The sequence below is a fragment of the Catenibacterium faecis genome, assembly GCF_014306455.1.
Taxonomy (GTDB): domain Bacteria; phylum Bacillota_I; class Bacilli_A; order Erysipelotrichales; family Coprobacillaceae; genus Catenibacterium; species Catenibacterium mitsuoka_A.
This window is the reverse complement of record NZ_JACRWG010000013.1, coordinates 1-44,883: the sequence shown is the minus strand read 5'-3', so window position 1 is coordinate 44,883 and position 44,883 is coordinate 1. Positions and strand designations below refer to the sequence as shown.

36 protein-coding genes and 1 riboswitch are annotated in these 44,883 nt (G+C 34.1%); of the genes, 18 read left to right on the top strand and 18 right to left on the bottom strand.

Annotated elements, in window-relative coordinates:
- The first annotated feature begins 331 nt into the window (after positions 1 to 331).
- The 11 genes from H8909_RS04770 to H8909_RS04720 all read left to right on the top strand — a co-directional run bounded on the left by H8909_RS04770 (position 332) and on the right by H8909_RS04720 (position 17,454).
- Complete coding sequence (locus tag H8909_RS04770; protein ID WP_238928218.1) at positions 332 to 3,739, top strand: family 20 glycosylhydrolase; 3,408 nt, start codon at positions 332 to 334, stop codon at positions 3,737 to 3,739.
- Positions 3,740 to 3,788: 49 nt separating this feature from the next.
- Complete coding sequence (locus H8909_RS04765) at positions 3,789 to 7,769, top strand: family 20 glycosylhydrolase (RefSeq protein WP_187012041.1); 3,981 nt, start codon at positions 3,789 to 3,791, stop codon at positions 7,767 to 7,769.
- 118 nt (positions 7,770 to 7,887) lie between these two features.
- On the top strand, positions 7,888 to 9,171 hold the full coding sequence (locus tag H8909_RS04760) for an amidohydrolase family protein (RefSeq protein WP_187012040.1): 1,284 nt from the start codon (positions 7,888 to 7,890) through the stop codon (positions 9,169 to 9,171).
- Between the two features lie 205 nt (positions 9,172 to 9,376).
- Complete coding sequence (locus H8909_RS04755; RefSeq protein ID WP_187012039.1) at positions 9,377 to 9,811, top strand: PTS sugar transporter subunit IIA; 435 nt, start codon at positions 9,377 to 9,379, stop codon at positions 9,809 to 9,811.
- On the top strand, positions 9,795 to 10,262 hold the full coding sequence (locus H8909_RS04750; protein WP_187012038.1) for a PTS sugar transporter subunit IIB: 468 nt from the start codon (positions 9,795 to 9,797) through the stop codon (positions 10,260 to 10,262). The genes H8909_RS04755 and H8909_RS04750 overlap by 17 nt, the downstream gene beginning before the upstream one ends.
- A gap of 2 nt (positions 10,263 to 10,264) precedes the next feature.
- Positions 10,265 to 11,035: a PTS mannose/fructose/sorbose/N-acetylgalactosamine transporter subunit IIC gene (locus H8909_RS04745; RefSeq protein WP_187012037.1), complete on the top strand. Its 771-nt coding sequence runs from the start codon at positions 10,265 to 10,267 to the stop codon at positions 11,033 to 11,035.
- Positions 11,035 to 11,847, top strand: coding sequence for a PTS system mannose/fructose/sorbose family transporter subunit IID (locus H8909_RS04740; protein ID WP_187012036.1), 813 nt, complete (start codon positions 11,035 to 11,037; stop codon positions 11,845 to 11,847). Before H8909_RS04745 ends, H8909_RS04740 begins: the two co-directional genes overlap by 1 nt.
- Positions 11,847 to 12,899, top strand: coding sequence for a tyrosine-protein phosphatase (locus tag H8909_RS04735; RefSeq protein WP_187012035.1), 1,053 nt, complete (start codon positions 11,847 to 11,849; stop codon positions 12,897 to 12,899). Before H8909_RS04740 ends, H8909_RS04735 begins: the two co-directional genes overlap by 1 nt.
- 19 nt (positions 12,900 to 12,918) lie before the next feature.
- Positions 12,919 to 14,859, top strand: coding sequence for a BglG family transcription antiterminator (locus tag H8909_RS04730; protein ID WP_187012034.1), 1,941 nt, complete (start codon positions 12,919 to 12,921; stop codon positions 14,857 to 14,859).
- Positions 14,860 to 14,869: 10 nt separating this feature from the next.
- Positions 14,870 to 16,015, top strand: a complete 1,146-nt coding sequence (locus tag H8909_RS04725; protein WP_187012033.1) for a YdcF family protein — start codon at positions 14,870 to 14,872, stop codon at positions 16,013 to 16,015.
- Positions 16,016 to 16,200: 185 nt separating this feature from the next.
- Positions 16,201 to 17,454 (top strand): GDSL-type esterase/lipase family protein, encoded by a 1,254-nt coding sequence (locus H8909_RS04720; protein ID WP_187012032.1) that lies wholly within the window; start codon positions 16,201 to 16,203, stop codon positions 17,452 to 17,454.
- 79 nt (positions 17,455 to 17,533) lie between these two features.
- Here H8909_RS04720 and H8909_RS04715 read toward each other — a convergent pair whose 3' ends face one another.
- From H8909_RS04715 to H8909_RS04700, 4 genes are all read right to left on the bottom strand, one after another.
- Positions 17,534 to 17,695 carry a hypothetical protein gene (locus H8909_RS04715; RefSeq protein WP_238928217.1) on the bottom strand — a complete coding sequence of 54 codons (162 nt, stop codon included), beginning with the start codon at positions 17,693 to 17,695 and terminating at the stop codon, positions 17,534 to 17,536.
- Positions 17,696 to 17,926: 231 nt separating this feature from the next.
- Positions 17,927 to 18,259, bottom strand: a complete 333-nt coding sequence (locus tag H8909_RS04710) for a nucleoside triphosphate pyrophosphohydrolase family protein (RefSeq protein WP_187012030.1) — start codon at positions 18,257 to 18,259, stop codon at positions 17,927 to 17,929.
- A gap of 51 nt (positions 18,260 to 18,310) precedes the next feature.
- A complete protein-coding gene (locus tag H8909_RS04705) occupies positions 18,311 to 19,312 on the bottom strand; it encodes a GGGtGRT protein (RefSeq protein WP_006505049.1) in 1,002 nt (333 codons plus the stop codon).
- A gap of 15 nt (positions 19,313 to 19,327) precedes the next feature.
- Positions 19,328 to 20,020, bottom strand: coding sequence for an iron-sulfur cluster assembly scaffold protein (locus H8909_RS04700; RefSeq protein ID WP_006505048.1), 693 nt, complete (start codon positions 20,018 to 20,020; stop codon positions 19,328 to 19,330).
- A gap of 301 nt (positions 20,021 to 20,321) precedes the next feature.
- Between H8909_RS04700 and H8909_RS04695 the strand changes: the two genes are divergently transcribed.
- On the top strand, positions 20,322 to 21,278 hold the full coding sequence (locus H8909_RS04695) for a peptidoglycan recognition protein family protein (RefSeq protein ID WP_187012029.1): 957 nt from the start codon (positions 20,322 to 20,324) through the stop codon (positions 21,276 to 21,278).
- Between the two features lie 79 nt (positions 21,279 to 21,357).
- On the opposite strand, the gene H8909_RS04690 is transcribed toward H8909_RS04695, so the two are convergent.
- The 11 genes from H8909_RS04690 to H8909_RS04640 form a co-directional block, all read right to left on the bottom strand.
- The gene (locus H8909_RS04690) at positions 21,358 to 21,765 is read right to left on the bottom strand and encodes an Hsp20/alpha crystallin family protein (RefSeq protein ID WP_117459125.1); all 408 of its coding nucleotides are present in this window, start codon (positions 21,763 to 21,765) and stop codon (positions 21,358 to 21,360) included.
- A 56-nt stretch (positions 21,766 to 21,821) separates the two neighbouring features.
- Entirely contained in the window at positions 21,822 to 22,229 is a 408-nt protein-coding gene (locus H8909_RS04685) for an Hsp20/alpha crystallin family protein (protein ID WP_117459125.1), read from the bottom strand.
- Positions 22,230 to 22,281: 52 nt separating this feature from the next.
- Positions 22,282 to 22,674, bottom strand: coding sequence for an Hsp20/alpha crystallin family protein (locus tag H8909_RS04680; RefSeq protein WP_187012028.1), 393 nt, complete (start codon positions 22,672 to 22,674; stop codon positions 22,282 to 22,284).
- A gap of 152 nt (positions 22,675 to 22,826) precedes the next feature.
- Complete coding sequence (locus H8909_RS04675; RefSeq protein WP_187012027.1) at positions 22,827 to 24,173, bottom strand: glycoside hydrolase family 32 protein; 1,347 nt, start codon at positions 24,171 to 24,173, stop codon at positions 22,827 to 22,829.
- Between the two features lie 10 nt (positions 24,174 to 24,183).
- Positions 24,184 to 26,061: a sucrose-specific PTS transporter subunit IIBC gene (locus tag H8909_RS04670; protein WP_187012026.1), complete on the bottom strand. Its 1,878-nt coding sequence runs from the start codon at positions 26,059 to 26,061 to the stop codon at positions 24,184 to 24,186.
- 114 nt (positions 26,062 to 26,175) lie between these two features.
- Positions 26,176 to 27,156, bottom strand: a complete 981-nt coding sequence (locus H8909_RS04665) for a LacI family DNA-binding transcriptional regulator (protein ID WP_187012025.1) — start codon at positions 27,154 to 27,156, stop codon at positions 26,176 to 26,178.
- 1 nt (position 27,157) lies between these two features.
- Entirely contained in the window at positions 27,158 to 30,364 is a 3,207-nt protein-coding gene (locus H8909_RS04660; RefSeq protein ID WP_187012024.1) for a DEAD/DEAH box helicase, read from the bottom strand.
- A 64-nt stretch (positions 30,365 to 30,428) separates the two neighbouring features.
- A complete protein-coding gene (murB, locus tag H8909_RS04655; RefSeq protein WP_187012023.1) occupies positions 30,429 to 31,424 on the bottom strand; it encodes a UDP-N-acetylmuramate dehydrogenase in 996 nt (331 codons plus the stop codon).
- 38 nt (positions 31,425 to 31,462) lie between these two features.
- On the bottom strand, positions 31,463 to 32,641 hold the full coding sequence (locus H8909_RS04650; RefSeq protein ID WP_187012022.1) for a phosphoribosylaminoimidazolecarboxamide formyltransferase: 1,179 nt from the start codon (positions 32,639 to 32,641) through the stop codon (positions 31,463 to 31,465).
- Positions 32,642 to 32,679: 38 nt separating this feature from the next.
- A riboswitch (ZMP/ZTP riboswitch) is annotated at positions 32,680 to 32,765 on the bottom strand.
- 954 nt (positions 32,766 to 33,719) lie between these two features.
- The gene (locus H8909_RS04645) at positions 33,720 to 35,450 is read right to left on the bottom strand and encodes an ABC-F family ATP-binding cassette domain-containing protein (RefSeq protein WP_187012021.1); all 1,731 of its coding nucleotides are present in this window, start codon (positions 35,448 to 35,450) and stop codon (positions 33,720 to 33,722) included.
- A 10-nt stretch (positions 35,451 to 35,460) separates the two neighbouring features.
- A complete protein-coding gene (locus H8909_RS04640; protein ID WP_187012020.1) occupies positions 35,461 to 35,652 on the bottom strand; it encodes a hypothetical protein in 192 nt (63 codons plus the stop codon).
- A 150-nt stretch (positions 35,653 to 35,802) separates the two neighbouring features.
- On the opposite strand from H8909_RS04640, the gene H8909_RS04635 reads away from it, so the two are divergent.
- Positions 35,803 to 36,639, top strand: coding sequence for a DMT family transporter (locus H8909_RS04635; RefSeq protein WP_187012019.1), 837 nt, complete (start codon positions 35,803 to 35,805; stop codon positions 36,637 to 36,639).
- Positions 36,640 to 36,666: 27 nt separating this feature from the next.
- Here the strand turns inward: H8909_RS04635 and H8909_RS04630 are convergent, their stop codons facing one another.
- Entirely contained in the window at positions 36,667 to 37,074 is a 408-nt protein-coding gene (locus H8909_RS04630) for an RrF2 family transcriptional regulator (protein ID WP_158546333.1), read from the bottom strand.
- Positions 37,075 to 37,304: 230 nt separating this feature from the next.
- On the opposite strand from H8909_RS04630, the gene H8909_RS04625 reads away from it, so the two are divergent.
- Positions 37,305 to 37,673, top strand: a complete 369-nt coding sequence (locus tag H8909_RS04625; protein WP_117459137.1) for a desulfoferrodoxin family protein — start codon at positions 37,305 to 37,307, stop codon at positions 37,671 to 37,673.
- 53 nt (positions 37,674 to 37,726) lie between these two features.
- Here H8909_RS04625 and H8909_RS04620 read toward each other — a convergent pair whose 3' ends face one another.
- On the bottom strand, positions 37,727 to 38,995 hold the full coding sequence (locus tag H8909_RS04620) for an O-acetylhomoserine aminocarboxypropyltransferase/cysteine synthase family protein (RefSeq protein ID WP_187012018.1): 1,269 nt from the start codon (positions 38,993 to 38,995) through the stop codon (positions 37,727 to 37,729).
- 125 nt (positions 38,996 to 39,120) lie between these two features.
- On the opposite strand from H8909_RS04620, the gene H8909_RS04615 reads away from it, so the two are divergent.
- The 3 genes from H8909_RS04615 (at position 39,121) to H8909_RS04605 (ending at position 42,012) form a co-directional block, all read left to right on the top strand.
- Entirely contained in the window at positions 39,121 to 39,438 is a 318-nt protein-coding gene (locus H8909_RS04615; protein WP_022425350.1) for a single-stranded DNA-binding protein, read from the top strand.
- 70 nt (positions 39,439 to 39,508) lie between these two features.
- Positions 39,509 to 41,098 (top strand): Cof-type HAD-IIB family hydrolase, encoded by a 1,590-nt coding sequence (locus tag H8909_RS04610; protein ID WP_187012017.1) that lies wholly within the window; start codon positions 39,509 to 39,511, stop codon positions 41,096 to 41,098.
- 47 nt (positions 41,099 to 41,145) lie between these two features.
- Positions 41,146 to 42,012: a DMT family transporter gene (locus H8909_RS04605; RefSeq protein ID WP_187012016.1), complete on the top strand. Its 867-nt coding sequence runs from the start codon at positions 41,146 to 41,148 to the stop codon at positions 42,010 to 42,012.
- A gap of 22 nt (positions 42,013 to 42,034) precedes the next feature.
- Here the strand turns inward: H8909_RS04605 and H8909_RS04600 are convergent, their stop codons facing one another.
- Positions 42,035 to 43,375: an MATE family efflux transporter gene (locus tag H8909_RS04600; protein ID WP_187012015.1), complete on the bottom strand. Its 1,341-nt coding sequence runs from the start codon at positions 43,373 to 43,375 to the stop codon at positions 42,035 to 42,037.
- Positions 43,376 to 43,514: 139 nt separating this feature from the next.
- Here H8909_RS04600 and H8909_RS04595 point away from each other — a divergent pair, with 139 nt between their 5' ends.
- Positions 43,515 to 44,747 carry a hypothetical protein gene (locus tag H8909_RS04595; protein ID WP_187012014.1) on the top strand — a complete coding sequence of 411 codons (1,233 nt, stop codon included), beginning with the start codon at positions 43,515 to 43,517 and terminating at the stop codon, positions 44,745 to 44,747.
- Positions 44,748 to 44,883 lie beyond the last annotated feature (136 nt).

Below are 44,883 nucleotides of genomic sequence, written 5' to 3'. Positions count from 1 at the left end.
TCAACCTTTCTCATAATAACCTCCCCTGGAGGTTATAGTTTAACACGGCAAGTTGATATTGTCCCAATTGGGACAATATCAACTTGGATACATTAAGACATTATCATATTGGAATCAGAAAATATTACAAATTGTAAGCGTGCACTGTTGACATATCGTTTAAAACTCATGTATACTGTTGTCGAAGGATTGTTACTTTAAGTAGGCAAGACCGTCATTCATAGGCCCTTTTTAGGGTATCGTGAATGCGGTCTTTTTTTTGTTTCAATCTATCAAATTTAAGAGTGGAGGTGAAATCTTTAGTCTTATCAACAAAGAAAGAGGTGAAATAATGAAAGGGAAAAAAATTGTTGAAGTAGGCTTAGCTGCAATTATTGCGCTATCGGGAGTTGCTTCTGCAGCTGCACCAGCTTTCGCGGCACCTAATGTGATTTATCCAAATGTACAAAGCTACACAAAGGATTCAGACACATTTACATTGCCAAAGAAAAGCCGTTTACTTGTGGTTTCAAATGAAAAGTCACTTAATAATGAAGTGTTATTACGTGACTTGAAACGTGCAAGTTCGCAGTTAGCAGACAGAAGTGTTTTATCAGAAGCACCACAGATTGTTTTTGGTACATTAGAAAATGCTGCAGACAATGACATCATTGTAAAAATGGGAACTAACCCAGATTTAACTGGTAAGAATGATGCTTATGCAGTAGATATTAAGAATAATATTACTATTTCTGCAGAAGATGAAACAGGAATCTATTATGGTTTAACATCTGTGATCCAAATGTTAATTGAAGGTGACAATGTTTTAACTAAGGGAAATATTGTTGACTATTCAGATGTAGAAGACCGCTCATTCCATTTGGACTGTGCAAGAAAGTTCTTCACAAAGGATTGGATCATTTCATTAATCAAGGATTTATCTTGGCAGAAATACAATTCAATTCAGCTTCATTTCTCTGAAAACGAAGGTTTTAGATTACAGAGTGATACTCTTGAAGCAATTGATGGCTTCCAGTATGTAAACAACCAGTATTTAACTAAACAGGATATGTTAGAAATTATTCAGGTTGCAAATGAATATCATATCGAAGTTATCCCATCTTTAGACTCTCCAGGTCACCTTGGTGCAGTTCTAAGATATTTACCATCTGACTATAGCTGTGCAAGCTTATTCCCATCTGATGGTAGAAGAGCACAGTGCTTCAATATCTTTACAAATGACGAAGCACGTGGCTTCTTAATCGATTTAATGACTGAATTTATCGATTTCTTCTCAGAAGCTGGATGTAAGAGATTTAACATTGGTGGAGATGAATTCTTAGAAAAATTCTCTAACTTCTCCAATGAACAGTATGTACAGATCATGGAATACTTCAATGAAGTATCTGGAATCGTCAAGTCAAAGGGTATGACTCCTAGAGCCTGGAACGATGGTGTGATGTATGGAAACTATACTGGATATAAGTTAGATCCAGATATCGAAATCTGTTATTGGGCTGCTCCACAGAACTGTGCAAGCATTGAAAAGTTTGTAGCAAATGGTAACAAAGTTATCAACTACTCTGATATTTACATGTATTATGTATTATCTTCTTGGTGGTTACAGAATGCATGTCCTGAAGGGGATAGAATTTATAGAGAATGGAATCCTGGTAAGTTCTCTACATTACAGGGTGGCATTCCACAGACTTATAACAAACCTTATGCAAACTTTATTAAAGGTGGTTCTTATGCAATTTGGTGTGACGTTCCAGGTTATATGACTCAGGATTCAGTGGCCAATAACATCTTCTATAGAACACGTGCAACTGCATATAAGATGTGGAACACATCAGACTCAATGCCTGAATATGCAGATGTGAAGAAGGCATTTGATAAGATTGGACGCGTTCCTGGTTATAAGAGCGTGTTACCAGAACCAGGTCAGGTTCTTTATGAAGGACAGTCTGTTGCACTTACAATTGAATATAAGAATGAATTTGGACAGACTATTGAACCAACAGAAACTTTATATGGCTTAAAAGACAATGAATACACTATTGAACCTAAGGAACTTTATGGTTATAAGTTCGAAAAGGCAAGTGAATCATTAACAGGCGTATATAAAGAAAACAAAACAATCACTTTAACTTATAAGACATTCACTGATAAGGCACCATTAATCAATGAAGTGAATAATGCGTTAGTGATTAAGGATTATATTCCTGAAACAGTGAAGGAATATAAGGAAGCTCTAGACGTTGCGAAAGACGTTAAAGAAGATCCTTCAGCAGGACAGAAGAAAGTTGATGAAACATTAGCTACACTTCGTACTGCAAAAGAAAAAGCTGTAAAGGCTAAATTTTATAAGTTATATGTAGAAGCAAATTATCCAGTAAGTGATGCTGCTTATGCATCTGGATATCAGGCTTATATGAATGCCGTTAATAACGGAAAGAACACTCTTAAAGATGAAAACTTAGATGTTGAAACAGCTGAAACTGCTTATAACAACATTATGAACGCAAAGAAAGCATTAATTAAGAAAGCTGCAGATAAGCCTACAATTTCTGCAACTAAGGGATATTATAGCTGGTACTCATACAACAACATGATTGACGGTAACCGTAATTCTAAGTGTTGGTTTGGTGCTAACCAGACGGCTGGAGATGAAGTATTATTCACATTCCCAACTAAAGTAAAATTATCAGGTGTGAATGTTGTACAGGCAGCCCAGGGTGATATCTTACGTGATGCTGAAGTTCAGATTTCTGCTGATAAGGTAAATTGGACAACAGTAGGTACATTAAAGGATACTGATCCATTGGAAAAGAGATTTGACTTTGATGCTCAGGAAGTTAAGTATGTAAGAATCTACATCAATTCAGGATATGGAGCTTGGTATCAGATTTCTGAAGTTGAGTTCGTATTAGAAGCAATTGATGAAGATACTACATTAAAAGATTTAATTGAAAAAGCTAAGGAAGAAGATTTAGAAGGCAAGACAATTGCATCTAGAGATGAATTCTTAGAAGCACTTATTGAAGCTCAGAAAGCATTAGTTGCTGAAGATATCAAGAATGAAGCTATTATTAACCGCTTAAATAAAGCTATTGAAGGCTTAGTTGATGCACCTGTAGTGAATACAGATGCTCTTGTTAAAGCAGTTGCTAAAGCAGATGATTTAACTGAAGATGTAGTAAATAAAGCAATTAAAAAGAACGTTGAAGTATTCAACAAAGCATTAGCTGATGCTAAGGCTGTTCTTGCAAAGGGTGAACCTACTCAGGAAGAAATCGATGCAGCAGCTAAGGCATTAAATGAAGCGTTAGATGGATTAAAGGTTCTTAGAGGTAATCCAGAAGCTTTAAATTCAGCTCTTGAAGCTGCTAGTAAGAAAGACGAAAGCAAATATACTGCTGAATCTTGGGCAGCATTAATGGCTGTAGTAGAAGAAGTAAAGGCTATTGACTTAGAAAATGCAACTCAGAAAGAAATTGATAAAGCTGTAGCTAAGTTAAATAAAGCAGTAGACGCATTAGAAGAAAAGGTTGTAATTGAACCAGAAAAACCAACTGTTCCAGAAAAACCTACTGAAAAGCCAACAGAAAAACCAACTGAAAAGCCAGCAACTAAACCAGAAGATAAGAAGAATGATACTGTCAAGACAGGAGATTCTACTATGATTTTAGGTATGGTTGCATTAATGGCTGTTTCAGCTATCGTTTATAACTCTTTAAAAAGAAAAAAATTTAATTAATACGTAAGAGGCAGGTTTGCCTGCCTCTTACTTGATAGGGAATAATACAATGAACAAGAATAATATGAAACGTGTGTTAATGAGCGTTATGCTCGTTTCTTCTATGACTCTTTCAAGTGGTGCTATTGTGGCTCAAGCGTACAATGGTACATCAGCTATTACTGAAAGAACAATGACTAATGAACAGCTCGTTGCTGCAACAACACCTATCCTACAGTCATATACTAAAGATGCATCTGATAAGACATGGGTTATGACTAAGGATTCTAAGTTCGTTATTGTAGCTAATGAAGCTAACTTAAAGAATGAAAGACTTGCTGAAATTGTTAAATTAGTGAATTCTGAATTCATGGCAAAACAGATTGTTTCTAGTGATGCTCAGGCTATGCTTTATAATCAGGATGGAACACCTACTGATATCACTATCGATATCAAGCCTGTATCAGAAATTACTGATAAGACTACAAGTAAAGAAGCTTATAAAATTACAATTGATGATACTGGTATTCATTTAACTGGTGCAAGTGAAACAGCTGTATTATATGGTTTACGTACTATTGAACAGCTTTCAATTGCGAATAATAACACTTTAGCTTATGGTGAAATCGTTGATTATCCTAATGTTGCTGAACGTCGTATTCATGTAGATATGGCTCGTAAGTATATTTCTAAAGAATGGTTCATCAGACAGATCAGAGAAATGTCTTACTTTAAGATGAATGCAATCCAGATGCATTTCTCAGAAAACCTAGGTTTCCGTATTGAATGTGAAACAGATCCATCAATCGTATCTGAACAGCATTTAACTAAAGCTGATGTAAGAGAAATTCTTGCAGAAGCAAAGAAGTATGGTGTTAAAGTTATTCCATCATTTGACTCTCCAGGCCATGTTGACCAGATTTTAAGAGCACATCCAGAATATGGACAGGTAGATGCATATGGTAATAATTATAAATCAGGTTTAGATGTTACTAATCCTGAAGCGATTAAGTATATTTATAGCTTATATGATGAATATATGGAATTATTTGAAGGATGTACAGATTTCCACATCGGTGGCGATGAATATATGGAATTTGACCGTGCACCTTTCACTACTCAGTACAAGTCTGTATTAGATAATTATGCAAGAGAAAACATTGATCCTAATGCAACTTGGAAGGATGTTATTGCGAAATATATCAATGACTTAGCAGAACATGTACATGAAAAAGGATTTACTCCACGTATTTGGAATGATGGTATCTACTATGGAGAAAATTCATACTATGATAAGAAACAGCTGATCAAAATGCATAAGTATATTGGTATTGATTTCTGGAGTCAGATGTCTTGGAACTATAGTATCGCAAAACTTCAGACTTTCTTAGATAAGGGTCATGATACTATTTATAACGTAAATGCTAGTTTCTTCTATTATGTATTAAGACCATCTATGCCAAATGATGGACGTAAACAGCATTCATTTGATAACTTAAATTCTGATAAGTTAATCTTTGATGAATGGACTCCAGGTAAATTCCAGGCTAACACTATTGCTGATGATAACCCTGCTATTAAGGGTGCTTCACTTGCAATCTGGTGTGATAAGGCTGATGTATGTGATGAAGATACTATTACTGAAGATATCGCAAATGAAATGCGTGCACTTGCAACTAAGGCATGGAATACAAGTTCTAACAGCATTATTTCACATGATCAGTTCAAGGCTAACTATGCAAAACTTGGACATGTTGCAGCATTTGAAAAGGGTTCTACTTTACCAGATTCTGGATCAATCTTACCAGCTGATTCTTTAGGTAAAGTGACTATTAAATATGTAGATAAAGATGGTAAGGAATTAAAGAGTCCTGTAACTCGTTATGGTAATATCGGTGATGAATATAACTTCACTGCTGAAAAGATTTATGGTTATCGTTTAGTGTCTGATAAAGACAGTGCAACTGGTACATATAGTAAGAAGGGTGATACTTTCACTTTCACTTATGAAATCTACACAGATAAAACTGACTTAAAGGCTGCTTTAGATAATGCTTTAGATGAAAATGTATACATTGGTGCAACACTAGGTGAATATAAAACTGCATTAGATGAAGCACAGAAACTTTATGATGATAAGGATGCATTACAGCAGGATGTAGATGCTATCTTGACTACGTTAAATAATGCTAAGAAGAAAGCAGTTAAACGTGCTTATTATGCATTATGGGTAGAAGTAGAAAACCCAATGGCTGATAACGGATATGCATCAGGATATCCTGAATACTTAGAAGCTGTAAAGAATGGTAAGAAGGTTCTTTATGGTGAAGAAGTGACTGATGAAGCAGTAAAGACTGCATATGATGCATTAGTTGCTGCTAGAAATGGTTTAATGAAACGTGATGGTACTGTTCCTAGTATTGAAGCATCTGATGGATATTGGCAGTTAGGTGTATCTCCAAGTGATAAATATAGCTATGAAAAGATGTTTGATGGTAATAGAGAGACATTCGCTTGGTTCAATGATGCTCAGAAGGTAGGTAAACATATTACATTTACTTTACCTAAGACAGTAAATATGAGTGGTATTAAGATCTCTGCACCTGAAAGACCAGGCTCAGATATTATTAAGAATGCTGATATCATGGTTTCTACAGATAAAGAAAATTGGACAACTGTAGGTAATTTAAGAATGACTGCAGATACTCTTGAACAGTCATTTACATTTGATAAACAGTCAGTGAAGTATGTAAAACTTGTGATGAAAGAAGCAAGTGAAAGCTGGTATAAGATTGCAGAAGTACAGTTTACTTATGATCAGGTTGAAGAAACAACTGAACTTAAAGATTTATTAACAGAAGCTTATAATCAGGATTTAACTGATAAGACAAGTGATTCCGTTGATACATTCTTAGACGCATTAGTAGAAGCACAGAAAGCTTATGCAAGAGAAGATTTAAATAATGAGGAAGTAATCAATGCATTACGTACAGCAATGAAGAATTTAAAGGTAGTTTCTAAAGTAAATAAGGCTGATCTTGAAAAAGCAGTGACTAAAGCTGAAGCTATCTCTGAAGAAACATTAAATAAGGCTGTTAAGAAAGCACGTGATGCATTTACTAAGGCATTAAATGATGCAAAAGCAGTATTTGAAAACAAAGATGCTTCTCAGGAAGAAGTTAATGAAGCAACTAAGAAGCTAGAAGATGCTATTAAGGGCTTAGATGTTCTTAAGGGTGATACAACTGCATTAGATGCAAAACTTGCTGAAATTAAGAAATTAGATGAAAGTAAGTATACTGAAGAATCTTGGACGGCATTAATGAATGTTGTTGCAGAAACTAAGGGTCTTGACAAAGAAAATGCAACTCAGGTAGAAGTGGATGAAGTTGTGGCTAAGTTAACTAAGGCAGTAGACGCTTTAGAAGTAAAGGTGAATAAGGCTGAACTTGAAAAAGCAGTGACTAAAGCTGAAGCCATTTCTGAAGAAACTCTAAATAAGGCTGTTAAGAAAGCACGTGATGCATTTACGAAAGCATTAAATGATGCAAAAGCTGTATTTGAAAATAAAGATGCTTCTCAGGAAGAAGTCAATGAAGCTACTAAGAAGCTAAAAGACGCTATTAAGGGCTTGGATGTTCTTAAGGGTGAAATAACTGCTTTAGATGCAAAACTTGCTGAAATTAAGAAATTAGATGAAAGTAAGTATACTGAAGAATCTTGGACTGCATTAATGAATGTTGTCGCAGAAGCTAAGGGGCTTGACGCAGAAAATGCAACTCAGGTAGAAGTAGATGAAGTTGTGGCTAAGTTAACTAAGGCAGTAAATGCTTTAGAAGAAAAGGTTGTAATTGAACCAGAAAAACCAACTGTTCCAGAAAAACCTGAAATTAAGCCAGAAACAAAACCAGAAGTGAAACCAGAAACTAAACCAGAAGATAAGAAGGATGATACTGTTAAGACAGGTGATCCTACTTCATTATTCGGATTAGTATCTGCTATGGCTTTATCTCTAGCAGGTTTTGTATCTGTGAAGAAGAAAAAAGACTAAATCTTTGAAGGGATAGTGTAATGCTATCTCTTCTTTTTTTCTTACAAAAGAAGTGAGATGTATAAATTATAATGTGAAGTGAATATGATATCATAGATATAAGAGAGGGGTGAGCATAATGAAGGATGCTTATATTAATGGAAAAATAATAGATGGTACCAAGGAGATGCAGGTTAAGGAAGAATATGCGATTCTTGTAGAACAGGGGAAGATTAAGGATGTTGTTTTACAAGAAGAAGCTGATTTAACAGGCTATAATGTAGTTAATTTAAAAGGGAACTATATTATGCCAGGTCTTATTAATATGCATGTACACTTAGCAGGAAACGGTAAACCACAAAAGAAACAGAGAGATAATGCAAAGTTAGTAAACTTCTTAATGAGTAATCCACTTACTCGTGCTATTGCTCATAATATGGTGAGTGGGTTTGCGGAAATGGAGTTACTCAGTGGTGTCACTACGATTAGAACAGTAGGTGGTATTAGAGATTTTGATACACGTGTACGTGATGAAATTAATTGCGGGAAGAAGAGAGGTCCACGTATTTTAGCAGGTAATGAAGGTATTTCAGTCCCTCATGGTCATATGGCAGGGAGTGTAGCAATTGCAGCTGAAACAATTGATGATGCACTTTTACAGGTAAGTAAAGCAAAGGAACAGAATGTCGATTTAATTAAATTAATGATTACAGGTGGTGTTCTAGATGCAAAGGAAAGGGGTGTTCCTGGAGAATTAAAGATGGCTCCTGAAATGGTTAAAGCGGTTTGTGATAAAGCACATGAATTAGGCTTTAAAGTGGCTGCGCATGTAGAATCATCTGATGGTGTAAGAGTGGCTCTAGAAAATGGTGTAGATTCGATTGAGCATGGGGCAAAACTCGATGATCATATGATAAAGTTATTTAAAGAAAATCATGCATTCCTATGTACTACATTATCACCAGCCTTACCATATGCTTTATTTGATCGTTCTATTACTAACGCATCAGAAGTAGAACAGTTTAATGGTAAAGTCGTATTTGATGGAATTATAGAATGTGCGAAACAGGCATTAGAAAATGATATTCCTATTGTATTAGGTAATGACGTAGGATGTCCTTGGATTACACAGTATGACTTCTGGAGAGAACTATATTACTTTCATAAGTATGTAGGTGTAAGTAATGCATATGCAATTTATTGTGCGACATTACAGGCGGCTAGAATGGCAGGTATTGATGATGAGACTGGTTCTATTGAAGTAGGTAAGTCAGCTGATATGATTGTGATGGAAGAAAATCCATTAGATGATTTACTGGCATTAAGACATATTGAATCTGTCATCATGAGAGGGCATAGAATTGATCATCCTACTAATAAGATCAATGAACAGGTAAAAACTGAATTGGATAAGTTCTTATAATGGTGTGGATCCCAATGAGGGATCCTTTTTTGATTTCCTTATGATAGGTGAAATAAAGTACAGTAAAATGAAAACGCTATCTAAATTTCACTAATTATAGTGAAATTTAGTACATTGAGGATATACAGTTTGTTGAGTAAGATATATGTGAGCTTAGTAAAAGATGTATTCACGTGAAAAACATAAATAAAAAGAGGAGGAAATTATGGGAAACAAAGCAGCATTATTGTTAATGAGTCATGGTGACTTTGCAACAGAAATTATTAAGAGCGCTGAATTAATTATTGGAAAGCAAGATAACTATGCAACTTTAGGTGTTCACATTGATGATCAAATTGATGATTTAAAGGAACAGATGTTCAAAAAAATAGAAGGTTTAGATACATCAGCTGGTTTAGTGGTATTTACTGATATTGTTGGTGGTTCACCAATGAACTTGGCACTTAATTTATTAAGTATGGAAAATGTAGTTGTTTGTTCGGGTTTGAACTTACCGATGTTATTGGAATGTGCATTTAATAGAGATAAGTCAGTTGATCAGATTGAGCAAGTATTAAAGGCAGCATATAAGAATGGTATGACAATTTTAGATAATAGTTCATTTAATCAGGAGGAAGATGAAGATGATTGTATTTTGTAGAATAGACGACCGTTTAATTCATGGTCAGGTTGTTACTACTTGGGTAAATGTTAAAAATATTGAATCAATCATTGTTGTTAATGATAAGGTGGCAGGCGATAAAATTCAGAAAAATATTTTAGCAATGGCTGCTCCTGCTGGAATTAAAGTACATGCATTTGGAGTGAAGCAGTTTGCTGATATTACTAAGAAGCAGCCAATTAAGAAAAGAACAATGCTATTATTCACAAATAGTATTGATGTTTTAGAACTAGTTAATTATGGTGTGGAAATTCCTGGTTTAAATATAGGTGGTATGAGATATCAGGAAGGTAGAAAGCAGTTAACAAAAGCGTTATCTGTAACACCAGAAGAAGAAACAGCATTTAAAGAATTATTAGATAAAGGTATCGATGTAACAATTCAGATGGTACCAAATGATGAAAAGAAAGATATTAGGGAGGTTATTTAAAGATGACTAGTGCTTTATTAGTAGCTATTTGGGCAGGTCTTTGTGCTCTAGATGATATTGGAACACAGATGTTAAGAAGACCATTATTAATTGCTCCAGTAGTTGGATTAATTATGGGTAATTTACAGGCAGGTTTAATGATAGGAGCAACACTTGAAGTTATGTGGATGGGTGTAGGTAACGTAGGTGCTTATTCTGCTCCAGATATGATTTCAGGTACTTGTATCGGTACAGCTTTAGGTATCGCTTCTGGAGGAACAGAAGTAGCAGTTGCATTAGCTGTGCCAACATCAATTTTAGCTCAGCAGTTATTAGTTATTTATAAAACTGGTATTGTTGCATTAAACCCTATTGCTGAAAAAGTAGCTGAAAGCGGTGATTTTAGCAAGATCTTCAGATTAAATTATATTCCAATGGTTATCGCTTTCTTAATTAGAGCAGTGCCAACATTTATTGCTATTTATTTAGGTGCTGGAGTTATTGATACAATCGTTGCTGCACTACCTGCAAATATTATGGGTGGATTAAAAGTGGCTGGATCTGTTATTCCTTCAGTTGGTATTGGTTTATTAATGTTAATGATGATTAAAAAAGCAGAATTATGGACATTCTTGATTGCTGGTTTTGCATTAGCAGTTTATTTAAACTTATCAGTATTACCAATTACATTAATTGCTTTACCAATCGCATTAATCTATGACTATGCTATCACTAAGCCAACTGTAACTGTAAGTGAAGTAAATACAGAAGATGAAGGAGACTATGATTTATAATGGAAAAGAGAACAAACAAGATCACTAAAAAAGATCTAGACAGAGTATTCTGGCGTATGCAGGTTTTAAACGTTACAAATAACTTTGAGTCTATGCAGGCTATTGGTTTCTTATCAAGTTTTGTTCCTGTTTTAGAAAGATTATATAAAGATAGACCAAAAGAAGAAAAAGTTGAAGCTATGAAGAGACATTTAAAGTTCTTCAACTCTCACGTTAACAGTGACGCCTTAATTCTGGGTGTTGCAGCAGCTATTGAAGAAAATACTGATGAAGATGAAAAGGATGTAGTAACTTCTGTTAAGACAGGTTTAATGGGTCCTTTAGCTGGTATTGGTGATAGTGTACTAAAGTTCACTTGGTTACCAATCTGTGGTAGTATTGGTGCTGCTTTAGCATTAAATGGTAGTGTGTTAGGTCCAATCTTAATGTTCTTACTATATAATGTTGTAAACGTTGCTACTAAGTATTATGGAATTCATTTAGGTTATAGCAAGGGTATGGACTTAGTAAATGAAGCTGGAGGCGGAGTTTTACAGAGAGTTACTAACATTGCTAATGTAGTAGGATTAATGGTTGTAGGTGCTTTGATTGCATCAGTAGTTAAGATCAATGTACTTCTTGAATTTGGAGCTGCTAAGAACGTTATCAAATTACAGGATTTATTTGACAAGGTTATGCCTGGTTTCCTAGGGCTACTAATCACAGTTATTGTTTATAGAATTTTAAAGAAAACAAATGGTAAACATGCTCCACTTATCATTATCGCTCTAATGGTTATTTGTATTGTGTTAAAAACAGTGGGAGTTGTATAATGGAAGAAACAAGTTTGAGAGTTCCAGTAGAAGTAACTAAAGTAGATAATAAATATCATTTTGTTTTTAATAAACATATTAATAAGTTGAAAAAGATTAGCTTATTTGAATCAAAAGACCAAGAGCATAAAGAAATTATTACTTCTGAATTAGATCAATTTGATGTAGAAATTGATAATGAAATTATTCATCCTTTGTTTTTTGTAGAAGTTGAATCTCAACAGTATATTGTTGGTGAAAGAACTTTACCGGTAGAAGGAATGAATAATTTTAGAGATATGGGTGGTTATGAAACTTATGATGGAAGAACAGTTAAGTGGAAATTACTTTATCGTTCAGATCACATTCATAATGCATCTTTAAAAGGTTTAGAATACTTAAAGGCATTAAACATTAAAACTATTATTGATTATCGTAGTGAAGATGAAAGAGGAAAGTATCCAAATAAAGTGATTGATGTAAATATTAAGACATATTGTTTGGATCCAGATGCTCATACAGCTGAATTAGCAGCACAGTTTACATCTGATAAAGCAAACGAAGATGAAAACTTAGTTAAGAAGATTATTAGTCAGAAAGAAAAAGGTGTACTTGTTAACAGATATGATATTGTGATGGAACAATATAAGAACTTTGTTAATAAGGAAGAGTGTAAGAAAGCTTTTTCTAAGATGATTAAAGTGATTGCTGAAGAAAATTCAGCTCCAGTAGATCAGCATTGCCGTGGTGGTAAAGATAGAACTGGTTATGGTTGTATGTTATTATTAGGCTTATTAGGAGTAAAAAAAGAGTATATAATTTACGATTATATGCTTACTCATAGTAATCGTGTAAAAAGAAATGCTGTGAAAATGGAAAAGTATAAGAAGTTTACAAATGACCAGGTAGTATTAGATTATTTATACTCACTTATAGATACTCAGCCAGAGTTTATTGATGCATCTTATGATGCAATCATGAGTGAGCATGGAAGTTTTGAAAATTATGCCAAAGATGTACTTGGAATTACAGATGAAGAAATCAGCAATTTAAAACAACATTATTTGGAATAATGTAAGGGAGGAATAGAGCATGAATGATGATTTAGCCAAGAAACTAGAATTTTTGGAGAACAATTATCGTCATAAAGCTTTATTCCTCATTTTAATTAGAAATGAGGATTTTGTTACTACTGATGAATTGGCTGAAAAACTACATGTAACATCTAGAACCATTAAATCAGATGTTAAATATATAAATGAACAGCTTGATATTGATGGACTAGATATTGTTGCGCAACGCTCTAAGGGTATTAGAATCGAAGTGGAAGATACGAAAATAGCCAAAAGGATTAAAGAGTATTTCAAGATTTATCATGAGCAGAATATTGATAATGATTTTGATAGAAATGTTCAATTTATAACAAGAAAGTTATTAGCAAGTAACAAACCTATTAGAATTGAAGATTTACAAGAAGAACTTTATTTGAATACTACTAATTATATTCAAAGAGAAATGACAGAAGTAAGAAATATATTGAAAAATTACAATCTGACATTGACTACTAAAATTAGAAAAGGGTTAGTGGTTGAAGGAGAAGTTTATTATAAATATTTATGCATGTTGAAGATGTATAAGTATTTTACGGACGCAGCAGAACCGATTTTTAATAACCAAGCTTATGCAGAATTATTTAAACCGAAATTTGGTTCAAAACAAGAAATTAAAGATATTGTATGTAATTCATTGCTTAAAAGCAGAATCGTATTCTCTGATATCTATCTAGAAAGATTTATATTATATATTATTCTGTTATCTAATGTTTCTGTTCCTGAAGAAGATAGAATAGTGGAGGATATTGATTTTGATTATACAATTACAGATGAATATCGTTTGGTTTTGTCAATTGATCAACAATTAAGCCAGAAATTTGTAGATTATGTTGGAAATCATAAGGCAAGACTTATGTACTTAACGTATCTTGCTATTATGAGTACTGACTTATACCGTATTAGAGATTGTACAGAAAAAAACTATGGATCATTAATCGCATTAGCTGATGAAATGAGAACATATATTGTTCAATGTTTCGAAGATACTTTTAATGTATGTATAACTGATAATATCGTGTTCCTGAAAGATTTATTAAAAGTACTTATTCCAATTGCAATGAAAATAAAATTAGGTGTTTCTGATGATGTAGACTTAGGATTTTACAATTATGAATCAATGACAACAAAACCAGTTATTAAAGAATTTGTACATCAATTATCAGACATGGTATATCAGAAATTTTCATATCTTTTCTCATTAAGAGAAATGCATGTCTTGGTTAATGTCATTTATGAATTTATAAATGATATAGAGTTATCTAGAAAAAAACAAAAGATAGCAATTATTGCGTTAGATGGTCGATTAAGTACTCAGCAACTAAAATTTTGTTTAAGAAAATACTTCTCATCATATATAGAGAGTATTGAAACAAGAGTATTGTATGAGTTAAGTGAGTTGGACACTTCTTCTTATGATTTATTCTTTTGTATGGAGTTTGGAAAGTATTTAGATATTCCATATGAGCCTATTTATTTTTTTGAAGAAGGTATTTCTGATGATGATTATAGAAAGAAGCTGCAAGAAGTGTTCTTGAGTTCCTATTACTATAGTTTATTTCTCCCTAAAATAAATTATACGAGAATACCATTTTTCTATAAATTCCAAGATTATCCAATAAACGACTATCTAAATCCTCATAATAGTTATATGAAGTTGACTGTTGGCGATAAGAAGAGCATTGATATTTATATTGCATTAAAATCTACAAAAGAAAGTTTTGAAATTCATTATTATGCAGATGATGAGTCACCTATTAATGGTAAGCAGTGCTATATAATTATTAATCTGCATATAGCTTATAATAAACAAAAGTTTAAGATGTTATTAAATGTAGTGGATAAAATTGCTGAGGATCCGGAAAAATTTAAAAGAATCTATACAGAGAATGAATCTAATATAGAGAAAATTTTAAAAAAATAGGAAGAATAAAATGAAAATTATAAAGACATTATTACTTTTAGTTATGAGTTTGTTTCTAGTGTTATCAAATATTTCAGTATCGATAGAAAATGTAGAAGGTCTTACATTAAAATCTTTAACTGATCAAAAGGTTGAATATAACGATACTGTTTCATTTGAGTTTATGGAAAGATTAGAGGCGCCTACTCCTAAACAAAATGGAAGAGGGGAACCACTAGAAAAATTGGTGTCCGATTATGGTGATTCCTACATTAATGATCCATATTTACATGATGAAGTAGTATATTTTAGAAGATGGCAATGGAAGGAAATGTATTCTTCACTAGATGCTAAAGCAAAAGAGAGACCTGATTACTTAGATACTTATAGGTTGCAGGCAGAAGCTTATTTAGTGAATAAAGAATATAAATATGCATTATCACAACTAGATAGAATTCTAAGAGTAAATCCTCTAGATGTGCATGCTTTATCTTTGTCAATACTTGCGAATAAGTGTGGTGCGTTAAGCTCACAAACAAGTATGAGATTAAAGGCGTTAAAACTAGTGAGTCCAAACGCTGAAAAAAGAATAAGAAGTATTCTAAAGGATTGTGATGATAATAATGCGAATAAGAAAAACTATTCTGGTGATCAATTATATGGTATTACTCCAGATGTTATAGCTGTTTTTGGTCAATCTCCTAATGCTGATGGAACACCATCAGAAGCGTTATTAACAAGGCTTACTAAGACTAAAGAAATGGCGGATAAATATCCTAATGTAAAGATTGTGCTTAGTGGTGGACCAGTCAGAACACCTTATGCAGAAGCAGATGTTATGGCAAAATGGTTAGTAGAAAATGGAGTAAGTCAAGATAGGTTATTACTAGATGACTTGGCACGTGATACACCGGGTAATGCGATTGGAATGGTGAATTTATTTAAAACAATCAATGCACACAAGATTTTATGTGTAGGTACAATATTACATTGCCCTCGTGCAATGACTGTATTAACGGTATATGGAAAGACAATTGGTTATGATATGACAATAGATGTAGTAGGTGGTGGAAATCAACCTACTCAATCTCAAATGAAGACTGAAAGAATTTATACATACGTTAATGCATTTAGAGCAGGCTACTTTTATTCAAAAGAAGACTTTAATAATTACTAGGTTGAAGAATTAAATTTTCTTATTCTAAAAGGCGGGGAACCGTCTTTTTAGTTGTATGAATAAATAAATCAAAAATATTATTATTTATGCTAATGTGATTATGAATAATATTTGAGTATGTATATGTTTATGCTAGAAAAGAGATTTTTCAACTTGATATAATATGAAAAAGGGAGGGAAATCTCATGAAAAAATTAATTGCATGTCTTGTGAGTATTGCGTTATGTTTATTCCCATATATGACATCAAGTTATGCTCAAGAAAACTGGGTAGGCTCTTGGTCTACAAGTCCTGTAGAGTTTAGTGTCCAGAAATTCTTTGGGAATCGTTTTAAGGATTTTGGCTTGCATCACTTAACATTTAGAACTGTAATTAAACCTACATTGACAGGTGAAACTGTACGTCTCACATTTTCTAATACTTATGGTACAGGTCCTATGACTATTGATGCTGTGACTATAGCGAAAACAATAAGTAAACAGCGTATTAAACTTCCTACAAAGAAGACTGTGACATTTAATGGATGTAAGAAAGTAACACTAGAAAAGGGAGAAACTGTTTATTCGGATCCATTAGAGTACCATGTAGATGCATTAGAGCCAGTAACTGTTTCTATGTATATGAAAAAAACAGATCAGTTAAAAACATTTGGTTTAATTGGTGGTAAAACATATATAAGTTCAGGTAATCAAGTCAATCTTCCTGCAACTACAGGTGTACCAATGATATTAAATGGAAGTTTTGGTGAATATGATGTTATACCATTATTAACAGGTTTAGATGTCAATCGTCCAGATGCGCATTCTACAGTTATTATTGGTGATTCTACACTTGCAAATGATATACCAACACTATTCTCTACTAAACTGCATTTAGCTGGTATTCATAATGTAGGTGTCTTACAGCAGGCTATTAAGGGTAATCGACTATGTGATAATGGAGCAAGCAGACTTGGTATGGCTTATGGTGAATCTATGTTGAAGAGATTTGAAAGAGATGCTTTAAATCAACCAGGTGTAAAGACTGTTATTATCAAGGTAGGATGTAATGATATTATTCATCCTAATTGTAAGAGTATGATGGGTATTGCACCTAAGGTGACTACAGAACAGATGATTGATGCTTATAAAACACTTATTAGTAAAGCACATGAAAGAAATATTCAAGTATATTTAGTTACTCGTTCTGCTTGGAAAGGTTATACACGTAATATATTAAATAAAGGTGATGACATTGAGTGGACACCTGAAATAGATCAGATGAGAAAAGATATTAATGCATGGATTAAGACAAATCCTGCAGATGGGTATATTGATCTAGATGATTTATGTCAGGATGAAGATCATATACAATTGAGAAGTGAATATGTGACTGATGGGGTTCATTTCACATTAGAAGGACAAAAAGCAGTGGTAGAAAAATTACCAGTGACATTATAGAAAAGGGGATTGACTCTGTATTACAGAATCAATCCTCTTTTTGTACACTGTTTCATTTTCATAGAATTAAGATAATATTTTATAAGTCAAATCCATACTTTTTACTAAACATTCCCCATATTTCTTCTTCAGTGTGAGTTCTTCCTTCTTCGTAATCTTTTTCTGCTTTATTTAACTTATCTTCGATTGTTTCAGGAAGACTAACATTATTATCTGGATCAATATCTTTAATTGGTTTCATAACAATCAATTCTCCTTGCTCATAGTATAGCATTTATTCAAACGAATACAAACAACGATAAGAATCAAGGAAAGTGGAAAGATAGAAAAGCAGGTGATCTTATTTTTTTGATTAAGAAAATAATAATAATCTAGAGTATATGAGTTTTTTGAAAGTTGAAATTCATACTCAAGTGAAACCTCGCATTATTCTATGTAACTAAAAAAAGAGGATTTACTCTGTGATGCAGAATCAATCCTCTTTTTGTCTGTTGATTGAAGCACTTGCGTTAAATCCATCAGGATATCTTTGATGTAGTTTATCTAGGTTCCCTTGTAGGATAGTATCTAAAGGAATATCTAATGCAGTAGCTGCTTCAGCAAGATACCAGGCAACATCACCTAATTCTTTAATAAGATGATCTTTATCTAGTTCATGTCCCTGCATCAACCACTTTTTAACTATATCTATTGCTTCTCCAGATTCTCCACATAATCCCATAACACTATTAATAAGTATATCTTTCTTATTGAGTTCAGGATTGAGTGTTTTCATCGCTTCTTTTTGATAATTATTAATATTCATTGTAGTAAAGAAAAAGCCCTGAATAAATCAGGACTTTAAGTGTTGAATTAATTATTTGCTAGCTTCTTCAATAGCAACTGCAACTGCAACAGTAGCACCTACCATTGGGTTGTTACCCATACCAATTAAGCCCATCATTTCAACGTGAGCTGGTACTGATGAAGAACCTGCGAACTGAGCATCACTATGCATACGACCCATAGTATCAGTCATACCATATGAAGCTGGTCCTGCAGCCATGTTATCTGGATGTAATGTACGACCAGTTCCTCCTCCTGAAGCAACTGAGAAGTATTTCTTACCCTGTTCGATACATTCTTTCTTATATGTACCTGCAACTGGATGCTGGAAACGAGTTGGGTTAGTAGAGTTACCAGTGATTGATACATCTACACCTTCCTTATGCATGATAGCTACACCTTCACGTACGTCATCTGCACCATAGCAGTTAACCTTAGCTCTGTCACCATCTGAATAAGCAGTTCTAGATAATTCTTTAACCTCACCTGTGAAATAATCGAACTGAGTTTCAACATATGTGAAACCATTGATTCTTGAGATGATCTTAGCAGCATCTTTACCTAAACCATTTAAGATAACTCTTAAAGGATGCTTACGAACTTTGTTAGCGTTTAATGCGATCTTGATTGCACCTTCAGCAGCTGCGAATGATTCATGACCAGCTAAGAAAGCGAAACACTGAGTTTCTTCATCAAGAAGTCTTGAACCTAAGTTACCATGACCTAAACCTACTTTACGATCATCAGCAACTGATCCAGGAATACAGAATGACTGTAAACCAATACCGATTGTCTTAGCAGCATCAGCAGCCTTAACGTCACCTTTCTTGATTGCGATTGCAGCACCTACAGTGTAAGCCCAGCAAGCATTTTCGAAGCAGATAGGCTGAGTAGATTTAACGATGTTATAAACATCAATACCTTTATCATCACAGATCTTCTTAGCTTCTTCGATATCTTTGATACCATATTCGTTTAAAGTTTTATTGATCTGGTTGATTCTTCTTTCATAACCTTCAAATGTAATAGCCATTGTTCTACCTCCTAATTATTCCTTTCTTGGATCGATGTACTTAGCAGCATCAGCAAAACGTCCATAAGAACCTGTTGCCTTCTTAACAGCTTCATTAGCATCTTCTCCAGCTTTAATCATGTCCATCATTCTTCCAAGATTTACGAATTCGTAACCGATGATCTGGTCATCATTATCTAAAGCAACTCTAGTAATGTAACCTTCAGTTAATTCGAGGTAACGAGGACCTTTCTTCTTAGTAGCATAAGATGTACCTACCATTGATCTTAAACCTTTACCTAAGTCTTCAAGACCAGCACCAACTACTAAACCACCTTCTGAGAAAGCAGACTGAGAACGTCCATAAACGATCTGTAAGAATAATTCTCTCATTGCAGTGTTGATAGCATCACAAACTAAGTCAGTGTTTAATGCTTCAAGTAAAGTTCTACCAACTAAAGCTTCAGCTGCCATAGCTGCAGAATGAGTCATACCTGAACATCCGATAGTTTCGATAAGTGCTTCTTCAATGATACCTTCCTTAACATTTAAAGAAAGTTTACAAGCACCCTGCTGTGGAGCACACCATCCGATACCATGAGTGTAAGCAGAAATATCCTTGATTTCTTTAGAATAAACCCATTTGCCTTCTTCAGGAATTGGGGCACAACCATGATTGCCGCCCTGTTTAACGCAATACATTTCTTCAACTTCTTTTGAATAAATCATTTTTTTACTCCTTTCATTACTAAATGACTGTTGATTCAAGGTGAGGGTTATCACCTGTCAAAATTATATGACACCATGCTTTTAAAGTCAATGAAACTCAAGAAAACAGCATGTAAAAAATAGTATAAAAAGGGCTTAAAATAGCGTTTTTTAGGCTTATAAAGGTCTTGTGAAAAAATAAGCGTTTTCATTTTTGCATCAATGAAAATTACAGTATGTTAATGGGTTGGTGAAGTTAAAAAATTATTCATAATCTTATATTAGTATTATAATGACAATGCAATGGAAGAAGGATAAACTTATGAAACATCAAAAACTGACAATAAAACAGAAGAGAATACTGAAGAATATATTGGTTGTAGTATTACTTATTATTAGTTTTCCTAGTTATACACCAACACAAGTCATTATTAAAAGTGATCATATATTAATAAGTAACCATCTCTTATCTAGACCAATAGAATGTAGTAGTTTTGATGGCTTGACTTATGCAGGGCTAGATGGTAAGAAATATAGTCATAATAGTTATGTAGGTGTACAGCCTCTTACAATCTCTAATACAATTACATTTAGTACTTCTAAGACGCTGTATAGTGCACCATTCTCTTACTATGCTACTTCTAATACTGTTCCTGCTGGAAGTTATCACGTCACAAAAGAAGCAGGGCGCTATATGTATATAGAAGGAAAGGGTTGGGTCTCTTCTCAATATGTGAGTATAGATGTCAATAATTCTATAGAGAATACAACTGGGATACCTCTCTACAAAGATTATATGATTCCTGAAACAAGTAGTCATCGTACTCATTATGCAATGAGACCACTGTATATTACGATTCATACAACAGATAATACAAGTAAAGTAGCCGATGCTTTGAGTCATGCTAAACTTCAATATACAGGTAATGTACGTTCTGCTTCCTGGCATTATACTGTGGATGACCACAGTATCTACCAATCATTACCACTTAACCAGCAGGCAGGACATGCAGGAGATGGTGTCATGCCAGGTAATAGTGCGTCTATTGCGATAGAAATATGTGTCAATTCAGATGGCCATTTATATATTGCAGAAAAAAATGCAGCCAAACTTGCTGCTGCATTATTAAAACAATATAACCTCAGTGTAGATCAACTCCGTATGCATCATGACTGGTCAGGAAAAGAGTGTCCTAGACCAATGATAGAAGGGCAGTCTGGATCAATGAACTGGGAGACTTTTAAGAAACAAGTCTATAACTACATGCGCACAGTGTGAACTACCCATCACCTAAAGGTAATGGGTTTTACGCTCATCTCCTATAAAAAAAGGAAGCTCACGCTTCCTTTTTAAATGCCTATTCAATCATGATAGGTTTCTTTTCTTCAATCTTTTCAGGTTCAGTCTTAGGGAAAGTGATCATTAATTCACCATTCTCAAACTTAGCAGTGAAGTCTTCTTCTTTATAACCCTCACCAACATAGAACTTTCTTGAACAGCTACCTGTATAACGTTCACTTCTGATAACCTTACCATTCTTATCTTTTTCTTCCTTATCCTGATTAGTATTAGCAGAAACTGTTAAATAACCATCAGTCAAGTCTAGAGAAATATCTTCTTTTTTATATCCAGGGAGGGCAATATTCATTTCATAGTTGTTGTCTACTTCCTTAATATCACACTGCATTGCATTAGTTGATGGACTCATCCAGCCATCATCAAACATATCATCAAACACATCATAGAAACCAGGTAAAAATCTCATAAATAACATCTCCTTTATCAAATTTAAACATGGGATTCTTCGTCTCGTGTTATGAACTATTCAATCATAATAGGTTTCTTTTCTTCAATCTTTTCAGGTTCAGTCTTAGGGAAAGTGATCATCAATTCACCATTCTCAAACTTAGCAGTGAAGTCTTCTTCTTTATAACCCTCACCAACATAGAACTTTCTTGAACAACTACCTGTATAACGTTCACTTCTGATAACCTTACCATTCTTATCTTTTTCTTCCTTATCCTGATTAGTATTAGCAGAAACTGTTAAATAACCATCAGTCAAGTCTAGAGAAATATCTTCTTTCTTATATCCAGGAAGGGCAATATTCATTTCATAGTTGTTGTCTACTTCCTTGATATCACACTGCATTGCATTAGTTGATGGACTCATCCAGCCATCATCAAACATATCATCAAACACATCATAGAAACCAGGTAAAAATCTCATAAATAACATCTCCTTTATCAAATTTAAACATGGGATTCTTCGTCTCGTGTTATTAGTAGATTGTAATTGATTTCTTTTCTACTCTCTTTGGAGCTTCCTTAGGAACTGAAATCATTAATTCACCATTATCAAACTTAGCCTTAATATCTTCTTCGGTAAATTCTTCACCTACATAGAAGCTTCTAGAACAGTTACCACTATATCTTTCACGTCTTACAATACGTCCTGTAGTTTCTTCTTTCTTAGCAGAAGCTGATACTTTTAAGTAGCCATTCTTAAGTTCCAAAGCAATATCTTCTTTCTTATATCCAGGAAGAGCAATATTCATTTCATAAGTATTTTCTGTTTCACGAATATCACATAACATTGTATTTGCTTTTGTAGTATTGACTCCTGAATCAAATAAATCATCAAACACATCACTAAAATTTGGATAATATTTCATATTTGTTCGCCTCTCTCAACGTTTTTCTTATTTCTTAGTAACCTCTCTATCGATTACAACTACTATTATAGTCACTCTTTTAGCAAAGTCAACACTTGAGTGCTAAAAATTAGCACTTTCTTTAATAAAGTGCTAAAAAGAAAAGAACCTGCTTATTTGGCAGGTTCTAAGTCAATCGCTTTTAATTGATAAGCAGTCATATCAATTTCTTTATTACTTATAATTTCAATAGTATCTGAATTGTTGTAAATACGTGTAGTAAAGGCATAAGCACCATCATTGATGAATAGCTCTAAAGAAGATGTGTCGCTAAACAAAGTCATATTATTCATTTTAGGAATTTTAATGTGTTTCACACCACGACCCGAACCGCTTTTATTCATATCGATAGTGAGAAGACCATCTTCATAATTCATATTTACACCTCTTAAATGAAGTTTGAATGACTGAGGGAGATCAGTTATATGGCATTCAAAACAAGACGTATTCATTGTGAGAGATGTTCCCTGTACTTCTTTCTTCTCTTCTCTTAAAGACTTATATTCTTCAATAGGGAACTGATAGAGTCTACCTTCATGTTCAGTAATCTCTCTAAAGAGAGTGAAGGCATGCTGACGTCCTTCTTCTACGGTAGGATTTGTATAATCAATATCAGGAAGCCCCATCCAGCCTGCCATGATCATACGACCTTTTTCATCTTTGAAGAACTGCTGGGCATAGATATCAAACCCATGATCAAACTCGATAAAGTCCTCCAAAACGCAATCCTTCTCTAAATCTGTTGTAAGAGGAAAGTATCCATTCTGATAAATAGCTTCATAATCATAGTTATGGCTTTCTAGTCCCTGAGGACAACAGAATAAGAACTTCTTCTTTTCAAAACTTAAATAATTCGGACACTCCCACATATAACCAAAAGGTTTATGGTAGTCAACAGTCTTCATGTAATCCCACTTCTTTAAATCTTTTGATGAATATAAGATTACACAACCATGTGAATCAAGGGTTCTTGCTCCTAGAACCATATAATACATACCATCATTTTTATAAACGAAGGGATCTCTTACATGACAAGACATGTTTTGAGGATAATCCTTGTTGTAAAGCACAACTTCCTTATGATCTAATACAAGCCCATCTTGTGAATCAACTATCATCACATTATGTTCTCTACCTGCATTAATATAATCATAATCACCAGGCAGCTTTACATTACCAGTATAGAAATAACGTAATAATCCATGGTCATTGAAGCAGCACCCAGAATAAGCACCACCCTGATCATGAGGATGATCAGGAGAGAGGGCAATCCCCTCATCCTGATAGTGAAGGAAATCTTCAGTAGTGAATTGTTTCCAATACTTTAATCCACCTTCAGGTTCGTAAGAATACTGATAATAGATATGATATTTTCCATCTTTTTCTACAAGCCCATTAGGATCGTTCATCCATCCAAATACAGGTTCTAGATGATACTTTAGTTTGTACATTTCCTTCATAAAAATCTCCTTATGCAGCCTTAACTTCTACAACTGGATTCGCTATTTCTACAATATCTGTTTTAGCATCAACAGCACCGCTCTTAATTAAGTTCGCTGCTTTGCCATTTGTAATAATTACTGCAGTTGCAGTTTCTTTACCAGCTGCTTCAATAGCCTTTAAATCAACATCAACGAGTAGCTGACCTTTCTTTACTTTGTCACCTTTTTTAACGTGCATAGTGAAAGGTTCACCATTTAATTCAACAGTATCTAAACCAATATGTACAAGAATTTCTGTACCATCATTTGTCATTAAACCAAATGCATGCTTAGTAGGGAAAGTCATAGTCACTTCAGCATTCGCTGGTGCATAGAACTTACCATCTTCTGGGAATACTACGAAACCATCACCCATAGCTTTAGAAGCAAATGTTGGATCAGGACATTCAGTGATAGAAGCGACTGTACCTTTCATAGGTGCAGCTAAGCTTTCGTTTTCAGCAGGAGTTTTACCTTCTACATTTCTTTTGTGTAGGATACAAGTAACAACGAATGCCACTACGATTGCAAGAACCATACCAATACCATAGTTACCCCAGCTTTCTGGTGGAATAGAAAGGAAACCAGGAATACCAGCAGTACCTACAGCACTTGCAAGAGTCTTAGTGCCTGCAATCCAAGCTGAACCAACAGCAGAACCACAGATAGCACCAATGAATGGATATTTAAGTTTTAAGTTAACACCGAACATTGCAGGTTCAGTAATACCAAGTAATGCTGAAATACCAGATGCACTACATAGTGATTTCTGTTTAGGATCTTTAGATAAGAAGAACACAGCTAATACTGCAGCACCCTGAGCAACGTTACTCATTGCGGCAGTAGGGAAGATGAATGTTCTATGTGCTGCACTTGCAAGCAACTGTGTTTCGATTGCGATAAAGCTCTGATGCATACCAGTAATAACGATAGGTGCATATAAGAAACCAAAGATTGCACCACCAACAGGGCCTAATGAGAAATATAACCACTGTAATCCATCTGCAAGTACATTACCTGCTTCTCTTAATACAGGACCAACAGCTAAGAATGTAATAAATCCAGTAATTAATACTGACAATAATGGTGTCGTTAAGTTATCTAACCAAGAAGGTGTGATTTTATGTAACTTAGTTTCTAACTTTGCAATTACCCAAGATGTAAATAAGATAGGAAGAACTGTTCCTTGATAACCTACTGCAGCAACCTTTAAACCAAATAGGTTCCAGAAAGGTGTTGCTACTTTACCATAGTTGTAACAGTTTAATAAATCAGGATGTACCATGATCATACCCATGACAGCACCTAAATAAGGGTTACCACCAAATTTCTTAGTAGCACTAAATCCAACGAGAATTGGAAGGAATGTGAATGCTGCATTAGAGAATAAGTTGATGATTGTCGCAAAGTCTTTCCACATTGGATAAGCTTCAATCAAACTCTTATTCGCAAAGAATAATCCCTGTGCAGTTAATACGTTATTGATCCCCATCAATAAACCACCAGCAACGATGGCTGGAACGATAGGTACGAAGATATCACTTAGTGTCTTAACAGCACGGCTGATTAGATTTCCCTTCTTTTCTACAATCTCTTCATCAGCCTGATCTTGAGAGTCCATACCTAATTCTTTTAATACTTCATCTGTGACAAGGTTCACAGTACCACTTCCGAAGATGATCTGGAACTGTTCCTGGACAAGGAATGTTCCCTTAACTCCATCTACAGATTCTAAAGCTTTTTCATCTGCCAATGATGGATCCTTCAACATCAATCTTAAACGTGTAGCACAATGAAATGCCTTTTTGATGTTCTTAGGTCCACCAACATGGGAGATGACTTCTTTTGCGACTTTATTGTAGTCCATTGAAATTTCCTCCTTTATCGGTATGTTACCGATTCCACATCTGTATCATATATCAAGCACAAGCACTTGTCAATAAAAATATGAAACCGATACCACATTTTTTTAAAAAAAGCATCAGATACTTCTGACGCTTTCTCCTTCTATAAATGTGAAGTCAATAAGTGTAGCACGTTCGACTTCTTTTTCTTCTATCATATCAAGAATAATCTGTCCAGCCGTCTGACCAGCATGGGCATAATGGAACTTAATAGTTGTAAGAGCAGGGGACATTACAGTAGAAGTCCAATAACCACCAAATCCAGTTACTGAAACGTCCTCAGGAATACGTAAACCGTGATCTTTTAGAACTTTCATACATCCCATCGCAATTGTATCTGTTGCACAGATGATGGCAGTAGGGCATGTATGATTCTTTAAGTAATCATTGAGTTTATCTATTGTCTTTTCAGCAGAGAAGTCTGTTTCTAGAAAATGAGGATGTACATTCTGTAAGCCATCATAAACACCTTGTCTACGAATGACTCCTACAGCCACATCTTTTCTACTTACTCCTGCATATACAACATTCTTATGACCATTAGAATAAATATACTCACCTATCTTATAGCCTGCTTCATAATCATTGTTAATAACACTCACACCATCATCATAGGCCTGCGCCATAAACACAATAGGAACAGAACTCTTAGAGGCAATATCTCTATGTGCCATTGTGATAGAAGTGGCAAGAAGAATAATACCATCCACTCTTAATTGTGTAAGTTTAGTAATGGACTTGATTTCATCGAGTTCATCATGATTTGTGTTAATGATGATTGTCGCATAATGATGCTTCTTTAAGAACTGATCAATATTCATCATCATACGACTAGAAGCATATGAAGTAAGAGTAGGGCATACAATACCCACAGTATGTGTCTTGTTGGCTTTTAAATTCGCAGCAAGCACATTAGGCTCATAATCATACTCTTTTACAATCTTCTCTATCTTCTGACGTGTTTCTTCTTTTACATAGCCACCATTAAAATAACGAGAAACAGTTGTCTTAGACACACCTGCAACTTTCGCAATATCGGCCATAGTCATCTTCTTCATGTTAATCCTCACTAAATAAACTCATGATTTCTTCACCACTCATAGTCGTAATAGAACCACTGTTACCTTCCACAAAACGATCAGCTAAATCCTTCTTAGCTGCCTGTAATGTCTGAATCTTTTCTTCAATAGAATCAGCCATAATCAACTTATATACAAATACTTTATTCTTCTGTCCAATACGATATGCTCTATCAGTTGCCTGATTTTGTGCAGACATATTCCACCAAGGGTCAAAGTGAATAACACCTTCTGCTGCAGTGAGGTTTAAACCAGTACCTCCTGCTTTTAAACTAATTAAGAAGACTGTTGTATCATCATTCTGATAAGCATCTACTAAACCTTTACGATCCGCTTTATCAGTATCACCAGTCAACATATAATAAGATGTCTTACTCTTATCGAGCTCATCTGCAAGAAGATTCAGTAAGCTCTTAAATGATGAGAATACAATAATCTTCTTGTTATTGTCTTTATATGTCTGAATAATATTTAAACATGCTTCCATCTTAGAGGACATATGTTTTACATCATCAAAGACAATACGAGGTTCACAACAGATCTGTCTTAACTTTGTTAACATCGCAAGAATCTGAATACGGTCCTTAGAACCATCTAAAGTCTTTAATAACTGATTGGCCTGTGCTAAATGAGCTAAATAGAGCTTCTTTTCATCTTCGCTGAAGTCTACAAGTACGGTATTTTCAATCTTATCAGGTAAATCTTTTAATACTTCATTCTTAGTACGTCTTAATACAAAAGGTGAAATCATCTTCTGTAATTGTGTCTGAACCTCTTCATCATGATCCTTTACAATAGGTGCTTCATAATGAGATTTAAAATAACGATAGTTATATAAATAGTCTTTATTTAAGAAATCAAAGATGGACCATAATTCAGCAAGTGAGTTTTCAATAGGTGTACCAGTTAACGCATAGCGCTGTTTACCTTCTAATGATTTAACTGCAATCGCATTCTTAGTCTTCTGATTCTTAATATACTGTGCTTCATCTAAAACAATAAAATCAAATACAATATCCTTATATTGTTCATAATCCTTACGAATATAATCATAAGAAGTAATCATCACATCAAACTGCTTATAACTTTTAATAATCTCTTTACGTTCCTTTGCACTTCCCATTACACAAGTCACCTTTAAATGAGAAGAGAACTTATTAAACTCATCCAACCAGTTTAAAATCAATGAAGCAGGACAAATAATAATAGAAAAGTGATGTTCATTACTTTCTAATAAACTCATAATCTGGATAGTTTTACCAAGACCCATATCATCTGCAAGAATACCACCAAAATGTAGATCATTCATAGTAGAAAGCCATTGGAAACCTTCTTTCTGATAATCTCTTAATATTGCATCATAGCGTTCATTTAATTCATGTTTATGATGTGTATAGTTCTTTAAATGATCCAATACATCCTTAAATGATTCTTCACGATTGACCTGTACATACTGGAAATCCTGTGTTGCTAAGTCCATTTGATGTGCTCTATTTAGATTTAAATCAATTGTACCATCTTCAGAAATATCTTTAGGTAGAATATGATATTGATCCATCATATTACCTAACTCATCTAATTCATGTGTATCAATATATAATAACTGACCATTCTTTAAACGATGATAACGTTTCTTTTTCTTATGACTCGCAATAATATCAGCTAATTCTTCTTTAGGCACATCTAAAGAATCTAAGTCCATTTCTAATAGATTATGAGAGACCTTGATACCAACAGATAAGTTCATAGACTTCTTAGAACCTATCGCTTGTAAAGAATCAGATACATAAACATCTGTAATCTTATTAAGATGTCCTAAACCATCATGAATCATATCTATTGTTTCATCACGATGTGTATCAAAACGCATAGGTCCTGACATATCATCAGGATTATATTTCTCTAAGAAATTAATAATGAGGTCTGCTTTTAAAGAATGAGGTACATCTTCTTTAAGAAGATCATGTTTTCCATCCTCATATGTTCCAATTAAGCTAACTAAAGCATATTCATCTTCATCTACATCTGCATAGATTTCTAGATGTGATTCCTCTTGGATTGTATCCTCTAAACCTACATACTCAATATATTTCTTTGTAGGAGAAATAATATAACGAGTAAAGTTTTCTAACTGTTCATGTGCTACATAAAGACGCTGTAATGTATCAAAACGATTCAATAACTCAATAGTAACACCCTGTTTATCAAAAGGATAGCGAGTGATAGTAAAATCTGAAGGTGTATATTGATATAAACATCTCTTACCAGCAAAATAAGGTGCTATATTTGTTTCTAGTTCTAGAATTGTATCATGTTTATCCTTAGTTACTGATACCACAGGATGTAATTCATCTTCTATACATTTAAAATTATGTAAAGATGCAGGAATAGTTGTAAGTAACTCCCATAAAGCATCGATATTCTCATTATCAATGAATAACGTATTATTATTAGCAAGATGAGAATGATAGAATCTCAGAATGAATTGGTAAATCTTTTTAGATGGTTCATCTAGAATATCAGGATTATGAACAAAAGATAAAGTCTTTCCATAAGCATGATATTCATTATTCTGCATCTGTGTTACAAAGTTAGGAATACTCTTTACAATATAATCTCTTGCACGTCCTATCTTAAATGTGATATTAAAATTCCATCCATCTGCACGAAGCAGCTTTAAATGAACGGGTGTAGAACTTACAGGTGTAAACTGATTGACTAATTGATTTTTAACATAATCAGTAAGTGCATTGGTTTCCTTTTCTCTTTCCATTCTTCTAAATTCAGCCATCTGTTGTTCCCATAAAAGACGTTCTCTCATAGCACTTTTCTTTTCTTCCTGTGCACGCTTTTCTAAATCAACAGCATAACGATAAGGGAATGTATTAGGAGATAACTCCTGAACCTTTAAAATAAGGGCTCCTATATGTCCACAGGCTGTATATTCATCAGCATATATACAATTACAGTCTGTCGATACTATTTTAGAATTGGGATTCACAAGAACACGAGGAAGATAGATATTACCATTAATCATAACTTTACCAGATATATGATAATAACCACGATTATCTATAGTGATAGAAACATTTACAACATAATCTCTTCGATAATATTCTCGTGCAATATCACGGTTACGTGCTCTAGATACAACACGTTCAAATTCATTGTCAGTGATAAATAACATAGCAATTCCTCCTAATCTAACTAATTATATCATAAGAAAGAACACAAAAAAACTGGAATAAATCTTATTCCAGTTCAACAGGTTCCTGTTTTAGAGTTAGACCATATTTCTTTTCAATAATAGAAACAATTTCTTCTCTTGCCTGTTTTAAGTGAGCATAGCTTTGTGCACTTTCATTAATTAAGATCAGTGCAGCTTTTTCTGATACACGCATACCATAAAATGATTTACCCTTTAATCCAGCATGGTCTATTAACCATCCAGAAGGGACTTTATTACCTTCCCAGACAGGAACATTCATACTTCTTAAACGTTCTGCTTCTTGATCATCTAAATAAACATTTTTAAAGAATGATCCAGAACTAGCCATTTCTTCTGGTTTAGGTAACTTAGACCAGCGTATTTCAGTAACCATCTCTCTAATAGATTTAGGAGAAAAATCAGTAATCTGATGTTCTTCTACATAACTCTGTAAAGAAGTATAGAAAGGAGGAGTAAGTCTATCATGACTTAAATGAATTCTCATAGAGATAATCAAATAACGTCCAGCATCTTCACCCTGATTAAAGATGCTTTGTCTATAACCTAGATTCATATCTTCTTTCTTAATAGTGACATACTTTTCTTCCTTGAAATCATAAGCATATACAGACTCTAATACCTGTTCTATTTCCTGACCATAAGCACCTACATTTTGGACAGGTGCAGCACCGACAGTACCAGGAATAGCACTTAATGCTTCAATACCAGATAAATTCTTTTCTGTAGTAAAAGCAACTAAATCATCAAGTAGTTCTCCACCCATTGCATCAATCGTCAATTCATCAATAAAACGTATACCTTTAATACGGTTTAAAAGAATAACCCCCTTGAAACCTTCATCTTTTCCAATTACATTACTTCCTGTACCTAGAATAAATACAGGTAATTGACGTTCTTTCGCAAATAAGTAAGCTTTTTCTACATCTTCTACGGTCTCTAATTCAATCACATAACGCGCTAGACCGCCTAGGCGCATTGTAGTGAGTTCTTTAATTTTTACATTCTCATTTATTTTCATAAAGTGCATTATAACACAGTTACAACAAAAGTAGGGGATTAATGATGGAATAATCTTTGATGAGTAAATGCGAGTACCATATCATACTTATCACAAGTATCAATAACATGATCATCACGAATAGAACCACCTGGTTCACCTACATACTTCACACCACTCTTATGAGCACGTTCAATATTATCTCCAAATGGGAAGAATGCGTCACTGCCTAGTACAACATCTGTATTCTTCTTTAACCATTCTTTCTTTTCTTCTCTAGTGAATACTTCTGGCTTTACTTTGAAATAGTTCTGCCATACATCATCACCTAGCACATCTTCATAATCATCTGATACATATGCATCAATTGTATTATCCTTTTCAGCACGTTTTAAACCATCAGCAAACTGTAAACCTAATACCTTAGGATGCTGACGTAAGAACCATACATCTGCCTTATTACCAGCAAGTCTTGTACAATGAATACGAGACTGCTGACCAGCTCCAATACCAATAGCCTGACCATTCTTGACATAACATACAGAATTAGACTGTGTATACTTTAATGTAATCATAGAAAGGATTAAATCATGTAATGCATGTTCAGGGATATCTTTATTTTTAGATACAACATCCTTAAACATTTCTTCATTAATCACACAGTTATTTCTACCTTGCTGGAATGTAATACCAAATACCTGCTTAATTTCTACTGGATTAGGTACATAGTGAGGGTCCATCTGTAATACACAATAAGTGCCTCTTCTTTTCTTCTTAAGTATTTCTAATGCTTCTTTTGTATAACCAGGGGCAATAATACCATCGCTGACTTCACGATTAATAAGTTTTGCAGTCACTTCATCACATACATCAGAAAGAGCACAGAAATCGCCATATGAACTCATACGGTCACTACCTCTTGCTTTAATATAGGCATTTGCGATAGGACTTAACACTTCAGCACTTTCCTTTACAAAATACATCTGTCTTTCTACTTCAGTTAAAGGTGTCCCAATAGCCACACCAGCAGGAGATACATGCTTAAAACTTGCAGCACAGCTCATATGAGCTGCTTCCTTTAATTCCTTCACCAACTGCCAGCTATTAAAAGCATCTAATAAGTTGATATAACCAGGTTTACCATTTAAGACAGTAAAAGGAAGTTCTCCTTCCTCCATAAATACCTTAGCAGGTTTCTGATTTGGGTTACAGCCATACTTTAATTCTAATTCTTTCATAGATTCCTCCAAAAAAAGAAGCCGACACATACTCCAGGCTTCTTTGCCCAGACGGTCGGCTTCTTCATTTGATTTATTATACTCCCTGTGGTCAATTCCACTTCCGTCAGTCATATAACTAATGTCATTATAGTAAAAAGAGTTTTGTAAAACAAGTATTTTCATTATATAAAAATAGAATGTAAACGCTTGCATGGTTGTAATTATTAGGCTATAATTAAGTCAGAAAGAGAGGAGGAAGACCTCCTTAACATATACATTCATCTCAAAGAACTTGGTCAGAAAGGAGAGATTCCAATGGGATACTGTGACTGAGTATCCGTTGAGGATACTCAATTAAATTAGGAAAAACGTATTTATCCACCGATAATGATTTATATGCAATATCAATAATGTATGGTTTATATGAAAGGTGGAAAACGGGAGATAGCTCCTGAATATAATAAGGTACGTTGATCTATATATTGGAAGGCTATAAAAAAGGTTTTCCCATTTATCTATGATGCTGGAAATTGAATCCAAAAGATGTAATCCTAGTATCCAGCAGGAAAGCTATGGTGATGTAAAAGCCATAGCTTTTTCATTTGGAAACAAAAACTCCTTGTCGATAGACAAAGAGTTTTTGCGCAAGTAGGCTCACTTAGAGTACTTCTACCGCTAGCGTAGTTGTATTGTATAATATATGTATACTAACGTCAATTGTATTTGTGAAAAAGCATCTATTTATCACTGTATTTTCAATTTATGAAAATGTGTGTAAACGCTTGCATTTGTGTGGATGATAATGTATGATATAAGCGAAAAGAGAAGACAGAAGATAAAACATTAAATATAAGACATGTTACTTGACTTCCTAGTCTAACGAACCGAAAAGTAAATAAGTAATACGGCAATTATGGTAAGATTCGATCTTATATTCAGTGAGAAATGAAAATTTCTAATAAAATGTTGAATCCATAAAAAGTCTAATAATAAAAAGAACTCAATATCAATAAGATGGGTTTGATAAATTATTCAAATGAGTCTAATGCTTCTCCTTATATAGCAAAAGAGGAATCCAAATGGATTCCTCTTTTCATTAGCTTTCTTCTATTTCTAATAGTTCTAGATAACGTTCATTCTTTTCTTCTAAAGTCTTTTCAACTTCATCACGTTCTTTACTTAATTCATCAAGCTTTTCAAAGTCCTGGGTATTTCCCATTTCCTCATCGATCTCACTTAAACGTGTTTCTAGATTCATAAGGAGATCATCCATACCTTCTAGTTCTTTCTTTTCACTGAAGGTTAATCTTCTTTTTCTATTTTCTTTAGCTTGTTTACGATAATCTTCTTTCTGAGATTCTGTTTCTTTCTTAGTATTAGTGATATCAATAGAAGCACTATAGCCACCATTCACATAATGAATTTCCTGATCTTTAAAGACAAATAAACCATCTACAATACGATCTAGGAAATAACGGTCATGGGATACAGTAATCACAATACCTTTAAATGTATCTAGATAATCTTCTAATACATTCAATGTTTCAATATCTAAATCATTCGTCGGTTCATCTAATAGTAATACATTAGGTGCACCCATTAATACCTTTAATAAGTAGAGTCTTCTTTGTTCACCACCGGATAACTTACCAATTTGTGTGTACTGGGCGTGGTCATCAAATAAGAAACGTTCACACATATTACGAGCACTAAGTGTTCCTTCACTTGTTTCTAGATTATCACTTGTTTCTCTAATATAATCAATAACTCTCATTGTAGGATCATCATAATGGAAATGTTGCTGGAAATAGCCCATACGGATTGTATCACCAATAATAATCTCCCCATCATAATCAGTGATAATACCTGCAATCATATTAAGGAGTGTTGTTTTACCACAGCCATTTTGTCCTAAGATACCAATACGGTCAAATCTCTTAAATAAATAAGAAAATGGCTTAAACATCACCTTATCAGGATAACTCTTAGACACATTCACTAACTCAATAGTCTTCTTACCTAAACGACTTGTAGTATCTATTAATTCAACAGTACCTTTTTCTTGAATCTGTTCAATAGAAGATAATTCTTCAAAACGCTGTAAACGATCTTTACTCTTAGTAGAACGTGCCTGAACACCTGCTCTGACCCATTCTAATTCTTTCTTTAAGAAGAGGTTTCTTTTTCTTTGTGCCTGTAAAGCATTGTTTTCTCTTTCAGCTTTTAATTCTAGAAAATGAGAATAGTTAGCAACATAAGGGAAAATCTCACCTCTATCTAATTCATAGATTTTATTAGTAATACGTTCTAGAAAGTAACGATCATGAGTGACCATGAGTAATCCTTTAGAACGTTTAATTAAATATTTTTCTAGATATTCAATCATAGGTGTATCTAGATGGTTTGTTGGTTCATCTAGAATAAGTAAATCACATTCTTCTAGTAATACGATAGCAAGAGCTAAACGTTTCTTCTGACCACCAGATAAAGTACTGATCACCTGTTCCATATCTTCTAGACCAAAACGTGTTAAAGAAGACTTAATAGAATATTCAGGGACATCCTTAAGAATATGTTTTGCTTCATTAAGAATTGTTTCATTATCTCTAAATACAGGATTCTGAGATAAGTATGCAATCTTTAGATCTTTCTTATAAGTGATTGCAGGACTGTCATGATGGGCAATCATCTTTAATAAAGTACTCTTACCTGTTCCATTGACACCAACTAAGGCAATCTTATCTGTATCCTCTACAATCATATTCAAGTTCTTATACAACTGTCTCTCACCAATCGCATAAGATAAATTCTGTATATTAATTAACATGTAGTCACCTCTATAAAAGAGAGTGGAACAAATCATCCACTTCTTGTTTTCTCTTCTTAGTTTCTTCAGGTAAAACATGGAAGCATTCATCTAATACATCATTCTCATGTGCATTTAAACCTCTCTTTAAAATGGTTTCACCTGTCTTTAAGTTTTCTAGATGATAATACCCTTTTTCATCAATTCTTTCAACAACCCACACGCTATCATCTCCTCTTTGTTTTCCTCATTATAGCATGCTATAATGAGGAAAAGGAGTGTGAACTTTTATGAATAATATTCTTTTATTTGGTTTATGTGTTGTTGTGCCAGTACTTATTCCTTTAATCATCGCATTATTAGTGGCTGTATTATGGAAAATAAAATAAGTACAAAAGGCGTATTCTTCCTGTTGATGACAGCATTCTGCTGGTCACTTGCAGGTTTATTTATACGTGCAAGCCACTTAAATGGGCTGGGATTCTCAATGATGAGTTCTATTGTCGCAATACCTTTGAGTATGATTATTCATCATAAGAAACTGGTGTTCAATAAAATGACAGTTACAGTAGGGGTCTTTCAGTTTCTTATGAGTTTGACATTCATCTATGCCAATAAGCTGACATCAGTGGCTAATGCGATTGTATTACAATACTCATCAACAATCTTTGTATTGATCTATCAATCAATTGATTTACGTAAATTACCGACAAAAAGACAAATGGGGATTATTGCGATTGTCTTTATCGGTATGGCACTATTCTTTGCGGATACTCTTTCCTTCTCGCATCTATTAGGAAATATACTCGCAATTATATCAGGAGCCTGCTTTGGAATGCAGTTCTACCTCAACAACAAAGAAGATGCTGAAGCTTTCTCTTCGACAATATTTGCCTATATGTTCTCTCTTACAGTAGGTTTAATTGTCTTTAGAGGACTTCCTCATTTCCACATCACCGATGCCTTTGGTGTATGTGGTTATGGTTTCTTCCCAATGTGTTTAGGTGGTATATTTCTTGCATTAGGTATTTCTTGTACAGAAGCTTTTACAGCCAATCTTATTTGTATGTTAGAAGTCATTTTAGCGCCTCTGTGGGCTTTTATATTCTTCCATGAAACAATATCTGGTATCAGTTTAATTGGTGCAGCAATGGTTGTAGGAGGTATTATCTTAAACTTAATATTAGACTTTAAAAAAGCAGCCATCTAGGCTGCTTCTTTTGATTGTAGACCATTTCTACTTCGATATATTCATAATGTCCTCGATGGTCTTGTCTTTCAACAAATTGTCACACGCTTCATTAAGATCTACAAAAATAGAATCAATGGCTTGTTCTACTTTAGAGTCCTTAATGGCTTCTCTTCCATCTTCTCCATTGTGCCAAGTCACATGGATATAATCATTTGAGACAGATTTCGCGACCTCAGATAAAGTAATATTATCTGCTTCTTTATCAAGACGATATCCTCCATCAACACCTGCTTTAGCCTTAATAAGGCCAGCTTCTCTCAATTTGATCATAACACGTCTTACACGTACTGGATGAGTGCAAATATGCTTTGCTAGTTCATCACTAGAAATAAGGTCTTGGTTTTTACCTAAATAGACGAGAGCGTGGACAGCAATACTAAAATCACTAGTCATATGTATCACCTCCATATAAAACTTCTATTTATATTTCCATTTACATAATAATGCCTTTTGTAAAGATTTACAAGAATATTTTGTAAAAAAATCACAAATGACACTTTAAAAAAACCTTTTGTAATCAACGTTTTTACAATTCAATTTTTAAATATTGTAAAAGAAAGCATATCATTAGTAGTCATATTCTAAAAGTGATATGATAGAAGTAGATAAAGGAGGAATTGAATATGAAATTTTATCGTTGTGAACATTGTGGTAACGTTATCACTCATTTTGTAGATTCTGGTGTACCAGTAGTTTGTTGTGGTGAACCTATGAAGGAATTAACACCAAATACAACTGATGCCGCAGTTGAAAAGCATGTTCCTGTAGTGAAAGTAGAAGATAATAAAGTAACAGTATCAGTAGGATCAGTAGAACATCCTATGACTGAAGCACACTACATCACATTAATTGTATTAGAAACTAAGAATGGTACTCAGTTCAAACAGTTAACACCTTCTGACAAGCCTGAAGCTGTATTCTATATTGGTGAAGGTGATGAAGTTGTAGCAGCTTATGACTACTGCAATCTTCATGGTTTATGGAAAGCATAATAAAAAGCAGAAATAAATTCTGCTTTCAGGGCTGTTCACTTGAACAGTCTTTTTTAATACTTTAATGCTTCTTCGATATCCTTAATTAAGTCTTCTGGATTTTCTAAACCAATAGATAAACGAATAAGTGTTGGATCAACACCTGCTTCTTTTAATTGTTCATCTGTCATCTGACGATGTGTATGGCTAGCAGGATGTAAAATACAAGTCTTTGCATCAGCTACATGAGTCACAATGTTAATAAGCTGTAAGTGATCCATGAAAGTCACTGCTTCTTTCTTATCACCCTTTAAACCAAAGCACATAACACCACATGTACCATGAGGCATATACTTCTTAGCTGCTTCATGATATTTATCATCTTCTAGTCCTGGATAGTGAATCCAAGCAACTTTTGGATGATTCTTTAAGTATGTAGCGACTTTTAAGGCATTTTCACAATGTACACGCATACGTGCTGGTAATGATTCAATTCCAATATTTAATAAATAACTATTAAATGGTGAAGGAATAGATCCTAAGTCACGCATTAACTGTGCAGTGGCTTTAGTAATATAAGCTGCTTTACCAAATCTCTTTGCATAAGTGATTCCATGATAACTATCATCTGGAGTAGTAAGTCCTGGGAACTTTTCTGCATGACTCATCCAGTCAAAGTTTCCACTATCAATAATAGCACCACCTACACCAGATGCATGCCCATCTAAATATTTAGTTGTAGAATGAGTTACAATATCTGCACCCCATTTAATAGGCTGACAATTCGCAGGTGTTGCAAATGTATTGTCTACAATTAAAGGGACACCATGTGCATGGGCAATAGATGCAAACTTTTCAATATCTAATACTTCCATTGTAGGGTTAGATAATGTTTCTCCAAACATACACTTAGTATTTTCTTTAAATGCTGCATTGATTTCTTCTACAGATGCATCCTGATTAATAAAAGTTACATCTACACCCATTTTCTTCATAGTTACTGAAAGTAGGTTATAACTACCTCCATAAATATTACCAGAAGCAACAACATGTCCTCCTGCTTCACAGATATTAAAAATCGCAAAGAAGTTAGCTGCTTGTCCTGAACTTGTCAACATACCAGCATAGCCACCTTCCATGCTTGTAAGTTTAGCTGCTACTGCATCATTTGTAGGGTTCTGTAAACGTGAATAGAAATAACCATCTTTTTCTAAATCAAATAACATACCCATTTCTTCACTTGAATCATATTTAAAAGTAGTACTTTCATAAATTGGTAACTGTCTAGGTTCTCCATTACCAGGCTTCCAGCCTTCATGGATTGCTTTTGTTTCTAATTCCATATAATCTCCTCCGTTTTTAAACATTATATACCATAAGGGTTGTAGGGAATTAAACTTTTTTTAAAAAATCTTAAGTAATTTCTAATTGTTTTAGGGAATAAGTATATAGAAGGAGGAATAAAAATATGAATGAAGTTAAATTACAAGGTCAGATTACATCTGATCCAGAAGTGAAAGAATCTAGAAATGGAATACTTAGAGGTTCTTTCTTACTTACTACGAAAGGAGGGACTGAAGATAGACCACGTTATGATTATATACGTTGTGTGATCTGGGATGAGAAAGCGCAGTATGTTGTAGACCACTTTGAAAAGGGTCAGTCTGTGTCTATTGAAGGAAGTGTTAGAGGACGCTTTTATCCAAATCGTTCAGGAACAACTTCATATGCTATGGAAATTTATCCAGAACATATGGTATGTGAAGACTCTAACTATTCATTCTAGAACATGCATCAATGATGATTGAGTAATTCATGTTTGTACGTGTATAATGTATCTCGAAAGTGAGGGGTACATGATGAATAGAAAATACTTTTTCTTTGATATTGATGGGACTTTAGCTGTAGGTACACCAGGAGATCAGTATATTCCTGAATCAACACAATATGCTTTAAAACAGCTAGAAGCAGAGGGTCATTTTATTGCGATCGCGACAGGTAGAAGTTTTGCAATGGCACATGATTATATGCATGAATTAGGTTTTCATAATATGATCAGTGATGGAGGGAATGGAATTACTATTGATGATCAGTTAAAAGGCATAGAACCATTGGATTACCAATTATGTCTTGATTTAATAGATGAATGTGAGAAGAAGGGTTTGATATGGGCTTTTTCTCCTGACAACAAAACAAGAAGACTTGCACCGGATGATCGTTTTTATGAGTTTACTCATGATATTTATATGAAGACAGAAGTGGTAGAAGGTTTAGATCCACGTGATTATGATCAAATCTATAAGGTTTATATTGCCTGCTTTAAGGGTGAAGAAGAGAAACTAGAATCTTTAAAGAAGTTACCTTGGTGTCGTTTTCATAAGGAATACTTGTTTGTAGAACCTGGAGATAAGAGCAAGGGTATTAAACGTATGGTGGAACATCTTGGTGGTGATGTTAAGGATGTTGTCGTATTTGGTGATGAAAAGAATGATTTGTCTATGTTTATTCCAGAGTGGACAAGTATTGCGATGGGTAATGGTATAGATGAATTAAAGAAGAAAGCAACCTATGTGACTACTGATGCCGACAAGGATGGTATCTACAATGCCTGTCTGCATTATGGATGGATCAAGGAAAGATATCTTCTAGCACTTGATATGGATGGTACACTTCTAAAGTCTGATAAGACAATTTCGCCAAATACTGCAGCTTCTTTAAATGAAGCAAGTAATAGAGGACAGAGTATTTGTTTATGTACAGGAAGAGGGCTGGCAGAATTAAAAGACTATGAAGGTGAATTAGATTTCTGTGATTATGGAATCTTATTAAGTGGATGCTTGATCTATGATTTTAAGAATGATCAGCCATTAGAAGTTCATTCTTTTGATACAGATGTATTTACACAGATGATGGATGTTGTGAAGAAAGAGGATGTGATGTTGTATTTACTAGATTCGTCGCATTCTATTGCCTCTCAAAAAGATGTAGAGAATATGCCTTACTACAATATGGCTATTTATCAATCTATGTTTGAAAGCCGTGCATTTATTGTAGAGGATATTTATGAATATGCAGAAGTACATAAGGATGAAATCCTTAAGTTCTGTTTATATAATCCAAGTGTTGATGCAATGAATCAGCTTTTAAAGAAACTAGAAGTATTTCCAGTCAGTTGTGCGGTAGTAGAAGAAACAGCTATTGAAGTCACACCTTTAGGTATTACTAAAGGTGCAGGACTTGAATTCTTATCATCTTACTTAAATATCCCTATTGAAAATACAATCATGATGGGTGATAGCGGGAATGATATTGAAGCATTCCAGAGTGCTGGTAAAGCAATTGCGATGGGGAATGCGACAGAAGAAATTAAGAAATTGGCTACTGAAATCACATTAGATAATGATCATGATGGAATAAAAGTAATCGTAGATAAATATCTTTTGTAAGTAGAGATGATTTCGTGTAGAATACCCCTTTGTAGGAGGGGGAAATCATGCGTTATAAAAATCATTTTTTACTACTACTTACAGCCTTCATCTGGGGCTGTGCCTTTGTAGCACAAAGTGCAGGTATGGATTATGTAGGACCATTTACTTTTACTGCCTTACGTAGTTATTTAGGTGGACTTGTTCTATTACCACTTATTTATTTCTTTGATCATACAATGAACTTCAAAGATAAGAAATTATGGGCTGGTGGAATTGCCTGTGGTATTGTATTAGGTCTAGCAAGTGCCCTGCAGCAGTTTGGTATTCAGTATACAACTGTAGGTAAAGCAGGATTTATTACAGCACTTTATATTATTGTTGTACCATTCTTTAGCTTATTTTTAGGGAAGAAGTTAAGTCCTAAGATTGGTATCTCAGTTGTCCTAGCAGTGATTGGTCTTTACTTATTATGTATGACAGGATCTCTTTCTTTAGGTAAAGGTGACTTATTAGTATGTGCATGTGCCTGTGTATTCGCATTACATATTCTTGTGATTGATCACTATTCACCTTTAGTAGACGGTGTAAAGATGAGCTGTATTCAGTTCTTCACATGTGCATTATTAAATACTATTCCTATGTTCCTATTTGAAGATGTATCTATGCATAATATCATGGCAGGATGTGCACCTATTCTCTATGCTGGATTATTATCAAGTGGAGCAGGGTATACATTACAGATTATTGGACAGAAGAGTATGAATCCTACAGTAGCTTCTATTTTGTTGAGTATGGAGTCTGTATTCTCAGTACTTGCAGGATGGATGATCTTAGGTCAGAGTCTTACAATTAAAGAAGGATTGGGCTGTGTACTTATGTTTATCGCGATTATTATTGCACAGTTACCAGATAAAAAAGCCATTCAGAATTAATTCCTGAATGGCTTTTTTTTAGTTAAAAGCTTTTTTTTCTTAGGATCATATAAGTAATAAGATGGGCTGCTGCAGTAACAACCCATGTTACTGGATATGATAAATAAATAGAATTAAGTGTATGGAAATATTGGAAGATAGTAAGAATCCATAAGACTCTTAGTCCACATGCACCTATTAAAGATACAATCATAGGAATAGTAGAATAACCTAAACCTCTTAATGAACCAACTATGACATCCATCCAGCCACATATGAAATATGGTACACATATATATAATAATCTTTCATGACCATAGGCAATAGCTTGTACATCTGTTGTATAGATACGAATGAGTTCATCTGCAAAGAAGTAGACTAGATTACCTAAAACAAGTCCTACAACAGTGACTATTCCAATACATAATGCTAGAACTCTATCGACTCTCTTTCTATCATTAATACCATAGTTCTGACTTGTGAAAGTGACGCATGCCTGATAGATGGCATTCATAGACTGATAAACAAATCCTTCAAGTGATCCTGCTGCTGCATTTCCTGCCATCGCAATAGAACCAAATGAGTTAATAGATGACTGAATCAGGATATTAGAAATAGAGAAGATAGCACCTTGTAATCCTGCAGGTAACCCAATCTTGAATATTTGAATCACTTTATCTTTATGAAACTTTAAAGCATGAATATCTAAATGAATGACAGTACTTGTTTTCATTAAGCAGTTAATAATAAGAATTGAAGAAACAAGTTCAGCTGTAAATGTTGCAAGTGCGACACCAGCTACATCCATCTTGAATATAATAACAAATATTAAGTTTAATATGACATTTACAACACCCGCTACAATAAGGAATATAAGTGGTCTTTTTGTATCACCAATAGCTCTTAGTATGGCAGCACCAAAGTTATAAAGTGCAACAAAGGGCATACTTACAAAATATATACGTAAATAGGTTGTTGCAAGATTGATGACATCATCAGGTGATCCCATCGCTTCTAGAATCATTCTTGCACCTGTTACACCAATAATCGCAAAGATCAAGCCAAAGACAATTGCGAGTAGTATGGCAGAGTGTACTGTTTCATGGGTATCTTTGTCTCTTTGTGAGGCAATAAAACGTGCAACTAGTACATTGACCCCAACGGATAAACCAATAAATAAACTCACTAATAGATTGACAACAGAAGATGTAGAACCTACTGCCGCAATAGAACGTGGCCCAGCAAACTGTCCTACCACAATAACGTCTGCTGCATTAAATAATAACTGCAAAACCCCTGAAAACATTAATGGTATAGAAAATATTAAGATCTTACCAAGTAATGGACCATGCGTCATATCCATTTGATATTGATCTTTCTTCATGAAATCCCCTCCTCATGACTATAGTCTAACATAATAGAATTAAAGGTGTTGAGAAGTTTCAAAATGAGTAAATGAAAGTAACACTTTTTTTTTAGAGAACCATTCGTTATAATTGTTTTGGAAAGAGGGGAGTGAAAAAATGATATTTCACGAAGTTGAATTATCTCATACTAAAGAAATCATGGATTCATATGAAGTGAATCCTATTATTGCGAAATATGTAGAACATAGAGGCTTCACAAAAGAAGACTATGAAGCACTCAACACACCATTTTATTATAACTTTACAGATTTAGAGAATGGTGAAACAGCATTGAATCTCATCAAAGAAGCATGTGCTTCTAAGTCTAAGATTCATATTTGTATCATGAGTACAGAACTACATCATTTATTAGAAAGTGCAATGATTTTCCTAGGTGTCTTAATGGCTAAAGGGAAATCAGCTTTTGAATTCTTTGATGGTCCTCAGGATGATTTTGGTCCTGGTCTTCATATTATCTTAGGAAATCAGTTAGAAGTAAGAGATGGTGACAATGTATATCCATTAGTACCTGGTGGTCACTATAAGGATGAAGATGTTGCACAGAGTTTACTTGTATTACAGCTTATTAATACATTACTTGGTAAAGAAAATCAGTATTTAGCTTCTCTTGCAGGTATTGGTATTCAGGCTGAAGGAGTTCCTCTATGTAACTCTAACCGTTATCATTTAAAGAAGACTTTAGGTTTATTAAATGACTGTCGTTTTGATGCGATTGAGTTTGTTGCTTTAACACCTAAGACAAGACAGAAAAACAATATGCGTCAAAGAGAATTCAAGAAGACATATAATGAAAGTGTTATGTCTGGTTCTATCACAAATAAGATGGCACATTATCTTAGTTCCTTAAATAATGCGAAGAAGATGGTTAAGTACCTTATTTATGGCTGTCCTGGTACAGGTAAGTTCCGTTCTGTTGCACCTATTGCGGATGAAATCAATGCTGGATACTTTATTAGTGATGAATTCCACGATGATGATCGAGTAAGAGATGTGATTCCATTAGAAATTTCAGACTTATCTAAGACAAATATAGAAGAATACTTACAGGTACTATCACCATTTGGAAATGGACAGGAAAAGACTCTTATTTCTATTGAAGGTCTAGTCATTCATGAAGCACCTGTAAAAGATTATTTTGATCATATCAAGTTAAGCTTCTTTATTCCTAATGTAGGTGGTATTGATACAATCATCTATAATCCAAACTATAAAATTAAGCACTTTAAACAGGGCCAGAAAGTAAAGATTGTAGGTACATTATCTATTAATGACTTTACTAGCCTTATGACAATTAACGCAGTACAAGTAGACATTCTTGATTTGATATGATGACCTCCCAGTAGACAGTGCAAATAATTAAAAGCACTGTTTGCTGAGGAGGTTTTCTTATGGGAAGAAAAAGTAAGTTTTCAAAAGAACAAAAAATTGAAATATGTAGAAGATACTTAGATGGCAGTGAATCAGT

Coding starts and splice junctions, on each gene's coding strand:
- H8909_RS04700 (WP_006505048.1), bottom strand. CDS start 20,020: ATGATTTATTCAAAAGAAGTTGAAGAAATGTATTGCGTTAAACAGGGC.
- H8909_RS04705 (WP_006505049.1), bottom strand. CDS start 19,312: ATGGCTATTACATTTGAAGGTTATGAAAGAAGAATCAACCAGATCAAT.
- H8909_RS04645 (WP_187012021.1), bottom strand. CDS start 35,450: ATGTTAATTAATATACAGAATTTATCTTATGCGATTGGTGAGAGACAG.
- H8909_RS04675 (WP_187012027.1), bottom strand. CDS start 24,173: ATGAAGGAAATGTACAAACTAAAGTATCATCTAGAACCTGTATTTGGA.
- H8909_RS04660 (WP_187012024.1), bottom strand. CDS start 30,364: ATGTTATTTATCACTGACAATGAATTTGAACGTGTTGTATCTAGAGCA.
- H8909_RS04735 (WP_187012035.1), top strand. CDS start 11,847: ATGGAAGAAACAAGTTTGAGAGTTCCAGTAGAAGTAACTAAAGTAGAT.
- H8909_RS04620 (WP_187012018.1), bottom strand. CDS start 38,995: ATGGAATTAGAAACAAAAGCAATCCATGAAGGCTGGAAGCCTGGTAAT.
- H8909_RS04740 (WP_187012036.1), top strand. CDS start 11,035: ATGGAAAAGAGAACAAACAAGATCACTAAAAAAGATCTAGACAGAGTA.
- H8909_RS04730 (WP_187012034.1), top strand. CDS start 12,919: ATGAATGATGATTTAGCCAAGAAACTAGAATTTTTGGAGAACAATTAT.
- H8909_RS04635 (WP_187012019.1), top strand. CDS start 35,803: ATGGAAAATAAAATAAGTACAAAAGGCGTATTCTTCCTGTTGATGACA.
- H8909_RS04595 (WP_187012014.1), top strand. CDS start 43,515: ATGATATTTCACGAAGTTGAATTATCTCATACTAAAGAAATCATGGAT.
- H8909_RS04615 (WP_022425350.1), top strand. CDS start 39,121: ATGAATGAAGTTAAATTACAAGGTCAGATTACATCTGATCCAGAAGTG.
- H8909_RS04750 (WP_187012038.1), top strand. CDS start 9,795: ATGATTGTATTTTGTAGAATAGACGACCGTTTAATTCATGGTCAGGTT.
- H8909_RS04665 (WP_187012025.1), bottom strand. CDS start 27,156: ATGAAGAAGATGACTATGGCCGATATTGCGAAAGTTGCAGGTGTGTCT.
- H8909_RS04650 (WP_187012022.1), bottom strand. CDS start 32,641: ATGAAAGAATTAGAATTAAAGTATGGCTGTAACCCAAATCAGAAACCT.
- murB (WP_187012023.1), bottom strand. CDS start 31,424: ATGAAAATAAATGAGAATGTAAAAATTAAAGAACTCACTACAATGCGC.
- H8909_RS04610 (WP_187012017.1), top strand. CDS start 39,509: ATGATGAATAGAAAATACTTTTTCTTTGATATTGATGGGACTTTAGCT.
- H8909_RS04685 (WP_117459125.1), bottom strand. CDS start 22,229: ATGAGATTTTTACCTGGTTTCTATGATGTGTTTGATGATATGTTTGAT.
- H8909_RS04680 (WP_187012028.1), bottom strand. CDS start 22,674: ATGAAATATTATCCAAATTTTAGTGATGTGTTTGATGATTTATTTGAT.
- H8909_RS04765 (WP_187012041.1), top strand. CDS start 3,789: ATGAACAAGAATAATATGAAACGTGTGTTAATGAGCGTTATGCTCGTT.
- H8909_RS04770 (WP_238928218.1), top strand. CDS start 332: ATGAAAGGGAAAAAAATTGTTGAAGTAGGCTTAGCTGCAATTATTGCG.
- H8909_RS04630 (WP_158546333.1), bottom strand. CDS start 37,074: ATGACTAGTGATTTTAGTATTGCTGTCCACGCTCTCGTCTATTTAGGT.
- H8909_RS04690 (WP_117459125.1), bottom strand. CDS start 21,765: ATGAGATTTTTACCTGGTTTCTATGATGTGTTTGATGATATGTTTGAT.
- H8909_RS04715 (WP_238928217.1), bottom strand. CDS start 17,695: ATGAAACCAATTAAAGATATTGATCCAGATAATAATGTTAGTCTTCCT.
- H8909_RS04695 (WP_187012029.1), top strand. CDS start 20,322: ATGAAACATCAAAAACTGACAATAAAACAGAAGAGAATACTGAAGAAT.
- H8909_RS04760 (WP_187012040.1), top strand. CDS start 7,888: ATGAAGGATGCTTATATTAATGGAAAAATAATAGATGGTACCAAGGAG.
- H8909_RS04710 (WP_187012030.1), bottom strand. CDS start 18,259: ATGAATATTAATAATTATCAAAAAGAAGCGATGAAAACACTCAATCCT.
- H8909_RS04720 (WP_187012032.1), top strand. CDS start 16,201: ATGAAAAAATTAATTGCATGTCTTGTGAGTATTGCGTTATGTTTATTC.
- H8909_RS04670 (WP_187012026.1), bottom strand. CDS start 26,061: ATGGACTACAATAAAGTCGCAAAAGAAGTCATCTCCCATGTTGGTGGA.
- H8909_RS04605 (WP_187012016.1), top strand. CDS start 41,146: ATGCGTTATAAAAATCATTTTTTACTACTACTTACAGCCTTCATCTGG.
- H8909_RS04755 (WP_187012039.1), top strand. CDS start 9,377: ATGGGAAACAAAGCAGCATTATTGTTAATGAGTCATGGTGACTTTGCA.
- H8909_RS04600 (WP_187012015.1), bottom strand. CDS start 43,375: ATGAAGAAAGATCAATATCAAATGGATATGACGCATGGTCCATTACTT.
- H8909_RS04745 (WP_187012037.1), top strand. CDS start 10,265: ATGACTAGTGCTTTATTAGTAGCTATTTGGGCAGGTCTTTGTGCTCTA.
- H8909_RS04725 (WP_187012033.1), top strand. CDS start 14,870: ATGAAAATTATAAAGACATTATTACTTTTAGTTATGAGTTTGTTTCTA.
- H8909_RS04625 (WP_117459137.1), top strand. CDS start 37,305: ATGAAATTTTATCGTTGTGAACATTGTGGTAACGTTATCACTCATTTT.